Annotated in this window: 62 protein-coding genes and 2 tRNA genes (2 of these 64 only partly in view); 37 read left to right on the top strand and 27 right to left on the bottom strand. The window is 46.4% G+C overall.

Annotation, left to right across the window (positions count from 1 at the left end; all coding sequences use genetic code 11):
- The 5 genes from WN59_RS06455 to WN59_RS06475 form a co-directional block, all read right to left on the bottom strand.
- Positions 1-140: the 5' end (the start) of a YycH family regulatory protein gene (locus WN59_RS06455; protein WP_046514598.1), read on the bottom strand. The gene continues 1,174 nt to the left of window position 1, outside the view; only the first 140 of its 1,314 coding nucleotides appear in the window; it begins with the start codon at positions 138-140; the stop codon falls past the left edge of the window.
- Positions 133-1,974, bottom strand: coding sequence for a cell wall metabolism sensor histidine kinase WalK (walK, locus tag WN59_RS06460; protein WP_046514600.1), 1,842 nt, complete (start codon positions 1,972-1,974; stop codon positions 133-135). The genes WN59_RS06455 and walK overlap by 8 nt, the downstream gene beginning before the upstream one ends.
- Positions 1,975-1,990: 16 nt before the next feature.
- Entirely contained in the window at positions 1,991-2,692 is a 702-nt protein-coding gene (gene yycF / locus WN59_RS06465; protein WP_046514603.1) for a response regulator YycF, read from the bottom strand.
- Positions 2,693-2,825: 133 nt separating this feature from the next.
- Positions 2,826-2,898, bottom strand: a tRNA-Asp gene (locus tag WN59_RS06470).
- Between the two features lie 30 nt (positions 2,899-2,928).
- Positions 2,929-3,000: transfer RNA gene (locus tag WN59_RS06475), tRNA-Glu, on the bottom strand.
- 253 nt (positions 3,001-3,253) lie between these two features.
- Between WN59_RS06475 and WN59_RS06480 the strand changes: the two genes are divergently transcribed.
- Positions 3,254-3,979 (top strand): phosphoadenylyl-sulfate reductase, encoded by a 726-nt coding sequence (locus tag WN59_RS06480; RefSeq protein ID WP_046514605.1) that lies wholly within the window; start codon positions 3,254-3,256, stop codon positions 3,977-3,979.
- Between the two features lie 67 nt (positions 3,980-4,046).
- Here WN59_RS06480 and WN59_RS06485 read toward each other — a convergent pair whose 3' ends face one another.
- The 17 genes from WN59_RS06485 to dnaA all read right to left on the bottom strand — a co-directional run bounded on the left by WN59_RS06485 (position 4,047) and on the right by dnaA (position 27,035).
- Entirely contained in the window at positions 4,047-5,333 is a 1,287-nt protein-coding gene (locus WN59_RS06485) for an adenylosuccinate synthase (RefSeq protein WP_046514606.1), read from the bottom strand.
- A 115-nt stretch (positions 5,334-5,448) separates the two neighbouring features.
- Positions 5,449-6,819 (bottom strand): replicative DNA helicase, encoded by a 1,371-nt coding sequence (dnaB, locus tag WN59_RS06490; protein WP_046514895.1) that lies wholly within the window; start codon positions 6,817-6,819, stop codon positions 5,449-5,451.
- A gap of 39 nt (positions 6,820-6,858) precedes the next feature.
- Positions 6,859-7,305 carry a 50S ribosomal protein L9 gene (gene rplI / locus WN59_RS06495; RefSeq protein ID WP_046514608.1) on the bottom strand — a complete coding sequence of 149 codons (447 nt, stop codon included), beginning with the start codon at positions 7,303-7,305 and terminating at the stop codon, positions 6,859-6,861.
- Positions 7,302-9,278, bottom strand: coding sequence for a DHH family phosphoesterase (locus WN59_RS06500; RefSeq protein ID WP_046514900.1), 1,977 nt, complete (start codon positions 9,276-9,278; stop codon positions 7,302-7,304). Before WN59_RS06500 ends, rplI begins: the two co-directional genes overlap by 4 nt.
- Positions 9,279-9,283: 5 nt before the next feature.
- A complete protein-coding gene (locus tag WN59_RS06505) occupies positions 9,284-10,204 on the bottom strand; it encodes a DUF2232 domain-containing protein (protein ID WP_231577155.1) in 921 nt (306 codons plus the stop codon).
- Between the two features lie 62 nt (positions 10,205-10,266).
- Positions 10,267-11,544 (bottom strand): serine--tRNA ligase, encoded by a 1,278-nt coding sequence (gene serS, locus WN59_RS06510; RefSeq protein ID WP_046514615.1) that lies wholly within the window; start codon positions 11,542-11,544, stop codon positions 10,267-10,269.
- A 299-nt stretch (positions 11,545-11,843) separates the two neighbouring features.
- Complete coding sequence (hutI, locus tag WN59_RS06515; protein WP_046514619.1) at positions 11,844-13,073, bottom strand: imidazolonepropionase; 1,230 nt, start codon at positions 13,071-13,073, stop codon at positions 11,844-11,846.
- Positions 13,073-14,731 carry a urocanate hydratase gene (gene hutU / locus WN59_RS06520; protein ID WP_046514622.1) on the bottom strand — a complete coding sequence of 553 codons (1,659 nt, stop codon included), beginning with the start codon at positions 14,729-14,731 and terminating at the stop codon, positions 13,073-13,075. The genes hutI and hutU overlap by 1 nt, the downstream gene beginning before the upstream one ends.
- 27 nt (positions 14,732-14,758) lie before the next feature.
- Entirely contained in the window at positions 14,759-16,087 is a 1,329-nt protein-coding gene (locus WN59_RS06525; RefSeq protein WP_046514625.1) for a YjiH family protein, read from the bottom strand.
- Between the two features lie 117 nt (positions 16,088-16,204).
- Entirely contained in the window at positions 16,205-17,695 is a 1,491-nt protein-coding gene (gene hutH, locus WN59_RS06530; RefSeq protein WP_046514628.1) for a histidine ammonia-lyase, read from the bottom strand.
- Positions 17,696-17,797: 102 nt separating this feature from the next.
- Complete coding sequence (gene hutP, locus WN59_RS06535) at positions 17,798-18,244, bottom strand: hut operon transcriptional regulator HutP (protein WP_046514631.1); 447 nt, start codon at positions 18,242-18,244, stop codon at positions 17,798-17,800.
- A 139-nt stretch (positions 18,245-18,383) separates the two neighbouring features.
- A complete protein-coding gene (gene gyrA / locus WN59_RS06540; protein WP_046514633.1) occupies positions 18,384-20,948 on the bottom strand; it encodes a DNA gyrase subunit A in 2,565 nt (854 codons plus the stop codon).
- Between the two features lie 18 nt (positions 20,949-20,966).
- Positions 20,967-22,886, bottom strand: coding sequence for a DNA topoisomerase (ATP-hydrolyzing) subunit B (gene gyrB / locus WN59_RS06545; RefSeq protein WP_046514635.1), 1,920 nt, complete (start codon positions 22,884-22,886; stop codon positions 20,967-20,969).
- Between the two features lie 14 nt (positions 22,887-22,900).
- Positions 22,901-23,998, bottom strand: coding sequence for a DNA replication/repair protein RecF (gene recF, locus WN59_RS06550; RefSeq protein ID WP_046514637.1), 1,098 nt, complete (start codon positions 23,996-23,998; stop codon positions 22,901-22,903).
- A complete protein-coding gene (gene yaaA / locus WN59_RS06555) occupies positions 23,995-24,210 on the bottom strand; it encodes a S4 domain-containing protein YaaA (protein ID WP_046514640.1) in 216 nt (71 codons plus the stop codon). Before yaaA ends, recF begins: the two co-directional genes overlap by 4 nt.
- 193 nt (positions 24,211-24,403) lie before the next feature.
- Positions 24,404-25,537 carry a DNA polymerase III subunit beta gene (dnaN, locus tag WN59_RS06560; RefSeq protein WP_046514642.1) on the bottom strand — a complete coding sequence of 378 codons (1,134 nt, stop codon included), beginning with the start codon at positions 25,535-25,537 and terminating at the stop codon, positions 24,404-24,406.
- A gap of 166 nt (positions 25,538-25,703) precedes the next feature.
- Positions 25,704-27,035: a chromosomal replication initiator protein DnaA gene (dnaA, locus tag WN59_RS06565; RefSeq protein WP_046514645.1), complete on the bottom strand. Its 1,332-nt coding sequence runs from the start codon at positions 27,033-27,035 to the stop codon at positions 25,704-25,706.
- A gap of 462 nt (positions 27,036-27,497) precedes the next feature.
- Here dnaA and rpmH point away from each other — a divergent pair, with 462 nt between their 5' ends.
- From rpmH to rpsR, 14 genes are all read left to right on the top strand, one after another.
- Entirely contained in the window at positions 27,498-27,635 is a 138-nt protein-coding gene (rpmH, locus tag WN59_RS13530) for a 50S ribosomal protein L34 (protein ID WP_082099208.1), read from the top strand.
- A gap of 111 nt (positions 27,636-27,746) precedes the next feature.
- Positions 27,747-28,082, top strand: coding sequence for a ribonuclease P protein component (gene rnpA / locus WN59_RS06570; RefSeq protein WP_046514902.1), 336 nt, complete (start codon positions 27,747-27,749; stop codon positions 28,080-28,082).
- A 16-nt stretch (positions 28,083-28,098) separates the two neighbouring features.
- Positions 28,099-28,947, top strand: coding sequence for an RNA-binding cell elongation regulator Jag/EloR (jag, locus tag WN59_RS06575; protein ID WP_046514648.1), 849 nt, complete (start codon positions 28,099-28,101; stop codon positions 28,945-28,947).
- Between the two features lie 15 nt (positions 28,948-28,962).
- Positions 28,963-30,342 (top strand): tRNA uridine-5-carboxymethylaminomethyl(34) synthesis GTPase MnmE, encoded by a 1,380-nt coding sequence (mnmE, locus tag WN59_RS06580; protein ID WP_046514650.1) that lies wholly within the window; start codon positions 28,963-28,965, stop codon positions 30,340-30,342.
- A gap of 13 nt (positions 30,343-30,355) precedes the next feature.
- Positions 30,356-32,239: a tRNA uridine-5-carboxymethylaminomethyl(34) synthesis enzyme MnmG gene (gene mnmG, locus WN59_RS06585; RefSeq protein WP_046514653.1), complete on the top strand. Its 1,884-nt coding sequence runs from the start codon at positions 30,356-30,358 to the stop codon at positions 32,237-32,239.
- Complete coding sequence (gene rsmG, locus WN59_RS06590; RefSeq protein ID WP_046514656.1) at positions 32,236-32,949, top strand: 16S rRNA (guanine(527)-N(7))-methyltransferase RsmG; 714 nt, start codon at positions 32,236-32,238, stop codon at positions 32,947-32,949. The genes mnmG and rsmG overlap by 4 nt, the downstream gene beginning before the upstream one ends.
- Positions 32,950-32,965: 16 nt before the next feature.
- A complete protein-coding gene (locus WN59_RS06595) occupies positions 32,966-33,778 on the top strand; it encodes a ParB/RepB/Spo0J family partition protein (RefSeq protein WP_046514659.1) in 813 nt (270 codons plus the stop codon).
- A 135-nt stretch (positions 33,779-33,913) separates the two neighbouring features.
- Entirely contained in the window at positions 33,914-34,738 is an 825-nt protein-coding gene (locus WN59_RS06600) for a ParB/RepB/Spo0J family partition protein (RefSeq protein WP_269430683.1), read from the top strand.
- A gap of 15 nt (positions 34,739-34,753) precedes the next feature.
- Positions 34,754-35,680: a mechanosensitive ion channel family protein gene (locus WN59_RS06605; RefSeq protein ID WP_052747317.1), complete on the top strand. Its 927-nt coding sequence runs from the start codon at positions 34,754-34,756 to the stop codon at positions 35,678-35,680.
- A gap of 1 nt (position 35,681) precedes the next feature.
- A complete protein-coding gene (locus WN59_RS06610; RefSeq protein WP_046514912.1) occupies positions 35,682-35,861 on the top strand; it encodes a DUF951 domain-containing protein in 180 nt (59 codons plus the stop codon).
- 26 nt (positions 35,862-35,887) lie between these two features.
- Entirely contained in the window at positions 35,888-36,988 is a 1,101-nt protein-coding gene (gene ychF, locus WN59_RS06615; protein ID WP_046514662.1) for a redox-regulated ATPase YchF, read from the top strand.
- A gap of 116 nt (positions 36,989-37,104) precedes the next feature.
- On the top strand, positions 37,105-37,404 hold the full coding sequence (gene rpsF / locus WN59_RS06620; protein WP_046514665.1) for a 30S ribosomal protein S6: 300 nt from the start codon (positions 37,105-37,107) through the stop codon (positions 37,402-37,404).
- 25 nt (positions 37,405-37,429) lie between these two features.
- The gene (gene ssb, locus WN59_RS06625; RefSeq protein WP_046514668.1) at positions 37,430-37,936 is read left to right on the top strand and encodes a single-stranded DNA-binding protein; all 507 of its coding nucleotides are present in this window, start codon (positions 37,430-37,432) and stop codon (positions 37,934-37,936) included.
- A gap of 65 nt (positions 37,937-38,001) precedes the next feature.
- A complete protein-coding gene (gene rpsR, locus WN59_RS06630; RefSeq protein WP_156172405.1) occupies positions 38,002-38,244 on the top strand; it encodes a 30S ribosomal protein S18 in 243 nt (80 codons plus the stop codon).
- Positions 38,245-38,371: 127 nt separating this feature from the next.
- Here the strand turns inward: rpsR and WN59_RS06635 are convergent, their stop codons facing one another.
- Genes WN59_RS06635 through WN59_RS06645 form a run of 3 tightly spaced genes read right to left on the bottom strand, consistent with a single transcriptional unit; the run spans position 38,372 to position 40,872 of the window.
- Positions 38,372-38,980, bottom strand: coding sequence for a hypothetical protein (locus tag WN59_RS06635; protein ID WP_046514674.1), 609 nt, complete (start codon positions 38,978-38,980; stop codon positions 38,372-38,374).
- Entirely contained in the window at positions 38,980-40,200 is a 1,221-nt protein-coding gene (locus WN59_RS06640) for a tyrosine-type recombinase/integrase (protein WP_046514677.1), read from the bottom strand. The genes WN59_RS06635 and WN59_RS06640 overlap by 1 nt, the downstream gene beginning before the upstream one ends.
- 45 nt (positions 40,201-40,245) lie before the next feature.
- A complete protein-coding gene (locus WN59_RS06645) occupies positions 40,246-40,872 on the bottom strand; it encodes a helix-turn-helix domain-containing protein (RefSeq protein WP_046514678.1) in 627 nt (208 codons plus the stop codon).
- 131 nt (positions 40,873-41,003) lie between these two features.
- Here WN59_RS06645 and WN59_RS06650 point away from each other — a divergent pair, with 131 nt between their 5' ends.
- The 17 genes from WN59_RS06650 to WN59_RS06735 all read left to right on the top strand — a co-directional run bounded on the left by WN59_RS06650 (position 41,004) and on the right by WN59_RS06735 (position 51,750).
- The gene (locus tag WN59_RS06650; RefSeq protein WP_046514681.1) at positions 41,004-41,225 is read left to right on the top strand and encodes a helix-turn-helix domain-containing protein; all 222 of its coding nucleotides are present in this window, start codon (positions 41,004-41,006) and stop codon (positions 41,223-41,225) included.
- 3 nt (positions 41,226-41,228) lie between these two features.
- A complete protein-coding gene (locus WN59_RS06655; protein WP_046514684.1) occupies positions 41,229-41,501 on the top strand; it encodes a COG3415 family protein in 273 nt (90 codons plus the stop codon).
- A 13-nt stretch (positions 41,502-41,514) separates the two neighbouring features.
- Positions 41,515-41,694 carry a hypothetical protein gene (locus WN59_RS06660; RefSeq protein WP_046514687.1) on the top strand — a complete coding sequence of 60 codons (180 nt, stop codon included), beginning with the start codon at positions 41,515-41,517 and terminating at the stop codon, positions 41,692-41,694.
- A 22-nt stretch (positions 41,695-41,716) separates the two neighbouring features.
- Entirely contained in the window at positions 41,717-42,280 is a 564-nt protein-coding gene (locus WN59_RS06665) for a hypothetical protein (protein ID WP_046514690.1), read from the top strand.
- Entirely contained in the window at positions 42,273-42,536 is a 264-nt protein-coding gene (locus WN59_RS06670; RefSeq protein ID WP_046514693.1) for a hypothetical protein, read from the top strand. The genes WN59_RS06665 and WN59_RS06670 overlap by 8 nt, the downstream gene beginning before the upstream one ends.
- 106 nt (positions 42,537-42,642) lie before the next feature.
- Entirely contained in the window at positions 42,643-42,927 is a 285-nt protein-coding gene (locus WN59_RS06675; RefSeq protein WP_046514696.1) for a hypothetical protein, read from the top strand.
- Positions 42,924-43,793 (top strand): hypothetical protein, encoded by an 870-nt coding sequence (locus WN59_RS13610; protein ID WP_052747319.1) that lies wholly within the window; start codon positions 42,924-42,926, stop codon positions 43,791-43,793. Before WN59_RS06675 ends, WN59_RS13610 begins: the two co-directional genes overlap by 4 nt.
- A gap of 20 nt (positions 43,794-43,813) precedes the next feature.
- On the top strand, positions 43,814-44,164 hold the full coding sequence (locus tag WN59_RS06685; protein ID WP_046514699.1) for a replicative helicase loader/inhibitor: 351 nt from the start codon (positions 43,814-43,816) through the stop codon (positions 44,162-44,164).
- Positions 44,161-45,435, top strand: coding sequence for a DnaB helicase C-terminal domain-containing protein (locus WN59_RS06690; protein WP_046514702.1), 1,275 nt, complete (start codon positions 44,161-44,163; stop codon positions 45,433-45,435). Before WN59_RS06685 ends, WN59_RS06690 begins: the two co-directional genes overlap by 4 nt.
- Before the next feature lie 12 nt (positions 45,436-45,447).
- Complete coding sequence (locus WN59_RS06695; protein WP_046514706.1) at positions 45,448-45,774, top strand: hypothetical protein; 327 nt, start codon at positions 45,448-45,450, stop codon at positions 45,772-45,774.
- Between the two features lie 123 nt (positions 45,775-45,897).
- Positions 45,898-46,359: a transcriptional regulator gene (locus WN59_RS06700; protein ID WP_046514917.1), complete on the top strand. Its 462-nt coding sequence runs from the start codon at positions 45,898-45,900 to the stop codon at positions 46,357-46,359.
- A gap of 163 nt (positions 46,360-46,522) precedes the next feature.
- The gene (locus WN59_RS13310; protein WP_156172406.1) at positions 46,523-46,891 is read left to right on the top strand and encodes a hypothetical protein; all 369 of its coding nucleotides are present in this window, start codon (positions 46,523-46,525) and stop codon (positions 46,889-46,891) included.
- A 37-nt stretch (positions 46,892-46,928) separates the two neighbouring features.
- Complete coding sequence (locus tag WN59_RS06710; RefSeq protein ID WP_046514711.1) at positions 46,929-47,276, top strand: hypothetical protein; 348 nt, start codon at positions 46,929-46,931, stop codon at positions 47,274-47,276.
- Between the two features lie 400 nt (positions 47,277-47,676).
- Positions 47,677-48,378 (top strand): hypothetical protein, encoded by a 702-nt coding sequence (locus WN59_RS06715; protein ID WP_046514718.1) that lies wholly within the window; start codon positions 47,677-47,679, stop codon positions 48,376-48,378.
- A 17-nt stretch (positions 48,379-48,395) separates the two neighbouring features.
- Positions 48,396-48,887: an HK97 family phage prohead protease gene (locus WN59_RS06720; protein WP_046514721.1), complete on the top strand. Its 492-nt coding sequence runs from the start codon at positions 48,396-48,398 to the stop codon at positions 48,885-48,887.
- A 691-nt stretch (positions 48,888-49,578) separates the two neighbouring features.
- Positions 49,579-50,511, top strand: coding sequence for a DUF6731 family protein (locus tag WN59_RS06725; protein WP_046514725.1), 933 nt, complete (start codon positions 49,579-49,581; stop codon positions 50,509-50,511).
- A gap of 561 nt (positions 50,512-51,072) precedes the next feature.
- A complete protein-coding gene (locus WN59_RS06735) occupies positions 51,073-51,750 on the top strand; it encodes a hypothetical protein (protein ID WP_156172407.1) in 678 nt (225 codons plus the stop codon).
- A 129-nt stretch (positions 51,751-51,879) separates the two neighbouring features.
- Here WN59_RS06735 and WN59_RS06740 read toward each other — a convergent pair whose 3' ends face one another.
- Positions 51,880-52,326 (bottom strand): hypothetical protein, encoded by a 447-nt coding sequence (locus WN59_RS06740; protein WP_046514738.1) that lies wholly within the window; start codon positions 52,324-52,326, stop codon positions 51,880-51,882.
- A 428-nt stretch (positions 52,327-52,754) separates the two neighbouring features.
- On the opposite strand from WN59_RS06740, the gene WN59_RS06745 reads away from it, so the two are divergent.
- The 4 genes from WN59_RS06745 to WN59_RS06760 all read left to right on the top strand — a co-directional run bounded on the left by WN59_RS06745 (position 52,755) and on the right by WN59_RS06760 (position 55,186).
- Entirely contained in the window at positions 52,755-53,075 is a 321-nt protein-coding gene (locus WN59_RS06745; RefSeq protein WP_046514741.1) for a hypothetical protein, read from the top strand.
- A gap of 3 nt (positions 53,076-53,078) precedes the next feature.
- The gene (locus tag WN59_RS06750) at positions 53,079-53,834 is read left to right on the top strand and encodes an ImmA/IrrE family metallo-endopeptidase (protein WP_046514746.1); all 756 of its coding nucleotides are present in this window, start codon (positions 53,079-53,081) and stop codon (positions 53,832-53,834) included.
- Positions 53,827-54,438, top strand: coding sequence for a hypothetical protein (locus WN59_RS06755; RefSeq protein WP_156172408.1), 612 nt, complete (start codon positions 53,827-53,829; stop codon positions 54,436-54,438). The genes WN59_RS06750 and WN59_RS06755 overlap by 8 nt, the downstream gene beginning before the upstream one ends.
- 175 nt (positions 54,439-54,613) lie before the next feature.
- Positions 54,614-55,186: a hypothetical protein gene (locus WN59_RS06760; protein ID WP_046514752.1), complete on the top strand. Its 573-nt coding sequence runs from the start codon at positions 54,614-54,616 to the stop codon at positions 55,184-55,186.
- 218 nt (positions 55,187-55,404) lie between these two features.
- On the opposite strand, the gene pruA is transcribed toward WN59_RS06760, so the two are convergent.
- The gene (gene pruA, locus WN59_RS06765) at positions 55,405-56,949 is read right to left on the bottom strand and encodes an L-glutamate gamma-semialdehyde dehydrogenase (RefSeq protein WP_046514757.1); all 1,545 of its coding nucleotides are present in this window, start codon (positions 56,947-56,949) and stop codon (positions 55,405-55,407) included.
- A 248-nt stretch (positions 56,950-57,197) separates the two neighbouring features.
- On the opposite strand from pruA, the gene WN59_RS06770 reads away from it, so the two are divergent.
- A protein-coding gene (locus WN59_RS06770) for a VOC family protein (protein ID WP_046514761.1) crosses the window boundary here: on the top strand, positions 57,198-57,388 show its 5' portion. Its footprint extends 196 nt past the window's final position; the window shows 191 of its 387 coding nt (coding positions 1-191); its start codon is at positions 57,198-57,200; its stop codon lies off the right edge, out of view.

Consider the following 57,388-nt stretch of genomic DNA (forward strand, 5'->3'; position numbering starts at 1 on the left):
CCGCCGATGTTCGGGGTGGATTCCACGGATGTATCGACCTGTGAAAACTCGGGCTGGTAGCTCCATACCATGTAGGTGAGGACGGCGCTCGTGATCACCAGCACGAAAAGGATCACTGATTTGGCTGTTTCCCTAAACATCCCAGACATCCTCCTCAAGCGTTTCACAAGGCAGATTGATGAAGATCGTCGTACCTTCATTCTCTACGCTGTTCGCCCAGATCCTGCCGTCATGCGCTTCGATGATCTCTTTGGAGATGGCGAGGCCGAGGCCTGTACCGCCCATCTTGCGGGCACGGCCTTTATCAACGCGGTAGAACCGCTCGAATATGCGGTCCACCTTGCTGCCGGGGATGCCGAGCCCGTTATCTTTGATCTGTACCGTCATGCGGTTGTAGAGCCGGTTCTGTTTGACATGGAACTCGACTCTCTTGTTCTCGCTGTTGGAATATTTGATCGCATTGGAAATGACATTGTCCAGCACCTGGCCGACCTTGTCCATCGCAATTTCGGTGAATATGGCCGTGTCCGGAATATTCCTGACAAAGTCGACATCGTCCTTGTGCGTCATTTCAAAGCGGTCGATGATACGGTTTAGGAACATATTGAAATCGACGATTTCCTTCGTCAGTTCCTCTGCCTCGTTGTCCATCCTGGACAGCTGCAGCAGATCCTCGACCAGCCGGATCATCCGGTCGGTCTCCTCCCGGGTCACACTGAGGAATTTCGGTGCCAGCTCCTCATCCTGCCATGCCCCTTCCTGCAACGCTTCGAGATAGCTCCGCATCGATGTCAGCGGGGTACGCAGTTCATGGGAGACATTCGCCACGAACTCCCTGCGCTCATTGTCGATCCGTTCCTGATCCGTAACGTCATGGAGCACGGCGATATAGCCGTTGATGAATCCCGTATCCTTCACAATCGTCGAGAAGTTGATGCGGATGGTCGTCTCCTCATCATCCTTTTCGAGGAACATCAGCTGGCTTTCATTCATCTCCTGGATGTCCTCGAGGTGCATCTCCTGATCGAGCCCGAGCAGTTCGAGCATGCTTTCCCCATATATGTCCCCGCCGCGCATATTGATCATATCAAGCGCCATATCGTTCACTACGCGTATACGGCCCCGCCTGTCGGTCGCGATGATACCGTCCGACATGTGTGTGATGACGGAGTCGAGGCGTTTCTTTTCGCTCTCAGTATTCGCCTGCGCCTCCTGGACACGTTTTGAAAGTATGTTGAATGAGCCTGCAAGCTCACCGATTTCGTCATTGCTGTATATTTTAACGCGCGATGTATAGTCCCCTTCGGACATCAGGAGCGCCTGGTTCCTCATATCCGTGATCGGGCGCGTGATCGTGCGCGCGATGAATATGCCGAGTATGCTCGTAATGATTAGCGATATCAGGGTAGCGATGATGAAAGTGTTGTTGATCGCTTCAAGCTGCTGATACACGGTTTCGATATTCGAGGAAACATAAATAGCACCGAGAATCTGACTGTCCTGGATAACGGGCTGGTTCAGAAGCCATATGCGCTGATGGTTCTGTTCGACGTTTACATAGATCTCGTCGTTCCGCGTTCCCGTTGAGATGGACTCCTCGGTGAGTGGGGCATTTATCCTTGAACCGATATTGGATTCATTGGATATTTTGCTCGTTGCCACGAGCAGGTTATCTGAATTGACATAACGCACTTCTTCGATCTCCGGCCGATTGCCGTAGTCGGAGAGAAGCTTCTGGATCTCCTCCCACATCGCTTCACGGTCATCTCCATATTCCGTATACAGTTCATTGATGCGCGTATCGATGAGGCTGACCTGTGTTTCGATATTGTCCTGGAAGTTGCCTGTCAGTTCCTTCTCAAGCGTATTCGTGAAATAAAGGCCGATGATCTGCATGCCGATGACGATGAGAAGGACATAGATGATGACAAGCTTTATATGGAGGGACTGAAGGTTCCTGAAAAACTGCTTCATTTACGTGTTAACTCCTTTATTCATCGCCTTGGATATAATAACCCACACCCCTGCGCGTCATCAGGTATTCCGGATGGGAAGGATCATCCTCTATCTTTTCCCTCAGTCTTCTGACTGTCACATCGACTGTCCGGACATCGCCGAAATAGTCGTATCCCCAGACCGTTTCAAGCAGGTGTTCCCGGGTCATCACCTGGGACAGGTGTTTCGCAAGATAATGGAACAGCTCAAATTCACGGTGGGTGAGTTCAATATCCCTGCCGTGCTTTTTGATCGCATAGGAATCCGGCAGTATCGTGATGTCCTTGATCTGTATATTGTTGGTCTCCACTTCTTTCTCTTTGGGGGCGGTCTCCTGGTTCCGTCTCAGGTTCGCCTTTACGCGGGCGATCAGCTCGCGTGTGGAGAAGGGCTTCGTAACATAATCGTCCGCGCCGAGTTCAAGACCGAGCACCTTGTCGATTTCGGAATCTTTGGCGGTCAGCATGATGATGGGCATCTCATGCTTCTTGCGGACTTCACGGCATACTTCCATGCCGTCCATGCCCGGCAGCATGATATCGAGCAGTACGATATCCGGCACAACCTCAAGTATCAGTTCAAGCGCATCATTGCCGTCATAGGCACAGTGTACTTCATACCCTTCTTTTTCAAGGTTGAATTCCAGTATATCTGCAATGGGTCTCTCGTCGTCCACTACAACAATTTTTTTAGCCATTTCTTTCCCTCACTTTGCTTCGGAGTCACGTTTTTCATAGTTATCCATTATAAATGTATCACTTTTTATTATTTTTATCCACGACGGCACAACAAAAAAGCCCCAGCTTTTCGTATGCTGGAGGCTCTCGAAACGGTCCCGACGGGAATCGAACCCGCGATCTCCTGCGTGACAGGCAGGCATGTTAACCGCTACACCACGGGACCATGATGATTGATTTATATAATTATGTAAAGTGACCCGTACGGGACTCGAACCCGTGTTACCGCCGTGAAAGGGCGGTGTCTTAACCGCTTGACCAACGGGCCATATTGATTATCCTCTTTGACACAAGCATTATTATACCATGAGGTAAATTTCAATTTCAACTGAAATTTTAAGCAAAGATCAATTAAATGTGGAAAGTTTCCCAATCCCGCAGCCCCGGGCTGCAGAGGATAAAAATACGTTAAATCCGAGTATGATGATATAGTTTTCCTTTGACACGAAAATCACTATCATATAGGCTAATCATCATAGTTATATATTTTTGGACATCATGCTGAAAAGGGGAAATGAAACATGGCAGAAACGAAGTTGAGCTATGAAAACTTTACAGCTGATCCTTTTCAGGATTTCTCTCCCGATGATGAAACAAAAGGGGCCGCCCGGATCCTGGACTGGGCATACGGACACTTTGGTGAATCGCTCATTTATTCCTGCAGTTTTGGGGCCGAGGCCATGGTGCTCATAGATCTTATTTCCCGGGTGAAAAGGGATGCCAAAATCGTCTTTTTGGATACAGATCTTCATTTCCGGGAAACCTATGATCTGATCGACAGGATGAAAGAGAAATATCCATCACTCCGTATTGAAATGAAAAAACCGGATCTTTCCCTCGACAAGCAGGCAGAGGAGTACGGCGAGGCCCTGTGGCAGAGCAATCCGAACCAGTGCTGCTATATACGCAAGATCAAACCGCTCGAAGAAGCTTTATCCGGTGCTGACGCCTGGCTATCCGGCCTGAGGAGGGCGCAGTCGCCCGGGCGCCGGAATACCGATTTCGTCAACCGGGATGAGCGCTTCAAATCCATCAAAGTATGCCCGCTGATCCACTGGGCATGGGAGGATGTCTGGGACTATATCGCCATTCACAATCTTCCCTATAACACGCTCCATGATTCCAACTATCCGAGCATCGGATGCATACCGTGCACTTCGCAGGTCGCTTCAGGCGGCGACTCCCGCGACGGGAGATGGGCCGGGACCGGCAAGACGGAATGCGGCCTGCATTCCTCGGGCGACTAGGCCGGCGGCTATTCAGGCGCAGCAAAAAAAGTTCGGCCGGACAGGCAATGTCCGGCCGAACTTTTTATTATGCCCAGAAATCTTTGAGCAGATTGGTCTGGTTGCGGTCGGGACCGACGGAGAAGATTGAAATCTTCACGCCGGAAAGCCTTTCGATCTCTTCGAGATAGTTCCGTGCATTCCCAGGGAGGTCTTCAAGACGCTTCACGCCAGTGATGTCCTCCTGCCAGCCCGGCATCTCCTTGAAGATGGGCCTGGCACGCTTCAGTGCATCGAGTGTCGCCGGATATTCTGTGATTTCCCGACCGTCGATTTCATAGGCGGTACAGATCTTTACAGTGTCCAGGCCACTCAGTACGTCGATCGAGTTCAGTGAGAGGTCTGTAATGCCGCTCACGCGTCTGGAATGGCGGACGACTACGCTGTCGAACCAGCCCACACGTCTGGGACGTCCTGTCGTCGTACCGTATTCGCGGCCGACTTCACGGATATGGTGTCCGCTGTCGTCGAACAGTTCCGTCGGGAACGGTCCGTCTCCGACCCTTGAAGTGTAGGCCTTGCATACACCGACGATGTTTTTGACGGACGATGTGCCGACGCCGCAGCCTACAGTGACGTTGCCCGCAACCGGGTTGCTGGAGGTAACGAACGGATACGTGCCGTGGTCGATGTCGAGCATGACACCCTGGGCACCTTCAAACAGTACTTTGCCGTTATCCTGGAACGCATCATCCAGTACTTTTGCCGTGTCTGTAACGTAAGGTGCCAGACGCTCCGCCGCTTTCTTATATGGTTCGTATATTTCATCAAATGTGAATCCGTCACGGTTGTACAATGCTTCGAAAGTGTGGTTCTTTATCCTGAGGTTCTCCTCAAGGCGCCTTCTGAATGTCTCGTCGTCGATGAGGTCCGCCATGCGGATGCCGATGCGCTGTACTTTGTCCACATAGCTCGGTCCGATGCCGCGTTTTGTCGTGCCGATCTTATTTTCACCGCGCGCTTCCTCTTCCAGTTCATCCTGAAGCAGGTGGTAGGGCAGGATGACCTGCGCACGGTTTGAGATTCTCAGGTTGTCCACGGAGATTCCGCGTTCGATCAGACCATCCAGTTCCCTGATGAGAGAGAGCGGGTCGATGACGACGCCGTTTCCTATCAGGGATATCTTATCGTCGTAGAAGATTCCTGACGGTACAAGATGCAGCTTGTAAGTCTCACCGCCGAACTGTATCGTATGTCCCGCGTTGTTGCCTCCGGAGAAGCGTGCGATGATGTCAGCATCCTCAGACAAAAAATCAGTGATCTTACCTTTACCTTCGTCGCCCCATTGTGTTCCGACTACTACTGTTCCAGACATTTGATTGTCCCCCAATTTCTTCTTTGAAATACCGTAACCATTCTACCAATAGGAGAGAAAAATTGCAATAAAAATACGAACGTTTTTATATGCACCATATAAAAACATTCGTAAATTAGTTTGGCGGAATGTATCCGTCCCCGTAGTCCCTGTTGTCCTGGTCAAAGAAGCTGCTGTAGGATTTGTTGAATATCAGTTTGACCGTGCCGGTCGGGCCGTTACGGTGTTTTGCCAGGATGATCTCTATCTCATCCTGTTCTTTCTGTGCTCCCTCGGCATCGTCCTCGCCGTCGCCGCGCACATAGTAGTCCTCACGGTAGAGGAAGGCGACGATATCCGCATCCTGCTCGATGGAGCCTGATTCACGAAGGTCACTCATCATCGGACGCTTGTCCTGTCTGGTTTCCACACTTCTTGAAAGCTGGCTCAGTGCAATCACCGGACATTCCATCTCACGCGCGAGTGCCTTGAGCATCCTGGATATTTCGGATACTTCCTGCTGACGGTTGTCACTGCTTTTATTGCTCGACCCCTGGATCAGCTGCAGATAGTCGATGATGACCATGTCGAGGCCATGCTCCTGCTTGAGGCGCATGCACTTCGAACGGATGTCGTTCACGCGGATGCCCGGCGTGTCGTCGATGAAGATCTTCGAGTCTGCGAGGCTGCCGATGGCCGTGGTGAAGTTGTCCCAGTCGTCATGTCCCAGGTTCCCCTGGCGCAGCTTGGTCGCATCAATCATCCCCTGGCTCGAGATCATCCTGGAAACGAGCTGGTCCGCCCCCATCTCGAGGGAGAATATGGCGACGGTATAACCGTCTGCGGATGTGCCCACGTGGCCTGCGATGTTCAGTGCGAATGCCGTCTTACCCATGGAGGGCCGGGCGGCGAGTATGATCAGGTCATTGCGGTTGAAACCTGAAGTCATGAAGTCGAGATCACGGTAGCCTGTCGGGATCCCTGTCGTACTGGATGTCTGTCCCGCCCGCGCCTCAACCTGTTCGTAGACTTCGTGCACGACGGATTTCATCGATTTGAACCCTTCGTTCCTGCGGCTCTCCGAAATGGACATGATCTTCCCCTCTGCTTCGGTCAGCAGGTCTTCGACATCGGTCTCATCGGAAAACCCTTCGCTCGCAATCTCTTCGGCAGTCTGGATCAGAGTCCGTTTGAGTGAGTATTTCGCAACGATATTGACATAGAAACCAACGTTGCGGCTCGTCGGCACAACGTTGGAGAGTTCGACAAGGTAGCGCGGCCCGCCGATCGTGTTGAGCTGTTCCATGCTTTTCAGCTGATCGATCAGGGTCACTACGTCAATATTTTCATGGTTTTCACTCAGAATCCCCATCGCGCGGTATATATTCTGATGCTCTCGTCGGTAGAAATCTTCGGGGTCCAGCGTTTCGGCCGTGGAAATGAAGATTTCGGGATTGATCAGTATGGCACCGAGAACAGACTGTTCCGCCTCCATGTTATGCGGCATCTGTTGATGTATGTCCAAAACCAATCCCTCCTTTACAGTCTATTGTTCAACGACATGGACCCTGATGACCGCTGTCACTTCCTGGTGGAGTTTGACTTCCAGCTTGTGGTAGCCAAGGCTCTTCAGCGGCTGGGACATATCGATTTTCCTTTTATCCAGCTTGATGCCGTGCTGCTTTTCATATGCTTCTACGATCTGTTTGGAACTGATGGAGCCGAACAGCCTGCCGTCATCACCGGATTTGGTCTTGATCTCGACTTCTTTCTGTTCTATTTCATCTTTCAGCAGTTTGGCATCCACAAGTTTCTGTTCCGCCGCCGCTGCTGCTGCATCCTGCTGTTCCTTCAGCTTTTTCAGGTTGCCCGGTGTCGCTTCCTCTGCAAGTCCGTTCTTGAACAGGTAGTTCTGTGCATAGCCGTTGGGCACTTCCTTGACATCGCCTCTTTGTCCTTTGTTCTTGACTTCACTTAGAAAAATCACTTTCATTCCTCTTCACTCCTATTATCAAGTACTTCATCTATTGCGCTTAAAAGTTCATCGTACAATTCGTCCATCGACTTGTCCGTGACACGCGTTGCCGCATTGGACAGATGGCCGCCGCCGCCCAGCGATTCCATGACGATCTGGACGTTGATTTCACCCAGTGAGCGTGCGGAGATGCCGATGGATTCATCTTCCCTGATGGCCATGACGAACGAAGCTTTGACCCCTTCGATCTGCAGCAGCTGGTCCGCGGCCTGGGCAACCGTGACCGGATGGTAGGTCATGGACGGATCCGCCTTGACGATCGCCATGCCGTTGTCATGGATTTCTGCGGATTTGATCAGGTCGCTGCGTGCGATATACGTATCGATATCGTCTTTCAGGAACGTCTGGGCGAGTACCGGATCCGCACCGTTGCTTCTCAGGAAGCTTGCCGCATCAAATGTCCGCGAACCTGTGCGGAGTGTGTAGTTGCGCGTATCGACGATGATCCCCGTAAGCATGATCGTCGCTTCCAGACGGGAGAGCTTCTGCTCTTTATTCTGATATTCCAGCAGTTCCGCCACAAGTTCGCTCGCACTTGAAGCATAGGGCTCCATATAGACGAGCAGGGGGCTGGATATGAAGTCATCGGCACGCCTGTGGTGATCGATGATCACCTTGCGCGTCGCCTTGTTCAGGATGACTTCATCAAGGACCATGCTCGGTCTGTGGGTGTCCACGACGACCACCGTCGTCTTGGTGCTCATGAGGTCCCACGCCTCATCAGACGTGACGAAGAGATCCATGAGCTCCTCGCGTTCCTGGACTTCCTTGAACATGCGCTGGAGCGTATCGTCGATATCTTCATCATTCAGTATGATGTTGGCCTTGATGCCGTTCATGGTGGCGATCCTCGCCACACCGATCGCCGAACCGAGCGCGTCCATATCCGGATGCTTGTGCCCCATGATCAGGACGTTCTCGCCCTCAAGCAGGATGTCACGCAGGGCATGGGAGATGACGCGCGCCTTGACGCGTGTCCGTTTTTCCATCGGATCCGTCTTGCCGCCGTAGAAACGGGCATTGCCGTTCACCGCCTTGATGGAGACCTGGTCCCCGCCGCGGCCGAGTGCAAGATCGAGGCTCGACTGGGCAAGCTCCCCGACTTCGATGTAGTCGCTCGAGCCTTCCCCGATACCGATGCTCAGAGTGATCTGTACACCGATTTCCTGGGAGCGTTCACGGACCTCATCGAGCAGATTGAAGCGTGTCGCTTCTATCTCCTTCAGGCTTTTACTGTTCAGGACAATGATGAACCTGTCCTGGGAGAACCTGCGGATATAGATGTGATGGTGATTCGCCCAGTCATTGATCGTGTTTGTGATCGAGTTGTTGAGCTCGCTTTTTACCGCTTCGCTCATATTCTGGGTCACATCGTCATAGTTGTCGAGGAACAGGATACCGATGACCGGTTTCTTGTCCTCGAGTTCAAGCTCCCTGTTGCGCTGGCTGGTGATGTCCAGAAGGTGGAGCGCCTGGTGATTCTCATCCCAGTAGATTTTATAATGATGGTCGTTGAAGGATGATTCCGTCATCTGGATGTTATTCGCCTTCAGCGTCGTCATGATGTTCGGGAACAGCTTGTTGATCGGCTCACCCACATTGTCCGCCGGAATCACTCTGCCCATATAGTCATTCATCCATTCGATTTCATCCGCATCATTGAGCAGGATGAGACCCATCGGCAGATTGTCGATGGCATACTGCTTGCTGCCGGCCACATCAAGGGCCATCTGCCTGAATTTGATTTCGCTCACTTTGAGAGAGCGGTAGAGATACAGAAACAGCAGTGTCAGAAGGATGATGCTGACAACAAAGAATAACAGGCCGGTATTAAAATGATTGACCGTAATGAATATGTTCATTACGAGAACGTGGAACGCTGCGATACCAAAAGGTATGAATATCATTCTTTTATCCAGCACGTTGTACATCATCATCACTTCCTTTTAAGTTCTATTATCGTCCTCAGTCTGAAGATCATTTCAAATATACCGATCAGCAATGTCAATGGCTTCAGTATGACCAGCGGGATCAGCAGCAGAACCGACAGTGCCGCATGCAATCTCTTTTCCCTGAAAAAGAAGTAGGCGAAACTTAAACCGTGTATATATAATACCCATTCCAGCACGATGATTATATTATTCATCGTCGAGAAGAACGTCGTCCCTTCGGTTGTAAAGAATGATACTATAAATGAAATCAAAAATAAATACAGTATGAAGCGCGGGAATTTCCAGTCTTTGAATGAACGGTATTCCCAGAGCTTCACCAAAGAGGGCTTAAGGATGAGGCGCAGCATCAGTACCGTGTACAGTGCCAGCGCAAAGGAAATCAGCGTGATATATGCAGGCAGGCTGATGAAAATCTGGTCCAGCGTCTGGCTGATGAGTCCCGTGTCCATCTGTGAGACGGCAAATTCACCGTACATGTCGAGCTGTCCCATATACCAGTCGCGGAAATTCATATAAACATCGGACAGCGGCCTTATCGCACCCGTCCACTGCATGATGTTCAACCCGCCGAGCGTGCCGAGTGCGAGCGCCGCCGTTACATAGAAAAGCGTGAGCTCCTGTGACATGTTCTGTGTGAGTGTGCGGTGCAGCACCACTGCGAGCAGATAGAGCAGCAGGTACCAGAGCCATACAGTGGCCGACAGCAGGAACACTGCAGGTATGAGAAAACTGACGAATGTCAGCCAAAAATGATAGTTCGACTCATGCTTCAATTTTACCAGGAAATAGACGGTAAAGGGGAGGATGATTCCGCCCAGGATCAGGCTGATGTCAGTCAGTGTGATGAAAACAAACACCATCAGGAGGGCGATCATCATTTGAAGCAACGAAACTTTGTTATTCAATATTTCACTCCTCCAACCATAAAATAAAGCCCCTAAATGAATAGGAGCATCCAGTATTACTATTATAACGCTTCAAGCTTTTCCTGACCACTCATATACGGTCTTAAAACTTCGGGGATCGTCACGGTGCCGTCTTCGTTCTGATAGTTTTCAAGCAGTGCAGCCATCGTACGGCCGACGGCAAGACCGCTGCCGTTCAGTGTATGGAGCAGTTCGGGCCTGGCAGCCTTATCGCGTTTGAATTTGATGTTGCCGCGCCGCGCCTGGAAATCGGTCATGTTGGAGACAGAGCTGATCTCCTTGTAGTCATTGTAGCTCGGCAGCCATACTTCAACGTCGTACGTCTTGGAAGAGCCGAACCCGATATCCCCGGTGCAGAGCAGCACTGTACGATGGGGGATGGCGAGGAGGTTCAGTATGTTTTCGGCATGGTCCGTCATCTCTTCCAGGGCATCCCAGGAATCCTCGGGACGCTCGACACGGACCATCTCCACTTTGTTGAACTGGTGGAGGCGGATCAGTCCGCGCGTATCCCTGCCGGCAGAACCGGCTTCACTTCTGAAGCAGGCCGTCTGGGCGGTGAACTTCACCGGCAGTTCACCGTTATCCAGTGTCTCATCCTTGTGGAAGTTGGTCAGCGTCACTTCCGACGTCGGAATCGTGTACATGTCCATGTCCTCCACTTTGAAGAGATCCTCTTCGAATTTAGGCAGCTGGCCCGTTGAGAACATCGCTTCCCCGCGCACGATCTGCGGTGTCATCATCTCTTTATAGCCGTTTTTGTTGTGCACATCGAGCATGAAATTCATCAGGGCCCGCTCGAGTCTTGCACCGTCCCCGGTGTGGTAGACGAAACGGGCGCCGGACACTTTCGCCGCACGTTCGAAATCGGCGAGTCCGAGAGTATCCAGAAGGTCCCAGTGCGCTTTCGGCTCGAAGCTGAATTCCCTCGGTGTGCCTTCACGCCTGATCTCAACATTTTCAGTGTCATCCGCACCTTCGGGCACATCATCGTGGATCAGGTTCGGTATGCGGTGCATGCGGTACTCATACGCTTCTTTGACTTCCTGGAGCCTGTTGTCGATTTCCTTGATTTCATCGCCGACCCGGCGCATCTCCCGGATGACATCATCCGCATCTTCCCTGTTCTTCTTTTTGGCTGCGATCTCTTCGGACACTTTGTTGCGCCTGCCCTTCAGTGCCTCACTCTGTTGGATCAGTTCCCTGCGCTCACCGTCAAGCTCCAGAATCTCATCGATGACGACAGGATCCATCCCCCGTTTTTCCGTCTTCTCCCTGACACTCTCTCTGTCATTCCTGATTTTTTTGATATCCAGCATTGCGACCGCCTCCATCGTTGTAGTTTTTATGAATAAAAAGATACCACGCCCCGAAAGGGACGTGGTATACGCGTTGCCACCCTAATTTGATGTCAAGGACATCATCTCTTCACTGTTAACGGTATGGATAAGATACCGGCCCGTCATCTGTGAAGGATGGAAATTCATGATACTTTCCGGCCATTTCCACCAACCATGGCCTCTCTATCATCAAGTGATCATTACTGCTTCCTTCTGACGGCTTCTATTCAAGTTAAGAACCATTCTAATACGAATCCTGTAAAAAGGCAAGGGGGAGGCTACAGCAATCCCGGACGCTCGTAGACCACTCTGCCGTCCGCAACGACCGTATGGGCATGATTGACACCGTAGTGGTACGGGATATATTCATGGTTCGGTGCATCCCAGATGACAAGGTTTGCCGCATCGCCTTCCTGCAGTGTGCCGCGGTCTGCCCCGATTGCATGCGCCGCATTGACCGTCACCGCATTCCAGATTTCATTCGGTGTCATCTTAAGTTTCAAACCGGCGATTGCCATGATCATCTGGAGGTTGTCCGTCACACAGCTGCCCGGGTTGTAATCAGTCGCGAGGCTCACGGCACCGTCGTTATCCAGCATGCCGCGGGCATCGGCGAACTTGTCCTTGCCGAGATAGAACGTCGTTCCCGGAAGCAGCACCGCCACCGTATCCGAATCCTTAAGCATCGATTTCCCCGTTTCGCTTGCGGCAACCAGATGGTCCGCACTGATTGCATCCTGTTCGATCGCCAGCTCAAGGCCGCCCAGCGGATCGATCTCATCGGCATGGATCTTCACACGGAGGCCCTTTTCGTTTGCCGCTTCCATGTATCTTCTGGACTGGTCGATGGTGAACACACCCGTCTCACAGAATATGTCCGCAAAATCGGAGATGTCCTTCACTTCATCCAGCAAGCCGATCATTTCGTTGAGGAACGTTTCGCTGTCCGCCCCTTTCGGGATGGCGTGCGGTCCGAGGAATGTGTGTTTCATCTCTATAGGGAATTTTTCCGCTATTTCCCGGGAAACATTGAGCTGCTTAAGCTCATTTTCGCGGTCGAGGCCGTAGCCGCTTTTGCTTTCGACCGTGAGCACGCCGTGCTGGATCATGCGCGTGATATTCTTTGATGCCTTGTCGAACAGCGCTTCATGTGTCGCTTTCCTCGTCTGTTCGACAGTGTTCAGGATACCGCCGCCTTTTTCAAGGATCGTCAGATAATCCACACCCTGGCGCTTCAGCGCCATCTCATGTTCACGGGAGCCGCCGTGGACGACATGGGTATGCGGATCGACGAGGGCAGGGGAGACGATCATGCCGGCTGCATCGATCGTCTCTTCAGCCTCATATCCGTCTGTCTCCGCTCCCGCATAGACGACTTTGCCGCCGTCGATGACGACCATAGCATCACCGATGATATTGAGTTCATCCATCTCCCGGCCCCTGAGCGGCCTGTCCGTCTTTTTCGGCAGGATGAGTGATTTTATATTTCTGATGATAGTATCGTTCATTATTCATTCTCCTTTAGCATTGGTATGTTGATGTCTTGCTTCTTCGCTGTTTCAACCGCAGTGCCGTACCCGGCATCGGCGTGCCTTACAACACCCATACCCGGATCGCTTGTGAGTACACGTTCCAGGCGGCGCTGCGCATTTTCGGTGCCGTCCGCCACAACGACCATGCCGGCATGGAGGGAATAGCCCATGCCCACGCCGCCGCCGTGGTGCACGCTGATCCATGAACCGCCTGCTGCCGTGTTTACGAGCGCGTTCAAGATCGCCCAGTCGCCGACAGCATCACTGCCGTCCTTCATGCTCTCCGTCTCGCGGTTCGGACTCGCTACAGAGCCGCTGTCCAGGTGATCCCGTCCGATGACGACCGGCGCCGAGATTTCACCGCTCGCCACGAGTTCATTGAGTGCAAGCCCCATCTTCGCACGCTCGCCGTAGCCGAGCCATGCGATTCTTGAGGGCAGCCCCTGGAAGGCGATCTTCTCCTGGGCCATATCGAGCCAGCGTAGCAGCTTTTCGTTATCCGGGAAGAGTTCACGCATTTTGCGGTCGGCCACTTCTATATCCTTCGGATCGCCGCTCAGTGCCGCAAAGCGGAAAGGGCCTTTGCCTTCACAGAAGAGCGGGCGGATGTAGGCCGGTACGAAGCCCGGGAAGCCGAAGGCATTCTCCACACCGTCGTCAAACGCCACCTGGCGGATATTGTTGCCGTAGTCGAAGACGACGGAGCCGCCCTGTTGGAATTCAAGCATCGCTTCCACATGTTTCGCCATGGAGGCTGAAGACAGCTTCACATATTCTTTGGTATCCGATTCACGCAGCTTTGCCGCTTCCTCCAGGCTGTATCCTTCCGGCACATAGCCGTTCAGCGGGTCGTGGGCTGATGTCTGGTCCGTCACGATATCGATCTTGAAGCCGCCCTTCAATATTTCATGATGGATTTCCGCGGCATTGCCGAGCAGTCCGATGGAGAGCGCCTCACCTTTCTCCCGCGCTTCTTCAGCCAGCTTCAGCGCTTCTTCAAGCGAATCCGTCTTCGTATCCAGATATTTCGTATCCAGACGCTTCTGGATACGCGTCTCATCCACTTCGACACAGATTGCGATCCCTTCGTTCATCGTCACGGCGAGCGGCTGCGCGCCGCCCATGCCGCCCAGGCCGGCAGTCAGTGTAACCGTGCCCTTAAGCGAGCCGCCATAGTTCTGGTTCGCAAGTTCCGCAAATGTCTCATAAGTCCCCTGGACAATGCCCTGGGAACCGATGTAGATCCAGCTTCCCGCAGTCATCTGCCCGTACATCATCAGACCTTTCTTATCGAGCTCGTTGAAATGCTCCCAGTTCGCCCATTTCGGCACGAGCACAGAATTCGACAGCAGCACCCTCGGCGCTTCCTCATGTGTCCTGAAGACAGCCACCGGCTTGCCCGACTGGATGAGCATCGTTTCATCCTTTTCGAGATTGCGGAGCGTATTTTCTATGGCTTCGAAGGATTCCCAGTTGCGGGCAGCCTTCCCGATGCCGCCGTATACCACAAGATCCCCGGGCCTCTCAGCCACTTCAGGATCCAGGTTGTTGTAGAGCATGCGGAGTGCCGCTTCCTGCTCCCAGCCTTTGCATTCGATTTCCAAACCTTTTTTTGCAGTTATTTTTCTGGACATATCATCCACTCCCTGTATAAGAATTTTTTAGAATAAAAATAACGCGACCGGTATGACAATGATGAGTGACAGCACTGCCCGTATGAACCAGACAGCCACCATCTTCCATACTTTCATCTTTATATCCGTGGCCAGTATGCACGGCACCAACGCAGAGAAGAAGATGATGCATGATACGGATATCACGGCTGTGATGAACCTGATCTCTATCGCGGCATCAGCCACCAACAGGGACGGCAGGAACATCTCGATGATGGATACTGTGACCGCTTCGGCAAGCAGCGGCACATCCCCGAGCGGGAACAGCCAGAGCACCGGATAGAAGATGAACGACACCCAATAGATGATATCCGTGAATTCCACGATGACGAGCCCGAGCAGGCCGATCGACAGTATGGTGGGCACCACCGTCATCGTCATCCTGAAGGCATCCCGGAAGTTCCGGCTGATGTTGGCTGCAAGCGGCTCGCTCTCATGGGACTGCTGCTTCGCCTTATACCATGCATAGGGGAGCCGGCCGCCTTCGAAACCCTCTTTTTCGGAATTATCCCGGCCGTTGTAGTAGTAATCCTCCTCCGTGCGGAGCGGCGGAATCCTCACCGACAGCGCCGTCACGGCAAAAGTGACGATGAGCGCCGTCCAGAAGAACAGGTTCCAGTGATTCATGAGATCGAGCGTCCTTGCGATGACGATCATGAATGTCGCCGATACCGTCGAAAATCCGGTGGCGATGATCATCGCCTCTTTCCTGCTGTACTGGCCGTCTTTATATACACGGTTCGTAATCAGCAGGCCGATCGAGTAGCTTCCGACGAACGAGGCAACCGCATCGACGGCGGATTTTCCCGGTGTCCTGAATATGGGCCGCATGACGGGCTCCATGATGACACCGATGTACACCAGCATCCCGTAGCCGACCAGAAGCCCCAGTACGGCGCCGCCCACCGGAATCAGTATGCTCAGGTTGACCGCCAGCGAGTTGAACAGGAACGGTCCGATATCCTCCCTCAGCACGAAGGCCGGTCCAAACTGGAAGACCACCATGGACCCGACTGCGACACCCGCAATCTTGAAGAAGGTGATCACGATTTCAAGCCTGTTTTTATTCCACTCGCCGGTCATGAACGGATAGAGGGCACCTGCCATGATGACGAGCAGGGTATAGTATTTGATCGAATCGCCGAAAATATTTCCAACCAGAGTGACAAAATGGTCGAGCAGTATCGAACTGCTCCCGTAAAGTGTGACGGGTACGAAAAACAGGATGATGCCGATCGCGCTGTAAAGGAAAAAGCGCCACATGCCGGCACCTTTCTGCTGCTTCATTTCCTCCCTGGTTACATAGGTCAAAATCATCCACCCCTCCGCCTTTTTGGTAAGCGTTTTCACTTCTTATATCAAGTGTAGGGGGCGGATTTATAAAAAACAAATATCAAAATACGATGGTTCCATAGCTTCAGCCTATGAGCTCCCTCAGTCAACCACCCTGAGTGCGTCCGATAATATTTTTATATCTTTGCTGAAATTGCGGTCGTGGCCGATGAAATCCACGATTCCCCTGTAAGTGTCGAATTTCTCCCGTGTTTTAGGCGACAGGCCGTCAATCCCCTTGATCTCGACGGCTGTCAACGCGATGAAGAGCTCCGTTGCCAGAACATTGCGCATGTTGTCGATGATATCCCGTGCGTGCCTCGATCCGATCGTCCCCATCGATACGTGATCCTCCTGGTTCGCAGACGACGGTATGGAATCGACGCTTGCCGGGTGGGCGAGCGTCTTGTTCTCGGACACCAGGCTCGCAGCTGAATACTGCAGGATCATCGCGCCCGACTGCAGCCCTTCCTCCGGACTGAGGAATGCCGGCAGATCACCGTTCAGACTCGGATTGACCAGACGCTCGATGCGGCGCTCTGAGATGTTCGCAATCTCCGCCGTGCCGATTTTGAGCAGATCCATGGCGATGGCGATCGGCTGGCCGTGGAAGTTCCCGCCGGAAATGACCTCATCCTCCCCGAAAACGAGCGGATTGTCGTTGGCCGCATTCATTTCGATTTCAAGCTTGTCCTTTACATAGGCGAGTGTCTGCAGTGATGCCCCGTGAACCTGCGGGATGCATCTGAGCGAATAGCCGTCCTGCACCCTCACTTCGCCCTGTCTCGTCGTGAGGGATGATCCCTCCAGATAGCTGCGGAGCTGCCTGGCCACTTCCACCTGCTCCGGATAGCCCCTTGAAGTATGCACCTTTTCGTTGAACGCATCCGTGATGCCGTTCAGCGCCTGATGGGTGAGGGAGGCGATCCAGACACTGTCATCCATCAGTTTCCCGGCCTCGATGTAGTTGATCAGCCCCTGTGCCGTCATCGGCTGGGTGCCGTTGATCAGGGCGAGCCCCTCCTTCGCCTCCAAAGTGAGCGGCGTGATGCCGAGCGATTCCATCACACTTTTAGATTCACGAAGTTCCCCTTTATGGTAAACTTCGCCTTCGCCGATGAGTGCAATCGCGAGGTGCGAGAGCGGGGCAAGGTCGCCGGATGCCCCGAGAGAACCCTGTTCCGGCACTTTCGGTATGATGCGCTCATTGATGAACGTCTTCAGCTGATCGACGAGTGCGACGGTCACCCCGGAGTGCCCCTTGAGCAGCGTATTCAGCCGCAGCACCATCATGGCGAGCACCGTGTGTTCACCAAACGGCCTGCCTACACCGCATGAATGCGAACGGATCAGATTGACCTGAAGGTCCTGTGTCCTGTCCTTCGAAATCCTTACATCGCTGAACAGCCCGAAGCCCGTCGTAATGCCGTAGATCGTCTTTTCATGCTCTATGATATCCTCGACGATCCTCCTTGAGCGCCGCACATTTTCATATGCTCCCTCCGATATTTCGATTGTGCTGCCTGCATCCGCAAGAAATGATTTCATCTTGTCGATCGTCAGGCCGTGGCCTTCCAAAGTTAAAACTGTCATTCTGTCTCCTCCTTTTTGGCAATAAAAAAAGACACAATAATCCCGTTACGGGATTCCAGTGTCTCTAATAGCTGATGTCTGTGACATGTATTATCCTATTGTCTAGATATGGTTGATTCCAAGACCCAGGGTTTCGTGTTCCTTCCCCTTGATCGGTGCACCGATGGTGCCGTAGAAGCAGACCGCAAGCCATTCGCCCTCATGCTGATCTTCATACGGATATCCCCTGACGACGGAGAATGAAAGCCCTACCGTCCGCATGACTTCGCCGACGCTCAGTTTTCCGCGCGTCACGCCCTCGGCCGCCTCGATGATCGCATGATAGAGCGCATGCGTTTCCCGGTAGATATCGGGATTGATCAGTTCGTTGCGCTTTGCCGCCGTTTCAACGGATGAAATGACTTTTTTCAGATCCATCGACCCGACTTTGCCCGTGATCACACTGAACTCTCTGTGGTCAGGCATCAGTCCGAGCGCCGTCTTCTCGCCCAGCAGGGCCGAAAGCGTCGCATATTTGCCAAATGCTTTCTGATGTGTTTCATTGCTCATCGGTAATACCTCTTTTAAACCGGCTTATTTTCTATTGATAACTCTTCTGAATTCACTAATGACTGTTTTCATTATAGCGCTTACACGGGTGATTGGCAATGTACGAAAAAACCCGCAGCTTTCACTGCGGGTTGATGGATCATTCTTCAGTTTCATCTTCAGAAGGATTCAGTGATTCTTCTGCAGTCAGCGTCTCTTCTGTAACATCTTCAGCCGCTTCCTCCGTCGCCGCTTCATTGTCGAGGGTGAGTTCTTCCTCTTCGATTTCCTCTTTCACTTTGGCGACTGTCGCGACCTTCTGGTCGCCGGACAGCTTGATCAGCCTGACACCCTGTGTGTTACGCCCCAGAACGGACACCTCTTCCATCACAAGGCGGATGATGACACCGTGATTGGTCACGATCATCAGGTCCTCATCGCCGTTCACAGAGGCGATGTAGATCAGTTCACCGACACGGTCGGTGAGGTTTGCCGTCTTGACGCCGACACCGCCGCGGTTCGTAATGCGGTATTCCGCTTCAGGCGTCAGTTTGCCATAACCGTTGTCCGTTACAACAAGGATCGACTGGTCTTCCGCCAGCACATCAAGGCCGACGACTTCGTCATCTTCACGGAGCCTGATCCCTTTGACACCGGCAGCTGTCCGTCCCATCGTGCGGATCTGCTCTTCAGGGAAACGGATGAGGGCACCGTATTTTGTACCCAGGATGACTTCTTTCGTGCCGTCTGTCAGACGTACTGCCAGAAGTTCATCATCTCCCCTGAAGGAAATCGCAATCTTGCCGTTTTTGTTGATTCGTTCGAAGTTCTCCAAGCCGGACCGTTTGACGAGTCCGTTCTTCGTGGCGAATACAAGGAACATATTTTCGAATTCCTCAGGATCCTTATCCTTCACGGCAATCATTGTGCTGATTTTTTCATCTTTGTCGATTTCCAGCATGTTGACGATCGGAATGCCCTTGGACTGTCTGGACAGTTCAGGCAGTTCATAGCCTTTCAGACGGTACACTCGCCCTTTATTGGTGAAGAACATGATGTAATCATGCGTGCTCATCGTCACGATCTGGCTGACGAAGTCATCCTCGATCGTGTTCATGCCCTGTACTCCGCGGCCCCCGCGATGCTGCGCGCGGTATGTGGAGGACGGCAGACGTTTGATGTAGTTGTTGTGGCTGAGTGTCACAACAATCTGTTCTTCAGGGATCAGGTCTTCATCCTCGATGTCGGAAAGGTTGCCGAGGGTGATTTCCGTGCGGCGGTCATCGCCGTATCTATCCCTGATGTCGAGCAGTTCTTCGCGGATGATTTCAAGGAGTTTCTCCTCATCCGCCAGGATGGCCTTGAGTTCTTCGATGGTCTTCAGTATTTCGTTATATTCGTCCTCGATCTTGTCACGCTCAAGGCCGGTCAGGCGGCGGAGACGCATATCCAGGATGGCCTGCGCCTGGCGTTCCGACAGGTCGAATTTCTCCATCAGGCCGCTTCTCGCCGCTTCATCATTCTGTGAGCCGCGGATCAGTGCGATGATGGCATCGATGTTATCAAGCGCAATCTTCAGACCTTCCAGGATGTGCGCCCGGTCTTCGGCACGCTTCAGATCGAACTTCGTCCGTCTGAGGACAACGACTTTCTGGTGCTCGAGATAATGGTGCAGCACCTCTTTCAGGCCGAGGATCTTCGGCTGGCCTTTGACAAGCGCCAGCATATTGATGCCAAATGATGTCTGAAGGGGCGTTTGTTTGTAGAGATTGTTCAGGATGACATTGGCATTCTTATCCTTCCGGATCTCGATGATGATCTTGACGCCTTCCTTGAGGCTCGTCTCATCACGCAGATCGGTGATACCCTCGATCTTCTTGTCCCGTGCCAGTTCGGCAATCTTTTCAACGAGCCGCGCCTTGTTGACCTGATAGGGGACTTCAGAGACGATGATGCGTTCCTTGCCGTTCTTCATCATTTCGATTTCGCATTTTGCGCGCATGATGATGGAGCCCCTGCCCGTTTCATAGGCTTTGCGGATGCCGCCCTTGCCGACGATGAGGCCGGAAGTTGGGAAGTCCGGACCCTTCACGTGTTCCATGAGCTCGGGCAGGGTGATTTCATCATCTTTTGACAAGGCAAGCACCGCATCGATCACTTCTTTCAGGTTGTGCGGCGGAATATTCGTCGCCATGCCGACGGCAATACCGCTCGCCCCGTTGACGAGCATGTTCGGGAAGCGGGCGGGAAGGACCACCGGCTCGCGTTCGTTGCCGTCATAGTTATCCTGGAAATCGATGGTATCCTTGTTGATGTCCCGCATGAGTTCCATGGAAATCCTGCTCATCTTCGCCTCTGTGTAACGCATCGCCGCAGCACCGTCGCCGTCCATGGAACCGAAGTTCCCCTGGCCGTTGACGAGCGGATAGCGGTAGCTGAAATCCTGCGCCATGCGGACCATGGCATCATAGATGGACGAGTCGCCATGCGGATGGTATTTACCCATGACATCGCCGACGATACGCGCGGATTTCTTATACGGTTTATCAGCGGTCATGCCGTTGTCATGCATGCCGTGAAGTATTCTCCGGTGCACGGGCTTCATGCCGTCCCGGACATCGGGGAGCGCCCTCGAGACGATGACACTCATTGCATAATCCAGGAATGACGTACGCATCTCCTTGCTGATATTGACCTGCTGCAGTCTGTCTTTTTCGTCACTCATTCATATTTACCTCCATCTTTAAACATCCAGGTTCTGTACGTACATTGCATTCTCTTCGATAAAGGTCTTCCTGTGCTCGACGATGTCGCCCATCAGCATTTCAAATGTCTGGTCGGCATCCACGGCATCCTTCAGGGACACCTGGAGCAGTGACCGGAAGCCGGGATCCATCGTTGTCTCCCACAGTTGGTCGGCGTTCATCTCGCCGAGACCTTTGTACCTGGAGAGGGAAATCTTCGGTGTATCCTTGAGCTCACTTTTGAGCCTGTCAAGTTCCCTGTCATCGAATACATAGTGCTTATTCTTGCCCTGCTCGACTTTATAGAGCGGCGGCTGGGCGATATATACATACCCCGCTTCTATCAGCGGCTTCATGAAGCGGTAGAAGAATGTCAGGAGCAGCGTGCGGATATGCGCGCCGTCGACATCGGCATCCGTCATGATCACGATCTTGTGGTACCGTGCCCTGGAAAGGTCGAACTCCTCGCCGATGCCCGTACCGAGCGCTGTGATCATTGAACGGATTTCATTATTGTTGAGGATGCGGTCAAGACGCGCTTTCTCGACGTTCAGTATTTTACCGCGGAGCGGCAGGATGGCCTGTGTGGTCGAATCCCGGCCGGATTTCGCGGAACCGCCCGCTGAGTCACCCTCGACGATGAACAGTTCACTTTCCGCCGGATCCTTGCTCGAACAGTCCGCAAGTTTACCCGGCAGGCTGGATATCTCAAGCGCGGATTTCCTGCGTGTCATCTCCCGTGCCTTTTTCGCGGCAAGCCTTGCATGCTGGGCTGTGATCCCTTTTTCGACGATGACTTTTGCGACCGGCGGGTTTTCCATCATGAAGCGTTCGAAGCCTTCTGTGAAAAGCTGATCGGTGATCAGCCTGGCTTCGGAGTTGCCGAATTTCGTCTTAGTCTGCCCTTCAAACTGCGGATCGGTATGCTTGATGGAGACGACCGCCGTCATCCCTTCGCGCACATCTTCGCCGCTCAGCCGGACTTCGCCTTCTTTGATGATCTTGTTGGTGAGGCCGTAATTGTTGATCACTTTCGTCAGCGCACGCTTGAAACCGTCTTCGTGCGTACCGCCTTCGTAAGTGTTGATGTTGTTTGCATACGACAGCAGCGTGGTCGTGAAGCCGCTGTTGTACTGGAGCGCGATTTCCACTTCGATGTCATCTTTTTCACTGTGCATGTAGATCACGTCATCGTGGAGCACTTCGCGGGTTTCATTCATCTGCTCGACGTAGGACTTGATGCCGCCCTCGTAGTGGTAGCTGAATGTTTCATCCTCTTCGCCGCGTTCGTCGGTCAGATTGATCTCGAGCCCCTTGTTCAGGAATGCAAGCTCCTTGATGCGGTGCTGCAGGATGTCCAGCTCATATTCTGTCGTTTCGGTGAATATTTCCGGGTCCGCCTTGAAACGGATCATCGTGCCCGTCTTGTCCGTCTCGCCGAAGACTTTGAGGTCAAACTGCGGCACACCGCGCTTGTATTGCTGATGATGGATCTTTCCATCGAGGTGGACGTACACTTCGAGTGTCTCGCTCAGTGCGTTTACGACGGAGGAACCGACACCGTGCAGGCCGCCGGAGACCTTGTAGCCGCCGCCGCCGAATTTACCGCCGGCATGGAGTACTGTCAGGATGACTTCGACCGCCGGACGGCCCATCTTCTCCTGTATGTCCACCGGGATGCCCCGGCCGTTGTCGGTCACTTTTATCCAGTTGTCCTTTTCAACCGTCACGTTCACACGCGTGGCATACCCGGCCATCGCCTCGTCGATGCTGTTATCGACGATTTCCCACACCAGGTGGTGGAGCCCCTTCGATGCTGTGGATCCGATGTACATACCCGGACGCTTTCTGACCGCTTCCAGGCCTTCCAGTACCTGTATCTGACTGGCGCCGTACTGTTCTTGATTTGTTTCAGCCATGTTATCACCTTCCGCTATACTTTAACTTTCCCGTCATCTATGCTGAATGACTGCATTTCATCCATGATTGTGTGATTGATATCGCTGATCGATGTCGTTGTGACGAACGTCTGGACCCTGTTGCGGATCGAGGTGAGCAGATGGGACTGCCGCGTCTCGTCGAGCTCGCTCAGGACATCATCCAGAAGAAGTACCGGGTATTCCCCGATCTCCTCATGGATCAGCTCGAGCTCCGCCAGTTTCACCGACAGGGCTGTCGTCCGCTGCTGCCCCTGGGAGCCGTATGTCTGGACATCGAAATCATTGATATAAAACGATATATCATCCCTGTGGGGGCCGGTCAGGGCCTGTCCGCGCTCGATTTCCTTTTCAAGTGTGTCATCGAGCAGCGACTTGATCTCAAGCTCCAGGGATTTTTCATCTTCCGATTCGAATTTGATATTCGGCCTGTAGCGGACCGCCAATGATTCATTGCCGTTTGAAATATCCCCGTGGATCCGGCTTGCGTACTTCTCAATGGTCCGGATGAACTGCTGCCTTTTTAAAATAATTAAACTTGCATATTCTGCAAGTTGTGCGTTCAGGACATCGATCATCACCTGATCGACATTCCTCTGTTTCAAATAATTGTTCTTCTGGACCAGGACCTTCTGATATCCGCTCAGCATGTTGAGGTACACCTTTGAAATCTGACCGCATTCCATATTGATGAATTTCCTTCTGACCTGGGGCGAGCCCTTGACGATATTCAGATCCTCCGGTGCAAAGAGGACGACATTCAAATGGCCGATGTACTGGCTCAGCCTGGCAACTTCCATATGGTTCACTTTCGCGCGCTTGCCTTTGGAGCTCACGCTGATCGACAGGGGGAGGTCGCTGTATGCAGTCCTGATGCTGCCGTTGACGAAAGCCTCCTCCTGTTTGAAACGGATGAGTTCCTTGTCCTTTGCGGTCCGGTGGCTCTTGGCCAGCGCCAGAAAGTAGATGGACTCAAGCAGGTTCGTCTTGCCCTGGGCGTTCCGGCCGATGAAGACATTGAGCTTCGGGTGGAATTCGAGATCCAGCGACTCATAGTTTCTGAAATTTCCCAGATGTATATTTTTCAGGATCATTTCGGGTATTCTATCCTGTAGTGCCCGGCATCCCCGAGGTCCAGTTCATCGCCGTCATGAAGCTTCTTGCCCCTGCGGTTCTCAGGCTCGCCGTTCAGGAACACTTCGTTTTCCTGGAGGAACCATTTCGCTTCCCCGCCTGTACCGATTATCCCTTCATGCTTGAGGAACTGACCCAGCGTAATGATTTCATCGAATTGGATACTTTCCATTCACTCATCCTCCTAACTCTCACTTCTATATTATACTACATTTTTGGATAAATTTCACTCCAGAAGGGCAAATAAAGCCTTCAGAGCGTTTTATGGGCTTTTTAGGGTTTTCCCCTTTGAAAATAAAAAAGCGACTGAGAAGCCCTGTTTTTAAATTTCTGGGCCTCAGTCGCCATTTATAAGATTTTTATACCTAATACGTGCGGATCGGCAGGATCAGCTGGATGACTTCGTCGGAATTCGCGGCGCTCAGTGTGAACGGGCGCATCGTACCGAAGAAATCGATCGTCACTTCATCATCATTGACGGCTTTCAGTGCATCCATCATGTACTTGGAGTTGAAGGAGATCTTAAGCCCTTCGCCCTCCACGCCGTTTGTGTTCACATCTTCATTCACCGTGCCGACTTCCGGCGAGTTGGAGGACAGTTCCACGCTGCCGTCCTCCACCGTCATGCGGATGACGTTGTTGCCGCCCTCCCGTGCCAGGAGGGAGACGCGGTCGATCGCATGATAGAAGCTTGAGTTGTCCACAGTGACCTTCGTTTCGTAGTTTTCCGGGAACAGCCTTGAAGTATCCGGATAGTTCCCTTCAAGCAGCCTTGAAATGAAGCGCATGTTGCCGTAGCTGAACAGCACCTGGTTCTGGGAGAAATGGATTTCCACTTCTTCATCTGAATCAGTGATGATCTTATTCAGTTCGGACAGTGATTTACCGGGGATGATCGCATTCATGGTTCCCATGGAGAACTGTTCCCCGCTTAGTTTGCGGAGCGCCAGCCTGTGTGAATCCGTTGCTGTGAATTTTATGCCTTCCTCATTGAATTCCCAGTTCACACCTGTCAGGACAGGGCGTGTTTCCGACATGGAAACCGCAAAATTGGTCTGGTTGATAATCGTTTTGAGCACTGTCGATTTCAGTACGATGCTTTCGTCATCATTCACTTCCGGCAGCAGAGGATACTGGTCCGGATCATTGCCGCTCAGGTTGAATTCGGATTTAGAAGCAGTGATCTTTGTCTGGTATGAATCATTCGTTTCGAGCTGTACAAAATCACCGGAGAGCTTTTTGATGATGTCGACAAAGAATCTGCCGGACAATACGACAGCGCCGGGTTCATTAATTTCCAGGATTTCTTCATTATCAATTTCCGTAGGTATTGTGATTTCTATGGATATCTCTGAGTCACTGCCCGTCAGGAGCAGCTGGTTGTCCTTCACTTCCATTTTTATACCATTGAGGATGGGGAGTGTCGTCCTTGGTGATATCGCTTTGAGACAATGATTCAATTGTTCAATGAAATACTGGCGATTAATGCTGATTTTCATATGATAATGACTCCTTATTATATATATTGATAATTAAATAAAGTAATAATAACAGTAGGTCCTGTGGATTTGTGGATAAGTCGTGAAGACCTTTGATATATAAGTTATCCACATGTGCATAATCTGTTGGCTCCAGTGTAACATTTATCCACACTGTGCACATCCGTCAGCTGATCTTATTTTCTATCTGTTCCAGCTCCTGCTTGAAAATTTCATCCTGGTTCAGCATTTTGGAAATCTTTTCATGCGCATGGATGACGGTGGAGTGGTCCCGTCCGCCGAAAACCTCACCGATTTTCGGCAGTGAGTAGTCGGTCAGCTCACGTGAGAGATACATTGCGATCTGCCTCGGGAAAGCGATGGATTTTGTACGTTTTTTGGATGAGAATTCCTCGATCTGGATGCCGTAGAAGTCTGCGACGGCTTCCTGTATGTCAGCGACCGTAATCTTCTTCGAACTGGACTGGGTGACGAGATCCTTCAGGGCTTCTGAGACCATCTCCGGCGTCAGCGGCTGGTTCACCAGCTTCGAATAGGCTGCGACACGCGTGAGTGCCCCTTCCAGTTCACGTATATTCGTCTGTATATGGTTCGCAATGTAGATCATCGCTTCATTAGGTATTTCGACTTCTTCCTCTTCGCATTTTTTGCGCAGTATCGCAATGCGTGTTTCGAGGTCGGGGGGGGTGATATCGGTGATAAGGCCCCATTCGAAGCGGGATCTCAGCCTGTCCTCAAGCGTCGGGATCTCCTTCGGTGTACGGTCGCTCGAAATGACAATCTGCTTGTTGTCTTCATGCAGCGCATTGAACGTATGGAAGAATTCCTCCTGTGTCGATTCCTTGCCGGCAAGGAACTGTATGTCATCAATCAGCAGCACATCCACATTCCTGTACCTGTTCCTGAAAGCTTCGGTCTTGTTGTCCCTGATGGAGTTTATGAATTCATTCGTAAATTTTTCACTGGACAGGTAGGCGACTTTCGCATTCGGCCGGTGTTCCAGTACATAATGCCCGATGGCATGCATCAGGTGCGTCTTGCCGAGACCGACGCCTCCGTATATGAAAAGCGGATTGTATGCTTTGGCCGGCGCCTCGGCGACGGCGAGTGAAGCGGCGTGGCTGAAGCGGTTGCCGTTGCCGATGACGAAAGTCTCGAATGTATTGTTGACGTTGAGCTGGTTATGGACCGGGAAATCAGGTGTTTCCTCAGGTTCCTTTCCGACAGCTTCCGTCATCCCCCTTGACTGTTCATCCTCGGTGACGATATGGATGTCCGGCTTTTCCCCCATGACTTCATACAGCTGTTCCTGAATCAGTTGGCTGTAGTTTTTCTCAAGCCAGTCACGCTGGAACTGGGATTCAGCTTTGACGACCGCCTGGTCGTTGTCGAGGTGGGTCATCGACGTTTCTTTGAACCATGTCGAATAGCTGGCGGTGGCAATCTGTTCTTCTATCCCTTTTAATGTATTGTTCCATATATCATTTAAACTGCTCATTAGGTTTGTCCTCTTTTCTTATTCACATAATCACAGGCTGTGGATAAAGATTTTCCACGAACTTTGATAACTGTCCACAGGTTATTAACATTCTGTGGATAACATTCGTATTCAGGACGTTTTTCCACAATTACGTAAACAGAATTATATCGAATCCAGCGTATAATATCAACAGCTCAGAGGAGATATGCACAAATTCACAAGTTATCCACAGGGCTGTTGTTCACATCTGTGCATCTGGGGATAAACGGGCGTATAACCTGTGGAAAATATAAAAATGCCGGATTATTATCCACAGCGGGTGTGCACGATAAAAGTTATCCACAGAAATTTCCGGCTGGTTAAAAGTGAAAATTGTGTTGAAATCAGGGGGTGTTTCTGTTATTCTTTAATAGTTACAATTTTAGAAGCTTAATTTAGAAGCTATATACAGGCAGAAGTATCATGGAGGTGTATTTTAAAATGACAAAACGTACTTACCAGCCAAATAAACGTAAACACAGCAAAGTGCACGGTTTCCGTAAAAGAATGAGCACAAAGAACGGACGTAAAGTTTTAGCCCGTCGCAGAAGAAAAGGCAGAAAAGTTCTTTCAGCCTAATACCCCAAGATCATCTGAACAGGTGATCTTTTTTTATGTATATGGCGGGATATTTTATAAATGTCGCCGGATTTTGTATAATGGAATATCATATGAAAGAGCGTATTGATGATGAAGAAAAGATACAGAATTAAAAGGGAAAAGGATTTTCAGCTCGTCTTCAAAAAAGGAAAATCTTTTGCAAACAGACAATTTGTAGTCTACCTGACAGACAATCCTAAAACAGATCATATGCGCCTCGGAATCAGTGTATCCAAAAAGCTCGGTAATGCCGTAAAACGCAATAAGATCAAAAGGCGCATCCGGGTGTTTTTCCAGAAGCATCAGAATTCACTCAACCCGAGGGAATATGTCGTGATCGCCAGGCAGCCTGTCAGCCATATGGACTATCATCAGATGGAGAAATCATTATTGCATGTGCTGAAAATCGCGAGATGTATAAAATGACACGGGGGTCACTGCCATGTACAGGATTTATAGGGAAGAAACCGTCGATCGTGCAATCGCCAAAGGTCTGGAAGAACTGCAAGTAACCGAATCGGATATCAGGATAGATGTCGAAGATGAAGGGAAGCGCGGGATTCTCGGTTTCGGCAAAAAGGATGCGGCGGTCAGACTGACTGTCATCAACCCGGAACTGAAGATGTATGGATCCATAGAGGCGCTCATTTCAAGGGACGTTGAAAAAGAGGACAGCGTCATCGCGGAGGCGCCTGCTGAAAAAGAAGCGGCGGAAACGGCTCCGGAAGATGCCGGCTCTTCTATGGAAGAAACCGGCGGAAAAACCACGCCGGAACCGTCTGGAGAAGTGACTGCGGATGAGTCTGACACCGGCGCCCCCCCGAGGGACAACAAGGCACTTATGCGGGAAGCGGCGGAACAGACACAACATTATATAGATAGCATCATCAGGGATATGAATCTTGAAGGTACGAGCGGGACGGCTATAAAAGGCAATGAGATCCGGATAGACATCGAGTCGCCGGCGGCCGCCAAACTGATCGGCAAGCGGGGCGCGACGCTGAATGCACTGCAGGAAGTCGCCCAGAACTACTTCAATTCCATCCACAGAAGCTACGGCATCATCATCCTCGATGTCGGGGACTACAGGGAAAAGCGCAGGGAGACCCTCGAGAACCTGGCGATGAACATGTCAAAAAAGGCACTCAGGTCAAACGGGCCGCTCAGGCTGGAGCCCATGCCTTCATTCGAACGCAAGATCATGCATCATGTGCTCAGTGACATTGAAAATATTGAAACATATTCAGAAGGTTCCGAGCCGAACCGCTATTTAGTGATAGAAAAGAAATAAAAGGAGTACTGCACTATGCAATTAGAAACTATATCCAGTATCTCGACCCCGGTGGGCGAAGGTGCGATTGCGATTGTCCGTCTGTCAGGCATAGATGCCGTGGAAATCGCCGACACCCTCTACAAAGGGGCGGGACCGTTGTCGTCGGTGGATTCCCATACGATCAATTACGGGCATATTGTTGATCCCGAAACTGGTGAATCCGTGGAGGAGGTCATGGCAGCTGTAATGCGCGCGCCGAAGACCTATACCAGGGAGGATATAGTTGAGATCAATTGCCATGGCGGAATCCATACCGTAAACCGTGTGCTGCAGCTCACTTTGAAACATGGAGCCCGCATGGCCGAACCCGGCGAATTTACAAAGCGCGCATTTTTAAATGGAAGAATCGACCTTTCGCAGGCTGAAGGGGTCATGGACTTCATCAGGTCGAAGACGACCGAGGCGTCCAAGGTGGCCAACCAACAGATGCAGGGCAGGCTCAAGACATACGTCGAAAGCCTGAGACAGAGCATTCTGAACATCCTTGCCCAGGTGGAAGTGAATATAGACTATCCGGAATACGATGATGTCGAGGAAGCGACAACATCGTTTCTTCTGGAAGAAGCGGAAAAAGTGGAAACAGAGATTGAAAAACTTCTGAAAAGCAGCTCGCAGGGAAAGATTTTGAGGGAAGGTCTGAGCACCGTCATCGTCGGCAAGCCGAATGTCGGTAAAAGTTCACTCCTCAACTATTTCATCCAGGACAACAAGGCGATTGTCACGGACGTCGCCGGAACAACGCGGGACATTTTGGAGGAATACGTCAACGTCAACGGCATTCCGCTCAAGCTCGTCGATACGGCGGGAATCAGGGATACCGACGACATCGTCGAGAAGATCGGCGTGGAGCGGAGCCGCCAGGCACTCATCCAGGCCGAACTGATCCTGTATGTGGTAAACAACAACGAACCGCTCACAGATGAGGATATCGAGATCCTTGATTCCGTATCCGACCAGAAAGTGATCGTCATTGTGAATAAACTCGATCTCGAAACGAAGTTTGATACAGAGGATCTTGGCAGGCGCTACCCGGACATGCCCGTCGTCGGTACATCGATCATAAACAGCACGGGTGTTGACGATCTGGAGGACAGGATTGCTGAGCTGTTCTTTGAAGGCAGCATCCAGTCCACGGATTCGACTTATGTCTCCAACAACAGGCACATCGGCCTGCTGGAAGACGCGAAGCGGGCAATCAGTGACGCAATTGAATCAGCGGAGATGGACGTACCGGTCGATATCATACAGATCGACCTTGTCAAAACTTGGGAACTGCTTGGGGAAGTCATTGGTGAAGATGTCAGCGAACAGCTGATCGACCAGCTCTTCAGCCAGTTCTGTCTTGGAAAATAAGAGGAGGAAAACTATGACAGGAAATATGAAATACGATGTTGTGGTCATTGGTGCAGGACATGCAGGCGTCGAAGCGGGACTTGCCTCTGCACGCAAAGGGCTTAAAACATTGATGCTGACCATTAACCTGGACAATATCGCATTCATGCCATGCAACCCGTCTGTAGGCGGCCCGGCCAAAGGGATCGTCGTCAGGGAAGTCGATGCACTCGGCGGGCAGATGGCTAAAGTAATAGATAAGACGCACATACAGATGCGGATGCTGAACACAGGGAAAGGGCCTGCAGTGCGCGCACTCCGCGCACAGGCGGACAAGACGCTGTATCAGCAGGAGATGAAACGTGTACTCGAGGATGAACCGAACCTGGACATCCTGCAGGGCATGGTTGATGAGATCATCGTGGAGGATGATGTGGTCAAAGGTGTGAAAACGAATATCGGCACAATCTACGATGCCGGGGCGGTCATCGTTACGACAGGGACATTCCTGCGCGGCGAAATCATCCTCGGGGATCTGAAATACTCCAGCGGTCCGAACCACCAGATGCCTTCCGTGCCGCTTGCCGATCAGCTGAAGCAGCTCGGTTTCGATATCGTCCGCTTCAAAACGGGTACGCCGCCACGCGTCAACTCGGATTCCATCGATTATTCGAAAACTGAAATCCAGCCGGGCGACGATGTGCCGAGGGCATTCAGCTTCGAGACGACAGAGTTCATCATGGACCAGCTGCCATGCTGGCTGACGTACACTTCAGAGAATACGCACCAGATCATCAATGACAATCTGCATCTCTCAGCAATGTATTCCGGGAATATCGTGGGCACCGGTCCGCGCTACTGCCCGTCAATCGAAGATAAGATCGTGCGCTTCAACGATAAGCCGCGGCATCAGATTTTCCTTGAACCAGAAGGCAGGGGGACGAAAGAAGTCTATGTACAGGGGCTTTCCACAAGCATGCCTGAAAACGTCCAGCGCGAGATGCTCGCTTCCGTGCCGGGCCTTGAAAACGCGCGCATGATGCGCTCCGGCTATGCCATCGAGTATGATGCACTTGTGCCGACACAGCTGTGGCCGTCACTTGAGACGAAAAAAATAGAGAACCTCTTCACCGCCGGTCAGATCAACGGTACGAGCGGCTATGAAGAGGCGGCGGGCCAGGGGCTCCTTGCCGGTGTCAACGCTGCAGCCAAGCTGCTCGGCGAGGAACCGCTCATCCTGAGCCGCTCCGATGCCTACATCGGCGTACTGATCGATGATCTCGTCACCAAAGGGACGAATGAACCCTACCGTCTGCTTACGTCCAGGGCGGAACACCGTCTGCTGCTCCGTCATGACAACGCGGACCTCCGTCTGACTGAAAAAGGCCATGAAATCGGCCTGATCGGGGATGCGCGCTATGATGCGTTCCTTGTGAAGAAACAGAATATCGAAGCGGAAATCGACCGTCTTAAGAATGTCCGCATCAAGCCGAACGAAAAAGCACAGTCTGTAATCGAGTCAAGAGGCGGAACGCTGCTCAAGGACGGCATCCTTGCATTCGATCTGCTCAAACGTCCGGAGATGGACTATGAATCCATCATGGAGATTCTGGAAGAGGACATCATGATTTCCAAAGAGGAGTACGAACAGGTTGAAATCCAGACGAAGTATGACGGCTATATCGCCAAATCCCTCGCCCAGGTCGAGAAGATGAAACGCATGGAGAAAAAGAAGATTCCGGCGGACATCGATTACGACGCGGTGCATTCCCTGGCGACAGAGGCGCTTGATAAGCTCAAGAAAGTCAAGCCTCTGGATATCGCACAGGCATCCAGGATTTCAGGCGTGAACCCGGCCGATGTCTCCATCCTTCTCGTCTATATCGAACAGGGCAACATCAAAAGGGTAAACGCATGACGGAACAACAATTCATAGACGCACTTGAGGCACAGGGCATCGGTCTCACACCGCACCAGATCAGCCAGTTCAGGACATATTTCGAGATGCTTGTGGAATGGAATGAAAAGATCAACCTGACCGCTGTGACCGGGGAGGAGGAAGTGTATCTGAAGCATTTCTACGACTCCCTGACACCGCTGTTCAACATCGATATCAAGCAGGATGCGGATATATGCGATGTGGGCGCCGGGGCAGGTTTTCCGAGCATACCGATGAAGATCGTCCGTCCGGATCTGAAAGTCACAATCGTCGATTCGCTCAACAAACGCATCGGCTTCCTCAATGAACTGTCGGCCAATCTGGGTATCGACAGGATGCATCTCGTCCACGACCGGGCAGAGACGTTCGGGCAGGGCGCCCAGCGCCACAACTTTGATATCGTGACAGCGCGTGCGGTTGCACAGCTGAATGTCCTTGCCGAACTCTGTCTGCCGCTGGTCCGGACCGGCGGCAGCTTCATAGTGCTGAAAGGCAAAAGAGGGCTTGCGGAACTTGAGGAGAGCAGCTTTGCACTCGAGCTGCTCGGCGGCCGGGTGCGGGAGACTTACAGTTTCGTGCTTCCCGAAGAGGACAGCGAACGGTATATACTGGATATAGAAAAAATACGCAAGACACCGAAGAAGTATCCGAGAAAACCGGGTACACCGAACAAATCACCATTAAAATGACAGGCAGGTGAGGCAGATGAAAAAGCCTTTTTCCAGACTTTTTGGACTCATTGACAAAAGTGACGAGAAAAAAGAAGATGTGTCACTGCAGCTTCTTCCGCTGGAGAATATCGTCCCGAACCGGTATCAGCCCCGGACAGATTTTGACCGCGACCGCATAAAAGAGCTTGCGGATTCCATCGGGGAGCACGGCCTTCTGCAGCCGATCACTGTCAGGCCGATCGAAGAGGGCATGTATGAAATCATCGCGGGGGAGCGGCGTTTCCGTGCACTGAAGATGATGAACCGCGAGGAAGCGGAAGTCATCGTGAAGTATCTGACGGATACCGAATCGGCTGCAATCGCCCTCATTGAGAATATCCAGCGTGAGAACCTCTCCGCCATCGAAGAGGCGAGGGCATACCGGAAGCTGCTCAAGATGGACGGCATCACACAGAAGAACCTTGCCCAGAATCTGGGCAAGAGCCAGTCGTTCATCGCCAATAAGCTGCGTCTGCTGAAACTGTCCGATGATGTGATCGAAGCGCTGCAGCGCCAGGATATTTCAGAACGTCACGCGAGAAGTCTGCTCAGTCTGGATGATGAATCGCAGACAGAAGTGCTCGCAGATATCAAAGGCGGGAATCTGACGGTGAAGGACACTGAAACAGCCGTCAAAAACCGGCTGAAACATGTCAACGGGGAAATTGATTTCAAGGATGACGTGTCATTCATGCTGAATGACCTGAACCGTGAAATTGAAAAACTCAGGAACAGGGGCATGGACGTATCCTACGATACTTCCGAGCAGAAGGAATTCCATGAAGTGAATATAAAGATATTCAAATAAAACACTCACAGGCACTGACTCCGGTGGGTGTTTTGTTTTGGTGTCACAAACGCCGGCAGGCTGATATAATATTATATGTGATTCCAAACAGAAATGACGGCAGCACTGCCGTTTCAGGTGATGGAGGTGACGGCAGTGGCCGGAGAACTTGATGGAATACATGGAACCCCGGGGGACGATGAAACAGTCTCCATGCTGGACATGGCAGAAATCCGCCGCAATCCATATCAGCCGAGGACTGAATTCGATGACGAAAAACTCAGGGAACTCGCCGATTCCATATCTGAACATGGTATAATCCAGCCGATCATTGTGAGGAAATCAGTCAAAGGATACGACATAGTGGCCGGCGAACGCCGGTTCAGGGCAAGCAGGCTTGCAGAAAAGGAATCCATCCCGGCCATCGTCAAAGAGCTGACGGACAGGCAGATGATGGAATTTGCGATCATCGAAAATCTGCAGCGGGAGAATCTGAACCCGCTGGAAGAGGCGGGAAGCTATCGTGAACTGATGGATGAACTCGGGCTCACACAGAATGCCGTCGCAGAACGGCTGGGCAAATCGCGACCGTATATCGCCAATATGCTCAGGCTGCTCAGCCTGCCGCCCCGTGTAAGGCGGATGATCAGCGCGGGCGAACTTTCGGGGGCGCACGGCAGGACTTTACTGTCGCTCAAAGATCCGCTGCAGCTGGAAGCGGCAGCAAAAAAGGCAGTGGATGAGAAAATGAGCGTCAGGGCGCTCGAAGCCTATGTGAAATCCCTGTCCGGACCTTCCGTGAAGAGAAGGAGGAAGGCTCAGGAAAAGCCGGCTTTCATCAACCGGCATGAAACGAAGCTGAAGGAACGGTTTGGAACGAATGTAGAAATCAGCCGACAGCGGAAAAAGGGGACGATCTCCCTGGAATTCAGGAATGAAGAGGAATTCAAAAGGATCATTTCAATACTTGAAAATTCATAGAATGGATGTGTAAATTTGTTTTCTATACTGGGTAACACAGCGGATGAGACACTTACAGTCGTTCAGCAGCTCATGGCGGATCTGACAGATCCTGAACTTTGGCTTGGACTGGGCGGGAAAGTACTTACTGCGATTGTTCTGATTATCGTTGCACTGATCCTGGTCAAAATTGCCAACCGGATCATAGACAACTTCTTCAGTTATAAATCGAAGTCGAAAACAAAGATCAGGGGCAGCGAGAAACGCAACAAGACACTGATCAATGTGCTGCAGAATGCTGCCACGGTCATCATATGGTTCGTCATCATCATGATGGTGCTTGAAACGTTCAACCTGCCGGTGCGCACGCTGCTCGCCGGTGCCGGTGTCGTTGGTCTGGCTGTAGGTTTCGGTGCACAGAGCCTGGTGAAGGACATGATTACAGGATTCTTCATTATTCTGGAAAACCAGTTCGACAAAGGTGATTTTGTCAGGATAAACACAAGCGGAACACCGATCGGGGAAGGCGAAGTCATCGCCTTCAGCCTCAGATCCACGAAGATACAGGGTTGGGAAGGCGAGCTGATTGTCGTACCGAACGGTTCAATCAGTGAAGTGATCAACTTCTCACGCTACAATGCGATTTCCATGCTGGACATCAATCTGTCGCTTGATGAGGACCTTGATGAAGTGGAGGGCATCCTCAGCAGCTATTTCGAGGAAAGATGGAGGGATGAAGAGACGCTTGTCTCCATGCCTGAAGTCCTCGGCCTGCAGGGCATCGAAAACGGCGAGGCCATCATGAGAGTGATGCTCGAAACAGAACCGATGGAACATTTCGGAGCAACAAGGCGCATGAGAAAAAGGATCAAAAACCATCTCGCAACCAAAGGTATATATATTTCCGTTCCTAAAATGGACATTCAGGATTTCGAGGTAAATGACAAAGCAGAAGGTGAATGATATGGAAAAAGAGTACGGGATGAATGACATAGTAGAGATGAAAAAGCAGCATCCGTGCGGCAGCAGACTGTTCCGTATCACACGGCTCGGCGCCGACATCAAGATCAGATGTGAACAGTGCGGCCGTGTCGTCATGATGCCGCGGCGTGATTTTGAAAAACGGATGAAATCAGTGAAGTAAAAAATGAAGTGTAAAGGTGATTATAAATGGCTCTGACAGCAGGAATCGTGGGGTTGCCGAACGTTGGTAAATCCACATTATTTAATGCAATAACAAAGGCAGGCGCGCTTGCCGCGAACTACCCGTTCGCAACAATCGATCCGAACGTCGGCATCGTCGAAGTGCCGGACGTGAGGCTCAACAAGCTTACAGAAATGGTCGACCCGAAAAAGACCGTTCCCACAGCATTTGAATTTACGGATATCGCCGGCATCGTCAAAGGTGCATCCAAAGGTGAGGGGCTCGGCAATAAATTCCTCGCCCACATCCGGGAAGTGGATGCAATCTGCCAGGTCGTCCGTGCGTTCAACGACGAGAACGTCACGCATGTATCCGGCCAGGTGAACCCTGTGGATGATATTGAAATCATCAATATGGAACTCATCCTTGCCGACCTTGAAAGCGTCGAGAAAAGACTGCCGCGCCTGGAGAAAATGGCGAAGCAGAAAGACAAGGATGCCATGGCGGAAGTGGCCATCCTCCAGAAGATCAAGGAAGGGCTCGAGAACGACCAGCCGGTGCGTTCGATGGAGTTTTCCGAAGAGGAAGCGAAATACGTAAAGAACTTCCATATGCTCACACAGAAGCCGATGCTCTATGTCGCAAACGTGGCGGAAGAGGATATCGGCAGTACGGAAGGCAACGTGCACCTGGAGAACATCCGGGAATATGCGGATAAGGAAGGCTCCGAAGTCATCGTCATCTCGGCAAAAGTCGAAGAGGAGATTGCCGTCCTTGACGAAGATGAAAAGGAAATGTTCCTTGAAGAGCTCGGCATCAGCGAATCCGGTCTGGATAAACTGATCAAGGCGTCCTATGACCTGCTGGGACTTGCGACATACTTCACTGCAGGCGTGCAGGAAGTGCGTGCATGGACATTCAAAAAGGGCATGACAGCTCCGGAATGCGCCGGAATCATCCACACCGACTTCAAGAAAGGCTTCATCCGTGCAGAAACGGTGAGCTACGATGATCTTGTGGCAGCAGGAAGCGAAGTCAAAGCGAAAGAAGCGGGCAAGGTCCGCCTCGAAGGAAAAGAGTACATCATGAAAGACGGGGACGTCGTCCATTTCAGATTTAATGTGTAATATATATTGTAAAATGACCAAAACACTGGTATAATATCGGATTGTGAGTAATGAAAATTATTCCTTGCCTGTTTCCATTGAAACAGGCCGTTAAAGACCATAAGGAGGTGTAGAAGATGAGAGCATATGAAATTCTATATGTAATCCGTCCAGACATTGAGGAAGATGCTAAAAAAGCACTCGTTGAGCGTTTTGATAACCTATTGACTTCAAATGGCGCGGAAATCGTCGAATCAAAAGAGTGGGGCAAACGTCGTCTTGCGTATGAAATCGAAGATTACAAAGAAGGTTTCTACCAGATCATCAAATTGAATTCTGAAGTTGAAGCAACGAACGAATTCGACCGTTTGGCCAAGATCAGCAACGATATCATTCGTCACATCGTTGTCCGCGATGAACAAGCAGAAAACAAGTAATTAAAAACACATTGGAGTTGATTACATGCTGAACCGTGTTGTATTGGTTGGTCGTCTCACAAAAGACCCCGATCTTAAAGTCAGTCAAAACAACATTTCCGTAGCAACTTTTACTTTGGCGGTTAACCGCCCGTTCACGAGTTCGAACGGCGAACGCGGTGCCGACTTCATAAACTGTGTTGTATTCCGCAAGCAGGCGGAAAACGTCAATCAGTATTTGAAAAAAGGAAGTCTTGCGGGTGTTGACGGAAGACTGCAGAGCCGCACTTATGACAATAAGGACGGTCAGAGAGTGTTTGTAACTGAAGTAGTGTGTGACAGTGTACAATTCCTCGAACCGAAAGGGCAAGGCGGTAATCAACAACAGCAGTACAATAATAATTCCGCAGACAGCTATACGAATGCATATGGCAACCAGTCGACGGGATCAAGACCGGCGCCACAGCAGTCCAGACAGGACAGGGCTGAGGAAAATCCGTTTGCGAATGCAGACGGACCGGTTGACATCAGCGACGACGATCTACCATTCTGATAGTATAGTGTCCGGAAATGATCCCGGAGACGGATCAGCGATAAAATAATCACAGAGGAGGAAAAATCATGGCAGGTCCAAGAAGAGGCGGTCGCCGCCGTAAAAAGGTTTGTTACTTCACAGCCAATGGCATTACGCACATTGACTACAAAGAAGTAGACCTTCTTAAAAAGTTCATTTCAGAACGTGGTAAAATTCTTCCAAGACGTGTTACAGGTACTTCCGCGAAGTATCAGCGCCAGCTCACAGGAGCAATCAAGCGTGCACGTCATATGGCACTACTCCCATATGTAAAAGAAGAACAGTAATAAATAGAGTTACGAAAACCCTTGATGCGACAACGTTTCAAGGGTTTTTATTATGTCTTTTTTCTATTCTCAGGGCACTTTCAGGGCAAAGTGTCGGAAAACAAAGCATAAAGCATATAGTATAGTTTTAAAGCATAAAGTCTAATTTAACGGAATGGTCATAATTATTTTGGTGTATTGATAAAATGCCATTAGTTTGAATGGAAATCCAATCATCAATATATCTTGTATTACTAGAAGTTATTGTTGAAGGATGCACAGAAAGAAATAACTTGGCATTAGAAGTAGTAGCCTTGGTTATAGATTTTATTGTTTTTTCTGCCTGGTTTCCACACATTAATATAGATTCCGCATAATTTATTATTTGATTTGTAGTATTGCATTTAAGATCAAGTTCATTTTGGTTGATGAAAACCATCTTATAATCTTTGTACATGTTATTGACGAAGCTCAACCAATTATTATTTGTGGCTATATGAATATATTCGTCCCTGATTTTACAATTTTTATTATAATATAGAAGGTTTAATACATTTTCCAATGTGTGTTTAAAAGGAGAGAGTTTACCAGTGACGAAAGCGACGGTATCAAAATATTGATAAAATTTTTCACAATCAATACCTTTTAAATGTTTTGTTTCACATTTAACTTTATCATCTTCTTTATAAGGCTCTTGACCAACTATAATTTTAAGGTTTTTAAGCTCTTCTGGTATTCCTTCTGATGTATGCTCCATTAAATAATCACCTTCTCCAGGTTATCCATCATCTTATCATTCATCTTTTGAGTAACATGTGTATAGATCTGCAGCGTGGTCTTATGGTCTGTATGGCCGACACGTTCCATGATCGTTTTAAGGCTCACATCAAACGATGCCAGCATGCTAATATGTGTATGTCTCAATGTGTGGGTTGTTATCCTCTTATTCAAGCCACACCACTCACTGGCTTCTTTTAGCAATATATTGACCTTCTCTTTAAACAAGGGGGAGCCGGCCACACTGGTAAATACAAACCCTTTATCAGTAAACTTCTCATTCCACATGGATTCCTTCTTATTATCCAACATGACCATTTTAAGTATTTCACAACTCCGATCGGTGATATCAATGACACGGTATGATTTTTCTGTTTTGGTCGTGTCCTTAACTCCGAAAGATCCTTCATGTGTAATCCAATTGATGGAACCGTCTATTTCTAACTTCTTATTCTCTAAATCTATGTTGTGGGTCTCAATGGCCAACAACTCACTAATCCGCATACCATTCAGAGTTTGAAACTCAATAATGTATTTCATCATGTTCAAGTTCCTGGTCACATCCGCACGTTTGGTATTTTTAATCTTGTAATCGACATACTCCAATATCTCTTTAACCTCATGCAGCTCCAGGAAGTTATTCCGCTTACTTTTAATCTCTTCAATGGTCTTGACCGTTGTGGGGATCTCTACATCCTCCAGGGCAACCATAGAAGCAATGCCACAGGTCTTTTTAGCATGTCTGATGATAAATCGGATGACCGTCAGATAATCGGACAGTGTAGCCTTACCCATGCCTTCTTTATGTTTGGAATCAATGAACTTTTGAATGAATTGAGTATTGATATTTTTATAAAGGATGTCTGAATCGATGCTTTTTAAAATGACATTGAGCCTGGAGCGTTTTGATCGCAACGTGCCGGACTTGCTGCCGGATGCGAGTTTATACCGCTCAAACCATTCTTCGGCCAGCTGGTGGAACGTGAGTTTGTCTACACCGGGCATATGTGATTCATTTGATTTAATACGTTGCTCAATTTGCTCATTTAGGCGCTTCTGGGCTTCCTTTTCGGACTGCCTGGTATCTCTGTTCATTACAACGCTGGTACGTCTCCGCTTGCCTGTCAAGGGGTCAATGTATCGCTCATAAAAGCGGTGTTTGACCTTGCCTGTCTTATCCTCAAATGATTCTTTCCACATGGTTTATCCCTCCTTTTAACTGGACTGAGAGTTGGTCCAGATTGATTATTCTTTTTTCAGCTTCGGAATCATCACATCAGGTGCATATTTCCAACCAAATTTATTATAAGTATCCTCACTAATTAAGCCTTCATATTCTAAATCAGCCAAAACTCTTAATGCATGTTCTTGTCTAAATAACATCATACTATTTAAAGAATCAGTAATTATTTTTTTATCTTCAGATTTTATGATGTTATCTTTATAAAATTTATCATTGAATTTATCACTGATCATGTACTCAATGTCGTTGATAGGGAAGTCATATACATCAGCTTTGATATAACCTTTTTCCTCATCTCCCCATCTCAAATATTTAGAAGGAGCTTCTTTATTTGCAAACGTGTCTTTAAATTTGCTCTTAAATTCTTCAGTTGTTATTAATTCATGTTGGAATATTTCATTTATATCTTCTATATGTTTTACATACTCATGGCTGGAATCAGAAAGAGATAATAAGGATTTTCGAAGAAATTCTTCATTCGGTCTTCCTTTTTGACCATTTTCGATGCCGGATATATGGGATTGAGAATAGCCTGTTAATTCCCCTAACTCTTTAGCAGTAAGCTTTTTCCGCTTTCTGAGCCTTTTTAAATAGTCTCCTAATTCTTTGATTTTTTCCTCTTTTGGCATGTTACTCACTCCTTTAAAGATATTATCAATATTATTTTATCCTTGATATTCCAAAAAAGATAGTGTAATCTATGTTTAAGAATAAAATTAATAAAATATTATTCTAAATATCTCTTAAGAGGGGGATTTATATGCTGACATGTTATGAAAATAAAGTCAGAAAAGAAATTAGTCTATCTGGCCACAACATCAAAAGCTTTGCTGGTTCAATCGATGTTAGTTACACCTATATGTCTAATATTTTAAACGGCAGAGCTTGCAGTGGATTGGTAGCAAAAAGAATCGCTGAGGCTTTAGATGTTGAAATCTCGGACATCTTTGAAGTTAAAGAATCAATTAGAGAGGAGGTGTAGATCATGAGCAATGTACAAAGAATCTACGAAGAGCCGACACTGCAAAACAGTCTCTTAAAGCCTGAAGCAGTTTCGACCCGTCCGGTGTACGTATCGAAGAAAGTTGCTGCTGAGATGTTTTCAGTTTCAAAAAGCACTATATATCAATGGTGTAAGACTGCTGAAGAGTCCGGGGAATGGCCAGGGCTTTCTATACGTCCAAGCTCCAGTATCACCTTGCTGCACTTAGACACTTTGGAAAAATTCATCATCAGTAAGAACAAATCATTTTTATAAAGGAGTTGAAATCATGAAGCTATTTTTATCCATTCTTCCAGAACTTACTTTTCTAACTGGAACCCTAAGCGTAATAACAGGAATGATCTTATTCATGAATTGGCAGATCGCTCTTATATTCGGTGGAGCAGTGCTTATTCTAGTAGCGAACTATTTAAACGAGATCATGAGTGTGGAAGTTGAAGAACAATAATGAATCTAAAGGAGGATATCAAATGACTGAATCAGTAAAAAATGTATTTCAAAACAGAGTTTTAGACTTGATAAGGAACTTCTCAATATTGAAAGAATACGAAGGAATCGCCAGTTTTAAATTAGATGAAGATCCATTCGACATGATCTATGTAGTCAGAGACGGAAAGCTTCATGCAACGGTCGATACACATCAAACGCAAGGAGACATGCGAGTCTATGAAGTAACGGAAACTAAGCACCTCGAAACGCTTTTGTATTTCCTAGATGAAGACGTACCTGATAGCGAAAGGCATGAGCGATTCTTTAATAACTTACTGGATGATTATACGCTTTATCTGCTGGAGGAACATGCAGCTGGAGATGAGGAATTTAAAGCGGATCTCTTTGGAGAAATCAGCATGATTCATACCAATGCTATCTCAATCCAGGAACCGCACCAGGCAGCAGTAGAATCATTGAGGTCGCTCGATATATTCATGAATAGTAATAAGGTGAGCAATGAGGACTTTGAAACATTGATTAGTGAGTTAAACGCACAATTTACTGAATACAATAATTTCACTAGGGGGATTACAAATGACTGAACAAAAAGTAAACGAATTGGAAGATGAACTTTTGAAGATGGAAGATGACCGGGACAGCATGCAGATATTACTGAATCAAACTAGAGATATGCTGCTGACGATTGAACAACAGTATGAAGAAGTAGAAAAGGTTCATGCGTATTTACACCCTAAAGATACGAAGAGTTTAATTGCTCGAAAAATACAAACAGTGCGGTCACTACTGGACGTTACTAATAGATACCTGCGTGTAGAAATGGAAGATACAGAGCAATAAAAAAGCCGATACATTCAAAATGTACCGACTAGCTACCGACTGCAATCGGTAGAGAAATTAAATTAACTGTCCTGTAATTATAGCAGAAAAATAGGGGGTGTGGATTATGACAAATGCAAAAGATTCTTTCCAAGATGAAATTTATATAAAAGTCACTGATTTAAAAAGCGAAGAAATAGGAGTTTCATTTTTGAAAGCACTAGCGGATGAAAGCTTATCTTTTGAAGCGAAGCAGGTTTACTATTGTCTACTTCATTACCCCTTATCAAGTAAGGACAAAAGAACATTGAGTGAACAGGTAAACCTGTTTTTAGATGTACCACGAAAAGAATTCCAGGAATATAAAAAAGAACTCATAGCAGCTGGATATCTCAAGGAGGGGAGGTTATGACGAATTGGTTTTCGATTCACAGAAGTATTAAAAAACACTGGTTATTTCAGGAAGAGAGAACATATTCACGGTTTGAAGCATGGTTCTTCATCCTCATGGAAACCAATCATTCAGAGGTTAAACAACCAATAGGAAACCAAATTGTAACTATAGAAAGAGGTCAATTTTTCACCTCTAAACTTAAATTGTCAGAAAAGTTTAATTGGTCCAGAAAAAAATTAGATGCATTTTTAAGGATGCTCGAAAGAGACAACATGGTACACATCAAAAGCACAACGAAATATACCGTTATAACCGTTGTCAATTATGACTTTTACCAGAGTGATGAAGGTCGAAAGGCACAACAAAAGATACAACAATCGCAACAGCCAAGTGAACAACACTCGCACAACAACGGCACATCAAATGCACAACAAACGCACATAACGAATAATGTTAATAAAGGTAATAATGTTAATAACTCTATACGTGCTCTTGAAAATGATTTAAATGAAAGTTATGCACATGTGGATAAGTCGAAAGAAGATACAGAAGAAAAGTTCTTAGAGTTTTATGATCTCTATGACAAAAAGAAGGCAAGACCGAAAGCAGAGCAGGCATTTAAGAGAGCGTTAAAGAAACATGACTTTGAAACAATCATGAATGGTACTAAGAGTTTTTTAAAAACTATTACGGATAAGCAATACCAACCCTATCCGGCTTCATTCTTAAATCAAGAAAGATATATGGATGAACATCGTCCTGTAAACGGAAATATTATTGATGGAGATAATGCTCAAACGAATGAGCCAGCAGAAAATATCCAACGCAGTAAAAAAGAAGATCCCCTTGCAGATGTAAGACATTATGAAAATGCAGTCGATTAATCAAGGAAGCAGGTGAACATATGAAGAAGCCCCAGGCATTGGAAATATTAAAAATTCTATATGCGTTTTACCCAAACTTCAACCATAAAGAAATAGAATCATTTAACGAAATGTGGATTGAGCGCCTGACTGAGGGAGATTATGAGAAAACGATGCGGAAGGTTAAGCAATACACCCAAGATAGTCGATTCCCTCCATCCCTGGCAGATGTTTTGGTCATTGAACCTAAGATTACTCCACCGGAGGAAACGGAGATTGCCAAAGCTACGGCGGCGGTCGAAAAAGAAATGGCTGATCCCGAAATGAGGGCGAAACGTGAAAGGAGTCTTGAAAATGCACGTCAGATGTTCGAGGAGCTGAAAAGACAGTGAACAACATTGATCAAATGCGCTTGAATGATTTTGAATATCCAGAGAAGAATATTCTGGCCAGGCTTATAAAATGGCCGGAACTCCGTAAAGACCTTAAGCTCCAGCCCAAGCACTTTTGGGATGACAGGCATGCGGCCATTGTTGAAGCATTGATAAACAACCCGGGATTAACAGATGCGCATTTGATGAATGACGCAATCAGGAACAAAAGTGCATTTGGAGGTTATGAATTTGTAGATACTTTAATCAACTACCCAATACCTTCAAAACATGGTATGACAAACGATCAGTTGGAAGTGTATCACTACTATAAGCAACGCGAAATAAAGAAAAAATGGGAAGACTACGAGGCGGACCCTTCAGATGAAAATGCTCTTGAAATGAGCGGCCGTATTCAGGAATTAAATCAGTTTGAAGTCCATGAAGACAGTTCTAAGTTAGAAATTATGTCTGAGATTTTAGATGATTTGCATAATGTCAATGAAACTCCTGTTACCCCTACAGGTTTTAAGACGTTGGATTCACTCATTGGAGGGTTTGAGGATGGTCAGTTGAATGTTATTGCTGCACGTCCATCTTTAGGGAAAACCGCTCTTGCACTCCAGTTGGGGAAACAATTGGCGAAAGATAATAATGAGGTTGTATTTTGCTCGATGGAAACGAGGGAGAAGAATCTAACCCAGAGACTACTGGCCAATATTGCTAAAGTTTCTCTTTCAAAATTTAAAAATGCAGCCAGGGATATGAGCAAAGAAGAAGTCGACCGGGTGACGGATGCCATGAGTGTCTACCACAAGATGAATTTGAAGATTGTGGAGAAACCCCAAATAAGTCCAAGTGAAATTCGTGGCATTGCCAATAGCATGAGTGATGCTGAACATGGATTTATCATCATCGACTATCTGCAGCTGATGCACTCAGACAAAAAACATAATAGCAAATATGAGGAAGTGAGTCAGATCTCCAGAGAGTTGAAGGTAATCACTCAGGAGTTCCAGAACATATCCATCATAGCCATTGCGCAGCTTAACCGGGGAGTAGAGCAACGTCAGGATAAACGGCCGATGATGTCCGACTTAAGAGACTCAGGGGGCATTGAGCAGGATGCCAGCATGATTATGATGCTCTACCGTGATGATTATTATCACGAGCCTAAAGACAAGCAGCCAGGGGCGCCGAGTGAACTTGATGTGATTGTCGCTAAAAATAAAGATGGAGAAGTGGGTACGGCCAAACTTGAATACTACAAAAACATTCAAAGAATTTATTAAAGGGGTGATGAAATGAAGACCGCAAGATTATACTTGGAAGCCGCTGATAGTAATGTGCGAGACTTTCAAAGATTTAAAGATTCAAGGCGGCATAGAGATTATAAAAGTGAGCTGGTTATAAAAATTCATACTGTCTGGAAGTATTCTTTCTTGTACCTGATTCAAACAGGAAAGCTTAAGTTGTCTGATCCGATAACGAAGTGGGAGGAATACACGGGGAAGTATCAGCTGCCGGATCATTACAAAGTCGCTAATGCATATCTGAGAAGCAACAATCAGCCAACCCTGGATTATACAGAAAAAGTGTTTCATCAGTATATAAAAAAGAGATCCGCTTAAATGGATAAGCAGACCTCATATAGAAACGGCTTCGTTGTCTTGATTATACAACACTTTCTCATCAGTAGCATGTATAAACGCTTTGACAAAAACAATGCAATAGCATTGAGAGGAGGCAGGCCATTGAAGCTTGGCAGGAATGATATACCAAAGTTAGAAGAGTATTGGATCAATCACTCAGAGCTGAAGAAACAATTACAGTTCAGAAGGTTCGAGCTGCTGTACTATCAGCCGGATACAAACGTTGGTGGGGGTAAGTCGAACATACCAACAGCACCAACAGAACAAGAAGCAATCAAGCTGACGCAGGATGAGCTGTACAACAACCTGAAACGAATAACAGAATCAATTGATAAGGTATACCATAACCTGGATGACGATTCAAAGTTCATCATACATGCGCGCTACTTCGATACGAACGTGGACTGTTATGAGTGGGAGGACATAGCACATGAGCTGACTAAGATGCGCCAGGATGACAGAGTGGTCAGTCGGAATGCTGTACTGAGGAAAAGGAATAAGATCATGGAAGATACCGCAGTAAGAATAGGTTGGGTGAGTGTGCAAGCGATGCTTACATCATGAAGGGTATTTTTAGCACTTAAAAAAACTAAAGCTACCAAAGCATAGCAGCAATATTTAATTCTATATCTGAAAGTTGGTGTATACCTTGTCTGAGTGTTATATCTCCCATGCCATGTTGCTGAGTAAATACAACCCCCATTACTATCAAAGATTGTTCAAAGAAATGGAAGACGAAATTGAAGAGATGTATCATTTGTCGACTTCAACAGTTACGGATAGTGACATCGGAGAATTGATGATTATGAGTTACAGTGTCGAAGACATAGCAATAATGATTGTGGAACGTAAGGAGATGCTGGAGAAACTAAAAAGTAGTGCAGCTAAACACTGTATTAATTTACAGATTGCTTTAACCCGGATGCCTGGCAAGTACCAAGCAGCATTGCATGCTGCTCAATCCAAGATGAACCTTCAAGCCATTAATAAGAATCAGCTGAATACCATCTGCCAAGCCTTGTGGGCGGTTGTGGACAAAGAGGGAGATAACATACCAGCAGACCAAGAAGACTCTCAGATGACACATGCAATGTGATGCAGCCGGGATATTAAAAGCAATAGGAGGTGCAGGCTTGAACGAACACAATAAAGAGATCTTTACACTGTTTAAGGATTACAGATGGATGAAGAAGCTGATTGAAGAAAAAGAATCACTGGCCCAACAATACTCAAACGATCCGTTTCTTTCGATGCTTAACCAGGGATTCGACCAAGAGGTAAACGATTTAAAAGAGAAGGTTGCTTATGTTGATAAGAACATCGAACTGATTGAAGACGATAAAATATATTGGATCTTAAACCTTCTGAGACGAGGGTACACCGTGAAACAAATCAAACAGATAATACCCATCTCCAACAGAACTTTTTATGACAAATGTGATAAAGCAATGACAACTATATCAAACCAATCACTTCTGTGATGTGTGAGACTTATAGAGTGACTGCTGTGATTAAAGGAATAGCAAACATGACCAAACACACCAGAATAGATTAATGATTGTCAGAATGGCTCTAAATGCTTTCTGTGGCAATAGTGAAATTACTAGAGACGAAAAAATAAAAAGCCAAAAGTAAATGAGGCGAGCAAATGATTGAGGGATAATTTTTTGATGAAGTCCCCCATCGATTTAACCCCCCGTGGGTATGAGAGTTGATATACCGACGTCATACCCGTCTTCGAGAAAATCTCCCCAAATAAACACTTTTAAACTGAACTAATTAGAAAGAATGAGAAGTTTTTCAAAAAAGCACGAAATCACTAAAACTTATTCTTTCATATCATGAAGAATTAATATTCTAAAATCAAAAGGAGAATGACACATGTTAAATTTTAAGAAAAATAATGCTGAACCCGAAGGTATCCAGGAAGTAAAAGAAAAAGATCTTTATCAAATTTTTAAAGAGGATGTTCAACCGAAGTTGGACGGCAAACGCAAGATTTTAAATCGATATGAAGAACTTCAAAAAGCATATAACGAGAAGAAAAAAGAAATTGAGTTGATGGGAGACGGCAGCGGCTTCTTAAATGCAGCGAGGATGAACAAGGAGCTTCAACGAATTGAGTCTCAAATATTGAAAACATCTGAAGAAATTCTTGATGAAGAAAATGGTCATCTATTGGATGATGAATCAAAAAAACAAATAGAATCCATTTACAATCAAGAACTGTCAGATGCACAAAGAGAAGTTAAGATGCAATATGATGCCCTAGAAGGTGAGCTTGAAGATATTGCTGACCGATATGAAAAGATCATGGAAGCTCAACGCAAAGTAGTGAAAGCGAGAAAGTTATATGAATTCATGCAAAAGACGGCACTCGAAGATGACTTTGAAAAGTGGCCAAAAGGGAATGATTATGTTTTTCAGTACAAAAAATCTATGGATTGGGATTCAGGCAAGTATTACGGTTACATCATGAAAGGGATGCCGGCTACTTCAATAACTTCCCTCAAAAGATTATTTGAAAAGAATCTGGAAAAGAAGAAGCTTGCGATACATCAAAAATATTATAAAGGATGGTAAGTGAGAGGTGTGACTCAATGAGAGCAGCAGGATATGCATTGAAATATGGATATAGAAATAATAAGGGTTGGGTTTATAAGGAGGGGTGTCTGGAAGGTACTGATTTATCAGAAACTAAGGCGATCGATACTAACGGAATGCCTTTCGGTGGTGTAAGGAACGGTCTCCTGGAAGTAAGAACGAATGACCGGGGGCTATTGTTTATACTTCAATTACATGAGCCACTTAGTTATATTCCGGACCTCATTGAAAACATAAGAATCAGTAATATAACCGGAGTAGGAGTGCGGGGGAATTATTATAAATCCATAGAGGATGAACATACTTTAGTCACTAAGTTGAGTAACATCTCAGGTATTGTAATTAGTTCCATGAATGAAAATGAAGGTAGCAATATTCGATTATTCCAGGATGATGAAATACTTTTTACAGAAGAAATTGAATCCTTAGATAACGAAATAAAAGAAAAAGAAGTGCTTCGTATGGACATTGAGTTGTGTGATTTATGAATGATTTCACTTAACAACACTGGTATAATATTAGATAGATATGGGTACCTTCGCTTAAAAAACAATGCATTACAAAAAAACTGAATTTTTTGTCCTTCATACCGCCAGCCCTCCTGCTGGTGGTATTTTTATATCTTAGGATGATTTAACGATATCGTTAAAGTAACTTCACAGTAAGCCCACATAGCGATGATAGGCGTTGTCCATAATACTTATATCGTGAATCGCTTAAATGCGCTGTATGGGCTTCTTTTTGTGTTTATAGATGGGGTAGGTAGTAGTGACCCCATAGATAAGCTGATGTACCAAATCGATACGTCAGGTCAGAACCCAATTTTGGGTTTTGTAGATGTGTTCAATTTTGAGCGATAGCTATTAGTCAAAAATGACTAGCCAACGCAAAATTGCGCCGGCTAAAAAAGCATTAAAAAAAAGCCACTACAGTTTCCGCTGCAGCAGCTAAAAGTTATATTCCAGAAGTGATTATAGCGAGTTTGTCAGATATTGCTAGTTAACAGTCTTATTATTTGAGAGAGGTGAATGGAAATGTTTTTCTTTTCGTAGTATACTAAAATTGTGTAGTCGAGCTGTCAGCATTCCCCGCTGATGGCTCTTTTTTTCCCCAGATATTGCCTAAACAAGTAAATATCTGTAATATTTAGTTAACTACACAATGAAAGAGGTTCGGGGAATGAGTGCTAAAAAGAAATACATGAAAATTGAAGCTTATCAAATGAAACTTTTTAAAAAAGAAGATATTAATAATGAAAATTGGGCATACTTTAAATTAAGAAATATCGAGGATAAATATAACGATTTGAAAGAAGCGAAAGACCATCAAATTTTACATGGCTTATTCAAACATGAGCTGAGTCTTTTGGCGAATAAAAAAAACAATCAATACGAACTTGTTTTTAATAAATTGAGTTCTACAGATTTCCCTATAATTATAGATGAGGAAGGTAATTTCTCAGATATGAAAGATAATATTTCTGATGATAAAAATATTGGGAATCTAACTTGCGCTATTTATGATGATGTGAATAAAATTCTATTGGTACAAGTGAACTTTAATTCAATGAATGTACGTCAGATAGAAAAATATTTTAATGAATTATTCGTCCATGATGATTATGTTTTAAAGTTGGAACCTTTAATCAATAGAAAATTTTATGAAAGAGTTAAATCAAAAACGAAATCCAAGTTTGAAGTTTCTATGTTATTGAATAGTGGTGTTTCAGAAAAGACTAATAGGAATGGTATCTTTTTTAAAAAGTATGAAGAGGCTAGATCTATAAATGCTGTAAGGACAAGTTTTACATTCTCTATGGGCCAAATTAAAAATGAAACATTAGAAGATACAGAATCTAATTTGCTTATTGAAGATATAGTTAACAATCAAGAAATAGTTCCGAAAGCTAAAGTCTCGTTCAAAGAACAAATGGATTCAAAACCTGAGTTAGCAGATTTACTTAATATGAAGATGAATAGTATCGTTGATTTTGATATTCCAGAAAGAGCTACTTTAAGAGAGGATGCAATTTTAAATAAAATACGATTTAACTATGAAGATGAATTTAAAGAAAGGATTAATGAATTTTTTAGAGATTTTGGGAGGAGATGAATATTATTAAATATATCTCGGTAATTATAGCTGTGGTTACCCTCTTATTTATGAATTGGAATATTTATCTTGCAGATTGTCAATCGCAAGAAAGAGTCCTAGATAATTTAGTAAATATAAACACTACAATAATAGGGTTTCTAATCACATTAATAGGTATAATTGCAGCAATCAGAAATGTTACGATTGTAAATGATTATATGAATGATCATGGAAATAAATTTAAAAGAATTTTGTATATTACTATGTTATCGGGTTTAATTGCAATTATACTTATATTAACAATACTGAGTTTAATATACATGCCTATTAGAAATCTCTTATTAATACTGATGTTAGTTTCTCAAATTATCTTTCTTTTATCTTGCATCTTAATTATAAGTAACATGATTGATATGATATTTATAAAACAAGAGAATCGATTTTCTGAAGAAGATGCCTATAAGTAAATTAATTCTTTTTATGCGTTTTTCTCGATCTGTTGAGATGGGATATACAAGATTACCCCACTGCAGGTGGTCTTTTTTTAACTTATATTATTTAATGATTGGAATGAGAACAATGTTATACACTATTATAGTTCCAATATACATACCGATAATTACTGCCTTAATTGCATTGATTGGCGTGATACTAACCGCTATAGTAGGTTGGTGGAATAATAAAAAGCAGTTTAATGGCCTAGTAGTATCGCAATCGAGAATAAATTGGATACAAGAAGTGAGGAAACATGCAGCGGTATATTTATCGCATATGAGTAATTGTAAATCAATATTGGAACAAATAGAGAGTTCTAACCAATCAATTACTGATTTGAGAAAACGGATTAAAGTTTATGATGACATTTGGTATCCTTCAGAATCAGAAGAACCAGTAGATTATGAAGTGGACTGCCCTGGTCACGAAGATTCTAATAAAACTTATAGAAAGAATATTGCTGATTTATACGTTTCTATTAAAAAATCATCAAAATTGTTAATAGAAGAACAAGATAAATTTAACGAAAACTTCCAATTATTAACTCTTTACTTGCCGAAAAATCCAAAGAAAAGTCTTGAAGAGGATGATCATGCACAACTATTATCCATGATGAATGAGTTGAAATTAATGATTTCAGATGGTGTGAAAAATAAAGAAAATGTAAATGCTGTGGAGTTTAAAGGTAAAGTAAATAAATTTACTAACAAGATAAGTAATTATTTAAAACAAGAGTGGGATGAGGCAAAGAAGAATAAATGATTATTCTTTGCATAAGAGTAGGTTTTAAATCTTTAACTTATATGCAAACTGCATAAAAATTTAATTATCAGAGAGTCTCTCCTAAGAGATATTGAAAGCCAGCTTCTAATGTAAAAGGCGGCTTTTTGGTTACAACAAATTTGAAATCTTATCTTTTAAGTTGTTAAAGTTATTCTTGGAGTATGCATTATCATAAGTCAGTTTAATTGTATTATCCGCAATAGAAAAATGTATTTCAGTTAAATTCAAGTCATCTACGATTCCATCAGAATATACCAAAGTATAGTCGGTTAGTGCCTGCTTACTTTTTTGAGTATATAATTGGCTATCTTTATAACTTAAATATGTGATATGACTTTTTGTAACAATCAAAGCCTGCTCAGTCTCGAAATAAATGAAATCATCTTCTGAAAGAGAAATATCTTCTGTCATCATCAAGAAACGGAGATCCCTAAAAATTTTACTTTCATGCAACTTATTAACTACATGAGTGTCTGTATCTCCATTTATATTTCCTTCTTTGCACTTTTTGAATAAATCGACTAATTCTTTATAAGTCTCCTCTGGTGTTCTCATAATGTACCTCCAATTAGTAGTGATATTTTTAATATAGACTACTATCTAGTTATAGTAAATGAACCAATACGAGGAGTCCGATCTGTATAGATAATACGGATTGTTTAAAAAATGACCACATAGGATGGACTGTGTGAAGCGTTTAGTAGTTCAATTGATATATAATGTTCATAAAATGCTAAAAACGGATTAAAATGGCTTATTTGACCTCACAAATGATTATTAGTTTTTGAGGATATTAGAAAATAATTAAATTAAGAAAATTTATTGACATTTTTAAAATAGAGATTTACAACGAGTTAAATTAGGGTATTATTAGTAATAAGTGTAGACATCGAGGAGCAGCATGCGTATTGTCTGCTCTTTTTTGTCTACTAAACAGTATGATCTAGTAAATAGGTTATGTTGTTAAGAGGAGGAGAGTTAACATGAGTAATGCAGTAATGTTACCTAAGTATTCACAATACGAGCTTACTTCATTAGTGAGGAACCAAAGTTCATCAGCAATCGACATAAACGAAAAGGACCAAGAACTTTATAAAGATATCATATCAGGTGACATCATTTTTAAAGAAGAGCACTTTCGACTTGCTGCTGAATTGCTTGAACTTGATAAAAAGGATGTATTTGCATACGAATATGAAAGTGATTTGGTCTATAGAAATAATAATGATGGTTCTGAATTAGAAGAAATAAAGCTACTATTTAGATTGGTGGCGGAACAAAGAAAATTAAAAGGTGAAGTATAAGTTATGAAGAAATTAAGACTCTCGGAAACGAAAAAAGAAGAATTAAATCGAGAAGCTGATACATGGGTGAGAAAGTTTAAAACAGAATATCCTCTTGTAAAATACCCTATTAATGATCCTTTCGCAGAAGTAGAGAAATTGGGGTATTTTATTATTGCCAAAAAAGTGGAGAGTGAGATTGCCGGTCTACAATACAAAATTGGAGACGATGGATACATATTGATTAACAATAACGATGATTTAGGAAGACAACATCATTCACTATTTCACGAGGTATTCCATTTATATTCCGGAGTAGGCTTGGGAGTTCATTTAAAAGGTGAGTCTGAATATATTGAAAGTGAATACTTAGCAGACGCTTTCGCTTCGAGACTATTAATGGACCGGTCACTTGTACAAAAATATATAGATGAAAATAGAGTGAATATAGAATTTCTAAGTCATGTAGATTTAATTAGGATGCATAATTACTTCAATGTTAGTTATAGTAATATGGCTTTTGTGCTAAAACAGATGTTTCCAGATGAATTCAACCCAGTTATGTTTGCAATAGGAAAATTGCCTAGGAGAAGTGATTTATTGAAAAAGACAAAAGACACTAGTCTTTCTACTAAGCTCTCCGAAGTTCCTGAATTTGATTATATTACCCCTAGTATCTTTGAAACTCTAAGCTCAAATTTAGAGAGTGGTAGGGTTTCCGAAGAAAGGATAGAAGAAATTCTGGATTTCTTTTCAGAGGAGTTGAATCTTGGTGAATAATGAATTGAATTGTCTATGTGATACAAACATATGGATTAATGTATCATGTATCAATCGACATACTAAATACCTTGATTGTTACAGAATAGTAGGATTTGTAGAACAAGTACATAATGAAATAGTAAAATTCAAAAATAGTGAAAACACTCATAAAATTTTTAAGGATTATGATGAATGTAAAAAAGACTATAAAGTATTAGAGATTGACGAATTAGGAGATATGAAACCTCATTTTGTCATGGAATTGAAAAGAAGGGGCTTCAATGAGTTAGATAATAGCGATAAAACTATTAAAAATTTAGGTGAGTATGTTTCTCTATATTTTGCTTATTATAAGGATATAGTATTTATACATTCAGAAGATAATGAATTTATGGATGATGTTTCATTAAGTGAGTTTAAAAATATAAATGTTATAGGTTGGAACGAAGTAGCAGGAAACATAACAAAAGATGATAATGAAAGATTAAAAATAAATAAAGAAGTTCAAGAAAGAAGAAGTAATATATTTGATCCAAAGAAAAAGAATCAAAGAAATTCTAAAGGAACTTTGAAAGATCGTATGGCAAAAATGCAAAAAAATATCAACTCTAAAAGATTGTAAACATTTTACTTTTATATATAGTTAAGTCCTGTCCCCTTGGTTTTGTAATTAAAAAGTGATTACATGGAAGAGGCACAGAGAGCTATTGGCACAGACCATAAGAGTTATAAATTGTAAATTCTTGAATTCTTCTGTGCAGGCTTTTATGAGCTGAATACGAGCAAGAGGTGAATATATGTCTGGTTCTGAAGTGTGGAGCTTAATTTTATCCAGCATCTCATTATTGATTGCAATGGCGACTGTTTTGATTGCTTTCTTGAATAGAAATGATAGCATCAGACCGCATATATATGTCTACTTGGATGACATGAGGGATGATGAGGGTAATATTTCTGATGGATATATCGTGATAGAGAACCTTGGGAAGTATCCGGCAAGGATGAATAATATAGAAGCTAAAGGTAAAACAAGAATCTTCGTCAATAATAAACAATACGGTTTTGAACAGATTGGAGATACTCCCGGAAATTACTACATTGATTTAGAAAAAGTATTGAAGAACAAATTAAAAGGGATCTCTATACTACCAGGCAAAGAAGAAAGAGTTTTTATATCTTTAAATGAACCAGCTATAAGCAATATTGGTATCGAAAAGTTGGATAGTTATCTTGAAGTCCTTCCATATACCGTTAAAAGCCTCAAAGACAAAGGTGAAAAATACATAATCATAGTGGAATATACGAAAGTTAAGCGGTTATTAATCAAAGTTAGAGGATTTAACTTCTATAAAGATAGTTTTGATATATAGCAAGGGCATTTTTCAGGGCAATCTCAGGGCAAGTTTTTAGTAAAAGGGCAAACGGTATCGGAAATGGAATCTATGAAATTCTTCTAAAATGCTGATTTAATAGGATTTCTCTTAAGTGTAGATACCTTAAAAATGACTGTCTGTAAAAGAAGAACAGTAATACCAAAAAAGCTCCAGGTCACTGACCTGGAGCTTTTTTAATGTCCAAATATATTTTTCTAGAACATCTCTGAGACGACTTTCTGTTCAAGGAAGTTGAGCATATAGTCAGGGCTTCCTGTCTTCTGGTCTGTACCGGAGAGTTTGAAGCCGCCGAATGGGTGGTAGCCCATTACCGCTGCAGTACATCCACGGTTCAGATACAGATTGCCGACATGGAATTTTTTCTGCGCCTTAATCCAGTTTTCACGCGTATTCGTGATGACTGATCCAGTCAGACCGTATACAGTATTATTGGCGATTTCAAGCAATTCGTCAAAGTCCTTCGCTTTTGCGAAAGCGACGACCGGCCCGAATATCTCTTCCTGCATGATGCGCGCCTTCGGATCAAGGTCTGCAAATATTGTCGGCTGGATGAAGTAGCCTTTGGAATCATCCGTCTCTCCGCCGATCTTAAGCGTACCTTCCTCTTTGCCGATATCGATATAGCCTTTGATCATGTCGAACTGTTTCTGGCTGATGACCGGTCCCATATACGTGTCTTCCACCGGGTTGCCGACAGTCAGCTCTTCGGTCAGTTCAACGGCTTTTCTCAGCACTTCATCGTATACATCCTCATGAATGACCGCACGGGATCCGGCTGAACATTTCTGGCCCGCGAAACCGAAAGCGGAATTCACGATGGAATCTGCCGCAAGATCGAGATCGGCTGTTTTGTCCACGATGATCGTGTCTTTGCCGCCCATCTCTGTAATGACTCTTTTCAGGAAATGCTGCCCTTCCTGAACGACTGAAGCACGTTCATTAATTCTGAGCCCGGTCGCTTTGGAACCGGTGAATGTGATGAAGTGGGTTTTATGGTGGTCGACCATATAGTCCCCGATCACTCCGGAATCGCCTGTAACAAAGTTCACGACGCCTTTCGGCAGACCTGCCTCTTCGAGCACTTCGATCAATTTATATGAAATCAACGGCGTATCTTCCGCCGGTTTCAGAAGGACGGTGTTTCCCGCGATGATTGGGGCCACAGTCGTACCTGTCATGATTGCAAACGGGAAGTTCCACGGCGTGATTGTGACGCCCGCACCCATCGGCTGATAGAAATATTTGTTGTGTTCGCCTTCACGGTCGAGCACCCGTTTTCCATCAGCCAGCTCCATCATCGATCTGGCATAGTATTCAATGAAGTCGATGCCTTCGTTCGTATCGCCGTCTGCTTCATTCCATGGCTTACCTGCTTCATAAACCATCAGTGCGGAAAACTCATGTTTGCGGCGACGGATGATTGCGGCAACTCTGATAAGGAGTTCAGCGCGGTCTCTGGGATCCCATTCACTCCATGTTTCAAAAGCCTCTTCCGCAGCCTGGAATGCTGCATCAATGTGACCCTGTGTCGCTTTCGAAACGTGACCGACGGCCTGTTCCTTATCGGATGGGTTATAGGAAGTGATCTGGTCGTCCGTTTCTATATGCTCACCGCCAATGACCAGCGGACGTTTGACGCCGAAGTCATTTTTAGCATTTTCCAAAGCGGCTTTGAAAGCTTTTCTATTTTCCTCCTGTGTAAAATCTGTAGCTGGTTCTGCACTGTAAGGTACTACCATTGATGAATCCTCCTCGTTATTTTGTATGTTCTTTTCAGCAGATTGCTGAATTGACAATTTGGAAATATTTTTATCCCAAAACACTATTCCTATACCCGATTTCAGGAAAATTATTTATCGAATGACATAGCAGATCAAAATCCACCGGAAAAATAATTGTAATTTGTTATTTTTTGTATACATGAACATTTTTCTGTAGAATAAAATTGAAAGCGGTTTATAAATATTATATTTGGAGGGATGGAAACATGATCAAAAAACTGGCCGGGGTAATGCTTTACGTAGACAGCCAGGAAGAGTCGGTGAAGTTCTGGAAAGAGACCTTGGGGTTCACAGTCGTGTCGGAAGAGGAGCTCCCCGAAGGCTATAAGGCGGTGGAAGTGGCACCCGACAGCAGATCTGAAACGACAGTCACGATTTTCGATAAGGCGTTCATCAA

Origin of the sequence: Salinicoccus sediminis, from assembly GCF_000986795.1 — a bacterium.
GTDB classification, from domain to species: Bacteria; Bacillota; Bacilli; order Staphylococcales; family Salinicoccaceae; genus Salinicoccus; species Salinicoccus sediminis.

What these genes read in the sequence shown, in the direction of transcription:
- walK (WP_046514600.1), bottom strand. Translation starts at nt 1,974, where the DNA reads ATGAAGCAGTTTTTCAGGAACCTTCAGTCCCTCCATATAAAGCTTGTC.
- yycF (WP_046514603.1), bottom strand. Translation starts at nt 2,692, where the DNA reads ATGGCTAAAAAAATTGTTGTAGTGGACGACGAGAGACCCATTGCAGAT.
- WN59_RS06480 (WP_046514605.1), top strand. Translation starts at nt 3,254, where the DNA reads ATGGCAGAAACGAAGTTGAGCTATGAAAACTTTACAGCTGATCCTTTT.
- WN59_RS06485 (WP_046514606.1), bottom strand. Translation starts at nt 5,333, where the DNA reads ATGTCTGGAACAGTAGTAGTCGGAACACAATGGGGCGACGAAGGTAAA.
- dnaB (WP_046514895.1), bottom strand. Translation starts at nt 6,819, where the DNA reads ATGCCGCATAACATGGAGGCGGAACAGTCTGTTCTCGGTGCCATACTG.
- rplI (WP_046514608.1), bottom strand. Translation starts at nt 7,305, where the DNA reads ATGAAAGTGATTTTTCTAAGTGAAGTCAAGAACAAAGGACAAAGAGGC.
- WN59_RS06500 (WP_046514900.1), bottom strand. Translation starts at nt 9,278, where the DNA reads ATGTACAACGTGCTGGATAAAAGAATGATATTCATACCTTTTGGTATC.
- serS (WP_046514615.1), bottom strand. Translation starts at nt 11,544, where the DNA reads ATGCTGGATATCAAAAAAATCAGGAATGACAGAGAGAGTGTCAGGGAG.
- hutI (WP_046514619.1), bottom strand. Translation starts at nt 13,073, where the DNA reads ATGAACGATACTATCATCAGAAATATAAAATCACTCATCCTGCCGAAA.
- hutU (WP_046514622.1), bottom strand. Translation starts at nt 14,731, where the DNA reads ATGTCCAGAAAAATAACTGCAAAAAAAGGTTTGGAAATCGAATGCAAA.
- WN59_RS06525 (WP_046514625.1), bottom strand. Translation starts at nt 16,087, where the DNA reads ATGATTTTGACCTATGTAACCAGGGAGGAAATGAAGCAGCAGAAAGGT.
- hutH (WP_046514628.1), bottom strand. Translation starts at nt 17,695, where the DNA reads ATGACAGTTTTAACTTTGGAAGGCCACGGCCTGACGATCGACAAGATG.
- hutP (WP_046514631.1), bottom strand. Translation starts at nt 18,244, where the DNA reads ATGAGCAATGAAACACATCAGAAAGCATTTGGCAAATATGCGACGCTT.
- gyrA (WP_046514633.1), bottom strand. Translation starts at nt 20,948, where the DNA reads ATGAGTGACGAAAAAGACAGACTGCAGCAGGTCAATATCAGCAAGGAG.
- gyrB (WP_046514635.1), bottom strand. Translation starts at nt 22,886, where the DNA reads ATGGCTGAAACAAATCAAGAACAGTACGGCGCCAGTCAGATACAGGTA.
- recF (WP_046514637.1), bottom strand. Translation starts at nt 23,998, where the DNA reads ATGATCCTGAAAAATATACATCTGGGAAATTTCAGAAACTATGAGTCG.
- yaaA (WP_046514640.1), bottom strand. Translation starts at nt 24,210, where the DNA reads ATGGAAAGTATCCAATTCGATGAAATCATTACGCTGGGTCAGTTCCTC.
- dnaN (WP_046514642.1), bottom strand. Translation starts at nt 25,537, where the DNA reads ATGAAAATCAGCATTAATCGCCAGTATTTCATTGAACAATTGAATCAT.
- dnaA (WP_046514645.1), bottom strand. Translation starts at nt 27,035, where the DNA reads ATGAGCAGTTTAAATGATATATGGAACAATACATTAAAAGGGATAGAA.
- rpmH (WP_082099208.1), top strand. Translation starts at nt 27,498, where the DNA reads ATGACAAAACGTACTTACCAGCCAAATAAACGTAAACACAGCAAAGTG.
- rnpA (WP_046514902.1), top strand. Translation starts at nt 27,747, where the DNA reads ATGAAGAAAAGATACAGAATTAAAAGGGAAAAGGATTTTCAGCTCGTC.
- jag (WP_046514648.1), top strand. Translation starts at nt 28,099, where the DNA reads ATGTACAGGATTTATAGGGAAGAAACCGTCGATCGTGCAATCGCCAAA.
- mnmE (WP_046514650.1), top strand. Translation starts at nt 28,963, where the DNA reads ATGCAATTAGAAACTATATCCAGTATCTCGACCCCGGTGGGCGAAGGT.
- mnmG (WP_046514653.1), top strand. Translation starts at nt 30,356, where the DNA reads ATGACAGGAAATATGAAATACGATGTTGTGGTCATTGGTGCAGGACAT.
- rsmG (WP_046514656.1), top strand. Translation starts at nt 32,236, where the DNA reads ATGACGGAACAACAATTCATAGACGCACTTGAGGCACAGGGCATCGGT.
- WN59_RS06595 (WP_046514659.1), top strand. Translation starts at nt 32,966, where the DNA reads ATGAAAAAGCCTTTTTCCAGACTTTTTGGACTCATTGACAAAAGTGAC.
- WN59_RS06610 (WP_046514912.1), top strand. Translation starts at nt 35,682, where the DNA reads ATGGAAAAAGAGTACGGGATGAATGACATAGTAGAGATGAAAAAGCAG.
- ychF (WP_046514662.1), top strand. Translation starts at nt 35,888, where the DNA reads ATGGCTCTGACAGCAGGAATCGTGGGGTTGCCGAACGTTGGTAAATCC.
- rpsF (WP_046514665.1), top strand. Translation starts at nt 37,105, where the DNA reads ATGAGAGCATATGAAATTCTATATGTAATCCGTCCAGACATTGAGGAA.
- ssb (WP_046514668.1), top strand. Translation starts at nt 37,430, where the DNA reads ATGCTGAACCGTGTTGTATTGGTTGGTCGTCTCACAAAAGACCCCGAT.
- WN59_RS06635 (WP_046514674.1), bottom strand. Translation starts at nt 38,980, where the DNA reads ATGGAGCATACATCAGAAGGAATACCAGAAGAGCTTAAAAACCTTAAA.
- WN59_RS06640 (WP_046514677.1), bottom strand. Translation starts at nt 40,200, where the DNA reads ATGTGGAAAGAATCATTTGAGGATAAGACAGGCAAGGTCAAACACCGC.
- WN59_RS06645 (WP_046514678.1), bottom strand. Translation starts at nt 40,872, where the DNA reads ATGCCAAAAGAGGAAAAAATCAAAGAATTAGGAGACTATTTAAAAAGG.
- WN59_RS06650 (WP_046514681.1), top strand. Translation starts at nt 41,004, where the DNA reads ATGCTGACATGTTATGAAAATAAAGTCAGAAAAGAAATTAGTCTATCT.
- WN59_RS06655 (WP_046514684.1), top strand. Translation starts at nt 41,229, where the DNA reads ATGAGCAATGTACAAAGAATCTACGAAGAGCCGACACTGCAAAACAGT.
- WN59_RS06660 (WP_046514687.1), top strand. Translation starts at nt 41,515, where the DNA reads ATGAAGCTATTTTTATCCATTCTTCCAGAACTTACTTTTCTAACTGGA.
- WN59_RS06665 (WP_046514690.1), top strand. Translation starts at nt 41,717, where the DNA reads ATGACTGAATCAGTAAAAAATGTATTTCAAAACAGAGTTTTAGACTTG.
- WN59_RS06670 (WP_046514693.1), top strand. Translation starts at nt 42,273, where the DNA reads ATGACTGAACAAAAAGTAAACGAATTGGAAGATGAACTTTTGAAGATG.
- WN59_RS06675 (WP_046514696.1), top strand. Translation starts at nt 42,643, where the DNA reads ATGACAAATGCAAAAGATTCTTTCCAAGATGAAATTTATATAAAAGTC.
- WN59_RS13610 (WP_052747319.1), top strand. Translation starts at nt 42,924, where the DNA reads ATGACGAATTGGTTTTCGATTCACAGAAGTATTAAAAAACACTGGTTA.
- WN59_RS06685 (WP_046514699.1), top strand. Translation starts at nt 43,814, where the DNA reads ATGAAGAAGCCCCAGGCATTGGAAATATTAAAAATTCTATATGCGTTT.
- WN59_RS06695 (WP_046514706.1), top strand. Translation starts at nt 45,448, where the DNA reads ATGAAGACCGCAAGATTATACTTGGAAGCCGCTGATAGTAATGTGCGA.
- WN59_RS13310 (WP_156172406.1), top strand. Translation starts at nt 46,523, where the DNA reads ATGGAAGACGAAATTGAAGAGATGTATCATTTGTCGACTTCAACAGTT.
- WN59_RS06715 (WP_046514718.1), top strand. Translation starts at nt 47,677, where the DNA reads ATGTTAAATTTTAAGAAAAATAATGCTGAACCCGAAGGTATCCAGGAA.
- WN59_RS06720 (WP_046514721.1), top strand. Translation starts at nt 48,396, where the DNA reads ATGAGAGCAGCAGGATATGCATTGAAATATGGATATAGAAATAATAAG.
- WN59_RS06725 (WP_046514725.1), top strand. Translation starts at nt 49,579, where the DNA reads ATGAGTGCTAAAAAGAAATACATGAAAATTGAAGCTTATCAAATGAAA.
- WN59_RS06735 (WP_156172407.1), top strand. Translation starts at nt 51,073, where the DNA reads ATGTTATACACTATTATAGTTCCAATATACATACCGATAATTACTGCC.
- WN59_RS06740 (WP_046514738.1), bottom strand. Translation starts at nt 52,326, where the DNA reads ATGAGAACACCAGAGGAGACTTATAAAGAATTAGTCGATTTATTCAAA.
- WN59_RS06745 (WP_046514741.1), top strand. Translation starts at nt 52,755, where the DNA reads ATGAGTAATGCAGTAATGTTACCTAAGTATTCACAATACGAGCTTACT.
- WN59_RS06750 (WP_046514746.1), top strand. Translation starts at nt 53,079, where the DNA reads ATGAAGAAATTAAGACTCTCGGAAACGAAAAAAGAAGAATTAAATCGA.
- WN59_RS06760 (WP_046514752.1), top strand. Translation starts at nt 54,614, where the DNA reads ATGTCTGGTTCTGAAGTGTGGAGCTTAATTTTATCCAGCATCTCATTA.
- pruA (WP_046514757.1), bottom strand. Translation starts at nt 56,949, where the DNA reads ATGGTAGTACCTTACAGTGCAGAACCAGCTACAGATTTTACACAGGAG.